This window comes from Halomonas sp. LBP4 (assembly GCF_003202205.1).
GTDB lineage: Bacteria > Pseudomonadota > Gammaproteobacteria > Pseudomonadales > Halomonadaceae > Halomonas > Halomonas flagellata.
This window is the reverse complement of record NZ_PDOG01000002.1, coordinates 77,148-134,818: the sequence shown is the minus strand read 5'-3', so window position 1 is coordinate 134,818 and position 57,671 is coordinate 77,148. Positions and strand designations below refer to the sequence as shown.

Sequence of the window (57,671 nt, the reverse complement as noted above, 5' to 3'; positions counted from 1 at the left end):
GGCCTGCGAGGAGGCGCTGTGACCCCGTCCGTGGGCGCTACATTTGCCATCCCTGGCAAATGACCTCCTCTTCGGCCTATCCCCGGCGCCTCTCGCTTCGGGCAACTGCGATTGTCCTGCCGTTCGCAGCCCGCAGCCCGCAGCCCGCAGCCCGCAGCCCGCAGCCCGCAGCCCGATTATCGATACTTGAGCCGCACCCCATCCTGCCCCTGCACCTCGCGTAGGGCGATCAGCAGCTCGTCGCTGGGGGAGACCTTCCACTCCTCGGCCAGCTCCAGCCAGCCGACGGCCTCGCCATTGCGGTAGCGCACCCGCACCGGCAGGCCACCGCCGTCACGCCAGGGGGCGAGGCTGTCGCGCAGGCTGTCGACCAGCCGGCCGTTGGCCCGGGCACCGTCCAGCGACAGCTCCACCGCCTGGCCGTAGCGGGTGCGCGCCGCCACCATGGGGGTGACCTCCTTGCCGCGCAGGCGCAGGCCGCCGGAGTAGTCGTCGCTGGACACCTCGCCCTCGACGATCAGCACCTGGTCGGCCTCGATCTGGCCGCGCAGCTGGTCATAGAGCTCGCCGAACAGCGAGGCCTCGATGCGCCCGGTGCGATCGTCCAGGGTGACGAAGGCCATGGTGTCGCCGCGCTTGGACTTCATGGTGCGCACCCCGATCACCAGCCCGGCGACCCGTTGCGGCTCCCGCGAGGGCCTGAGATCGCTGATGCGGGTGGAGACGAAGCGCTCGAGTTCCTTCTCGTACTCGTCGATGGGGTGGCCGGTGAGGTAGAGCCCCAGGGTCTCTTTCTCGCCGGCCAGGCGCTCCTTGTCGGTCCAGTCCCGCACCGTCAGGTAGTCGGCGTAGGCATCCCCGGCCGCCTCGTCGACGAAGGCCTCGCCGAACATGTCGATCATGCCCAGGCTCTGGTTGGTCTGGTTCTGGGCCGCGGCCTTCAAGGCGTCGTCCAGGGCGGCGGCGAGCACCGCCCGGCTCGGCCCCAGGGAGTCCAGCGCCCCCGAGCGGATCAGCGCCTCGAGGGTGCGCTTGTTCATGCGCCGGGGGTCGAGGCGACGGCAGAAGTCGAACAGGTCGGTGAAGGGGCCCTCGGCCTCGCGGGCCTCGACGATGGCGCCGATGGGTCCCTCGCCGACGCCACGGATGGCCCCCAGCCCGTAGACCACCCGCCCCTCGACGTCGACGGTGAACTTGTAGGCCCCCACGTTGACGTCGGGCGGCGTCACCGTGAGCGAGAGGTGGCGGCACTCCTCGATCAGCGGCACCACCTTGTCGAGGTTGTCCATCTCGGTGGACATCACCGCGGCCATGAAGGGACCTGGGTAATGCGCTTTTAACCAAGCCGTTTGATACGACACCAGCGCATAGGCCGCCGAGTGCGACTTGTTGAAGCCGTAGCCGGCGAACTTCTCCACCAGGTCGAAGAGGTTGCCGGCGAGGTCGCGGTCGATGCCGTTCTCGGCACACCCCTCCATGAAGCCGGCGCGCTGCTTGGCCATCTCCTCGGGCTTCTTCTTGCCCATGGCACGGCGCAGCAGGTCGGCCTGGCCCAGGCTGTAGCCGGCCATCACCTGGGCGATCTGCATCACCTGCTCCTGGTAGAGGATGATGCCGTAGGTGGGCTCGAGCACCGGCTTGAGCAACTCGTGCTGGTAGTCCGGGTGCGGGTAGGCGAGCTCGGCGCGACCGTGCTTGCGGTTGATGAAGTCGTCGACCATGCCCGACTGCAGGGGACCGGGGCGGAACAGCGCCACCAGGGCGATCATGTCCTCCAGGGAGTCGGGCAGCAGGCGCTTGATCAGCTCCTTCATGCCGCGGGATTCGAGCTGGAAGACCGCCGTGGTCTCGGCACGCTTGAGCATCTCGAAGGTCGGGGCGTCGTCGAGCGGGATGCCGTCGATGTCCAGCGGCCCTTCACCGGCGGCCTCGCGGACCTTGTCGACCATCTCCAGCGCCCAGTCGATAATGGTCAGGGTACGCAGGCCGAGGAAGTCGAACTTGACCAGGCCAGCGTCCTCGATGTCGTTCTTGTCGAACTGCACGACCAGGCCGTTGCCCTCCTCGTCGCAGAGCAGCGGCGAGAAGTCGGTGAGCTTGGTGGGGGCGATCACCACACCGCCGGCGTGCTTGCCGGTGCCCCGGGTGATGCCCTCGAGCTTGAGCGCCATCTCCCAGATCTCGGCGGCCTCCTCGTCGCCCTCGATGAACTCCTTGAGCGCCGGCTCGGCCTCGATCGCCTTGGCCAGGGTCATGCCGACCTCGAAGGGGATCAGCTTGGAGAGCTTGTCGCCCAGCGAGTAGGGCTTGCCCTGGGCCCGGGCCACGTCGCGCACCACCGCCTTGGCGGCCATGGTGCCGAAGGTGACGATCTGCGACACGGCGTTGCGGCCGTAACGCTCGGCCACGTAGTCGATCACCCGGTCGCGCTTCTCCATGCAGAAGTCGACGTCGAAATCGGGCATCGAGACCCGCTCCGGATTGAGGAAGCGCTCGAACAGCAGGTCGTAGCCGATGGGGTCGAGGTCGGTGATCTTCTGGGCATAGGCCACCAGCGAGCCGGCGCCGGAGCCGCGCCCCGGACCGACGGGCACGTCGTTGTCCTTGGCCCACTGGATGAAGTCCATCACGATCAGGAAGTAGCCCGGGAAGCCCATCTGGATGATGATGTCGAGCTCGAAGTCGAGCCGCTTGCGGTAGCGGGCGTCGATCTCCGCGTACTCGGCCCCGTCGCGGGGATAGCGGTCGGCCGGAAAGAGGAAGTCCAGGCGCTCGGTGAGGCCATCGTGGGAGATCTTGCGGAAGAACTCGTCCCGGGTCATGCCCTCGGGGATCTCGAACTCCGGCAGGAAGATCTCGCCCAGGCGCACGTCGACGCTGCAGCGTGCGGCGATCATCACGCTGTTCTCGAGCGCCTCGGGGATGTCGGCGAACAGCTCGGCCATCTCCTCGGGGCTCTTGAGGTACTGCTCCTCGGTGTAGCGCCGCTCGCGTCGCTTGTCGTCCAGCGCCTTGCCCTCGCCGATGGAGACCCGGGTCTCGTGGGCCCAGAAGTCCTCTCGCTCGAGGAAGCGCACGTCGTTGGTGGCCACCACCGGGGTGCCGGTCTCGAGGGCCAGGTCCACCGACAGGTGAACGCACTCCTCCTCCAGCGGCCGGCCGGTACGGATCAGCTCGAGGTAGAAGCGGCCGGGGAAGGCGGCGTTCCACTCCTCGAGCAGGGCCCGGGCCTCGTCGTGGTGATCGGTGAGCAGGTGCCGGCCGATCTCGCCCTCGCGACCGCCGGAGAGTGCGATCAGCCCCTCGCTGGCCGCCAGCACCCAGGCCTTGTCGAGCAGGGCCCGCCCCTGGCGCTGCCCCTCCATCCAGCCCCGCGAGATCAGCTCGGTGAGGTTGCGATAGCCCACCTCGTTCATCGCCAGCAGGGTCAGTCGGTAGGGGTGCTCCTCGTCGTAGGGGTTGGCCAGCCACAGGTCGGCACCGATGATCGGCTTGAGGCCGGCGCCTTCGGCCCCCTTGTAGAACTTGACCAGGCCGAAGAGGTTGGCCTCGTCGGTGACCACCAGCGCCGGCGACCCCTGCCCCACCGCCGCCTTGACCAGCGGCTTGAGCCGCACCAGGCCATCGACCAGGGAGTATTCGGTATGGACGCGGAGATGTACGAAGGGCGTTGTCATGGTGGACTCAAGGCTTGGCAGTGAATGGGCAGCACGGAAACCAGGCAATCGCAATTGTGACGCAGACACAGGGCTTTCGTAGATGGAGGCATCGCTCGGAGCTGATCCGCTACGGCAGTTGCCCTGCCCTGGAACAGCTGAAGTTCGTCAGAACAGCGCCAGCTGTCGCTTCACCGGGCCGAAGGAGCGACGGTGCTCGGGAAGCGCGCCGAGGCGCTCCAGGGCGGCCAGGTGCTCGCGGGTCGGGTAGCCCTTGTGGCGGGCGAAGCCATAGTCGGGATGCCGGGCATCGAGCGCCACCATCTGGGCATCCCGGGCCACCTTGGCGAGTATCGAGGCGGCGGCGATGGCCGGGTGTCGCGCGTCGCCCTTGACCACCGCCTGGCCGGGCACATGATGCCCGGGCAGGCGATTGCCGTCCACCAGCAGATACTCCGGGGCCGGCGACAGGGCATCGATGGCCCGGCGCATGGCCAGGTGGGTGGCATGGTAGATGTTCAGGTCGTCGATCTCGGCGGCGCTGGCCTCGGCCACGGCGAAGGCCAGCGCACGCTCGCGAATCTCGGCGTCGAGGGCCTCGCGGCGGCGGGCGGTGAGCGCCTTGGAGTCGGCGAGCCCGGCGATGGGCCGCGCGGGGTCGAGGATTACCGCCGCCGCCACCACGCTGCCCACCAGCGGCCCACGCCCCACCTCATCGACCCCGGCCAGCCGCTCGCCGGCGTAGTCGATCACCAGCGGGGGCAGGTCGCGCGCGCTCATCGGCCCGCCTCCTCCGGCGTCGCCTCGAGGGCCGCCGCCGGCGACACGCTCTCGGGCAGCGGGCGCCGCGCCACCAGCGCCTCGATGGCATCACAGGCCCGGCGGCTGGCATCGCGCTGCAGCCCCGCATGCATCCCGGCGAAGCGTGCCTCCAGGGCCGCCCGCCCTTCGGCGTCGTCGAGCATGGCGCCGAGGCGCTCGGCGATCGCCGCCGGGGTCGCCGCGTCCTGGATCAGCTCCGGCACCAGCGTCTCCCGAGCGATCAGGTTGGGCAGCGAGATCCACTCGGTCTTGACCAGGTGCCTGACCAGCCAGTGGGTCGCCGGGGCCATCCGATAGGCCACCAGCATCGGGCGATGGCAGAGCATCGCCTCCAGCGCCGCGGTGCCCGAGGTGAGCAGCACCGCGTCAGACGCCACCATCGCCTCGCGGGCCTGGCCGTCGAGCAGGGTGACGCGCCCGTCGAGGGCGGGGCGCGTGGCGAGCAGGGCGGTGAGCTCGCGGTATCGCTCGGGGGTGGCCGCAGGAATCACCACCCGCAGGCCGGGGCGGGCCCGGCACAGCCGCTCGGCGGCGTCGAGGAAGGTTGCCCCGAGGAAGCGGATCTCGTTGGCCCGGGAGCCCGGCAACACGGCGAGCAGCGGGACATCATCGGGCAGGCCGAGTGCCACCCGGGCGGCCGCGCGGTCATTGACCAGCGGCAGCTCATCGGCCAGGGGGTGGCCGACGAAGGCCACGGGAACGCGATGCTGCCGATAGAAGGCCGCCTCGAAGGGCAGGAAAGTGAGCATGGCATCCACGGACTTGGCGATGCCCTTGACCCGGCCCTGGCGCCAGGCCCAGACGGTCGGGCTGACGTAGTGGGCGGTGGTGATGCCAGCCTCGCGCAGCTGTCGCTCCAGGCCGAGGTTGAAGTCCGGCGCGTCGATGCCGACCATGATGTCGGGCCGCCAGTCGAGCGCATCCCGCCGGAGGGTGCGCCTGACCCGGATCAGCTCCGGGAGGTGCTTCACCACCTCGACCAGGCCCATCACCGAGAGGGTCTCCAGGGGAAAGCGGCTGTCGATGCCCTCGGCGATCATCCCCGGGCCGCCGATGCCGCGGAACTCGACGTTCGGATGGCGCGCCTTGAGCGCGCGCATCAGGCCGGCGCCGAGGATATCGCCGGACAGTTCGCCGGCCACCAGGTAGACGCGCCTTACCTTCATCATGTCAGCGTCATCTCGGCGAGGCCCGTCAGCGCACGATGCCGCGGGTCGACACCTCGATGGAGGTGGCGAAGGCCTCGGTCTCGGGCAGGGAGAAGCGTGCCCGAATCCCCTGCAGCGCCTGCTCCACGGTCAGCCCCTGGCGGTAGACCAGCTTGTAGGCCTCACCCAGCGCCCTGATCGCCTCCCTCGAGAAGCCGCGGCGCTTGAGCCCCACCAGGTTGAGGCCGTGGACCTCGGCCGGGTTACCGTTGATCAGCACGTAGGCCGGGGTGTCCTTGGTGATGATGGAGCCGCCGCCCGCCATGGCGTGGGCGCCGAAGTAACAGAACTGATGGATCGCCGAGAGCCCGCCGAGGATAACGAAATCCCCCAGGGTCACATGGCCGGCCAGGGTCACCTGGTTGGCCAGGATGCAGTCGTTGCCGATCATGCAGTCGTGGCCCACGTGGACATAGGCCATGAACAGGTTGCGACTGCCGATGGTGGTCTCGCCCCGGTCCTGGGCGGTACCGCGGTGCAGCGTCACCCCCTCGCGGATGACGTTGTCGTCTCCTATCACCAGGCGGGTCGGCTCACCGGCATACTTCTTGTCCTGGCAATCCTCGCCGACCGAGGCGAACTGGAAGATACGGGTGCGCGCGCCGAGCACGGTGGGCCCCTTGACCACCACGTGCGGGCCGATCCGACTGCCGGGCCCGACCTCGACGTCGGGCCCGATCACCGAGAAGGGCCCCACCTCGACGTCGTCGGCCAGACAGGCCGCGGGATCGATGATGGCAGTAGGATGAATCAAGCGACCTTCCTCTCGGCACAGATGATTTCGGCCTCGCAGGCCAGCTCGCCGGCCACGGTGGCCCGGCAGGCGAATTTCCAGATGCCGCGCTTCTCGCGAACCACGTCGGCCCGCAGCACCAGTTGGTCGCCGGGCATCACCGGACGCTTGAAGCGGACATTGTCGCTGCCGACCAGGTAGTAGACGTAACCGTCGGCGGGCAGCTTGTTGACGGTCTTGAAGCCGAGGATACCGCAGGCCTGGGCCAGCGCCTCGATCACCAGCACGCCGGGCATGATCGGATGGTGGGGGAAATGGCCATTGAAGAACGGCTCGTTGATGCTCACATTCTTGTAGGCGACGATGGATTCGCCAAGGGCAAGCTCCGTCACCCGATCCACCAGCAGGAAGGGATAGCGGTGGGGCAAATACTCACGAATCTCGTTGATGTCCATTACCATCGTTGCGACCTCTGAAATAACGAAATGCCCGCGGTACGGGCGGACACGAGCCGGCGGCCTCGACCGTCGGGCAGGCGGTGGATTATAGCGTCCCCTGTCGTGCTCTCAACCGCTCTCCGTCCCCGGCCGTGTTCCCGATCCTCACACCCTCAGCCGCCACGGCCGGACTTCTCGAGCCGTGCCAGTCGCTTGGCGAGGTCGTCGAGCTGCTTGAAGCGCACGGCATTCTTGCGCCACTGAGCGTTCTTCATCGCCCCGGTGCCCGACGAATAGACCCCGGGCTCGAGGATCGAGTTGGTCACCAGGCTCATGCCGGTGACCTGCACCCCGTCGCAGAGGGTGAGATGGCCCGAGAGCCCCACGCCACCGCCGAGCATGCAGTGCTTCCCCACCCGGGTGGAACCGGCGATCCCCACGCAGCCGGCCAGGGCACTGTGGTCACCGATCTGCACGTTGTGGGCGATCTGCACCTGGCTGTCGATCTTGACGTCGTTGCCGATGACGGTGTCCCCCAGCGCCCCGCGATCGATGCTCGAGCAGCTGCCCACCTCGACGTCGTCGCCCAGCACCACGCCGCCGAGTTGGGCGATCTTGTGCCAGCGCGCGCCGTCATGGGCGAAACCGAAGCCGTCGCCGCCGATCACGCAGCCGCTGTGCAGGATGGCCCGCTCGCCGATCACCACGCCGTGGCAGACGGTGACATTGGCATGCAGGCGCGACCCGGCGCCGATACGCGAGTCGGCACCGATCACGCAGCCCGGGCCGACCACCACCTCGTCGCCCAGCGTGACGCCCGCCTCGATCACCGCCTGGGGGCCGACCTCGACTCGCTCGCCCAGGCGAGCCCCCTCGGCCACCACCGCCGAGGGGTGAATGCCGCCCGGGGCGCGACTGGCCAGGGGGTCGAACAGTCGCGACAGTGCCGCATAGGCCAGGTAGGGGTTGGCCAGCTCGAGCCGGGCCACCGGGCACTCCTCGCCCAGCTCCGGCGTCAGCAGTACCGCCGCGGCACGGGTGCCCGGCAGGTCCTTGAAATAGGCGCGGTTGGCCAGGAAGGCGACCTGGTCGGGCGTCGCGTCCCGCAGGGTGGCCAGGCCGCTCACCCGGCGGCCGGCATCGCCGACCAGGCGGGCGTCGAGTTGCTCGGCGAGCTCGCCAAGCGTGAAGGTAGGGGAGTCTGGATGCGTCATGGGGGACCTGATCCGGTTGGGTCGTCCGCTCAGAAGAGCGAGTTGAGGACCTGGGTCACCTCATCGGTCAGGTCCGGCAGGTCACGGTCAGAGTGCAGCACCCCCTGGGGCTCCACCAGCACCTCGACACCGTGGCGCTCGATGATCTGATCCACGGCCTGCTCCAGCTTGGGCTCGGCCTCCTGCAGGAACTGTTGCTCGGCCTGCTGCTGGGCCTGGATGACCTGCTGGCGCAGCTGCTCGAACTCGGCGCCCTTCTGCTGGAACTCCTGGACGGCCGCCTGGCGGTCGGCCTCGGACATCAACTCGCCCTCCTGCTGAAGGCGCTGCTGCATCTGCTGAAGCTCCTGCCCCAGCGACTGGGCCTGCTGCTGCTGGCCGCCGATGCGGCTCTCCAGTTCGCTCATGGAGCGCTGGGCCGCATCGGTCTCCATCAGCGCGCGGCGCCAGTCCAGCATGGCCACCTCGGCGGCCTGGGCCGGCAAGGCCAGGGCGGCGAGCATCAAGAGGCTTAGGGCAGCGGTAAGTTTACGCATGGTCATGCTCCTTGCAGGGCTCGATCAGAAGGTCTGGCCGAGCGAGAACTGGAAGAACTGGGTGTCATCGTCGCTCTCGTCGTTGACTGGCGCGGCGATGCTGAAGGTGAGCGGGCCCACCGCGGTCAGCCAGGAGAGGCCAACGCCCACGCTGTAGCGCAACTCGCCCAGGTCGACCCCGGAGCTGCAGTTCGAGTCGACCCCCTCGGGGACGTCAAAGCAGCTGGTCAGGTAGGTGTTGCCGGCGTCCAGGAACAGCGAGGTCTGCATCGAGCGGCGGTCCTCGATGAAGGGCAGCGGGAAGAGCAACTCGGCGCTGCCCTGCACCAGTACGTTGCCGCCCAGGGTCCGGTCGCGGGTCGAGCCTTCAGGCGGCGTGGTTCGCGGCCCCAGGGTGTTGGCGGTGAAGCCGCGCACCGAGCCCAGGCCACCGGTATAGAAGTTCTCGTAGAACGGAAAGGGATCGTTGCCGATGCTGTCGGCATAGCCCAGCTCGCCACTGAACTTCAGTGCCCAGTCATGTGCCTCGTCGAGCGGGAAGAGCTGGCGGGCCCGGGCGCGGAGCTTGTAGTAGTCGGCGTCGCTGCCCGGCACCGCGGTTTCCAGCGACAGGCGTTGGTAGTTACCGGCGGTGGGCATGATGCCGCGGTTGAGGTTATTGCGGGTCCAGCTGGCGGTGAGCTTGAGGCTCTGGGCGTCGGTCCCCTGGTCCTCCACGTACTGCTGGATCTCCTGGGCGGTGTCGTTGAAGGTCTTGACCGTCAGGTCCTCCACCGAGGTGCCGAAGTTGAGCCGGGTCAGCTCGTTGATCGGGTAGCCGAAGTTGATGCCACCGCCGTAGGAGTCGGTGGAGAAGGTGGACACATCGGAGTCCTCGAAATCGGTCTCGCGGTAGAAGAGGTCGTAGCCGCGCGAGATGCCGTCCAGGGTCCAGTAGGGATCGGTGAAGCCGAAGTTGAAGCTGGTGAAGGTGTCGCCGCGCTGGGCGCCCAGGTTCACCCGGTTACCGGTGCCGAGGAAGTTGTTCTGGGCCAGCGCCGCGCCGAAGATCACGCCGGCGCTCTGGGAGAAGCCAACGCTGGCCGAGACCGAACCCGAGGGCTGCTCCTCGACGGTGTAGGTGACGTCGAGCTTGTCCGGCTCGCCCGCCACCGGCTGGGTCTCGACATCGACCTGGCGGAAGAAGCCGAGACGCTCGAGGCGCTGGCGCGACAGGCTGATCGACTCGGTGGAGGCCGGCGCCCCCTCGAGCTGGATCATCTCGCGGCGCAGCACCTCGTCCTGGGTGGTGGTGTTGCCGATGAAGTCGATGCGCCGCACATAGGCGCGCTGGCCGGCATCCACCCGGAAGGTGAGGTCCACGGTCTCGCCGTCGGCGGCGATCTCCGGCACGCCGTCGACGTTGGCGAAGGCGAAGCCGTCGGCCCCCAGGTGCGCGCGCAGTGCCTCGGAGGAGGCGGTGACGTCGCTGCGCGAGAAGATCTCGCCACTCTCCACCTGGAGCAGGTCGCGTGCCTCGCGCTCGCTGATCTGCAGGTCGCCGGCGAAGCGGATGTCGCCCAGGCGGTACTGGCGGCCCTCGTCGACGTTGATGGTGATGAAGATCTGCGACTTGTCGGGGCTGATGGAAACCTGGGTGGAGGTGATGGCGAAGTTGACGTAGCCGCGGTCCAGGTAGAAGGAGCGCAGGCGCTCCAGGTCGCCGGAGAGGGCCTCGCGGGAGTACTCGTCCCGCGAGAACCAGCCGAACAGGCGCCCGGGGCGGTCGTCGAGCTCGAAGACATCGCGCAGGGTGTCATCGTCGAAGTCCCGGTTGCCGACGATGTTGATCTGGCGGATCTTGGCCACCGCGCCCTCGTTGATGTCGATGTCGACCTGCACCCGGCCCTCGTCGATCTCCTCCACGCTGGCATCGATGGTCGCGCTGTAGCGGCCCTGGCCCTGGTAGAGGCCCTCGAGCTCGCGCTGGATCTCCTCCAGGGTGGAGAGCTGGAGAACCTGGCCTTCGGACAGGCCGGCCTCCTCGAGGCCCTGGCGCAGCTCGTCGTCGCCGATCTGGCGGTTGCCGGTGATGTTGAGACGGGTGATGGTGGGGCGCTCGACCACCTGGATGATCAGGACGTCGCCGTCGCGGGCGAGCTGAATGTCCTCGAACAGGCCGGTGGCGAACAGGCGGCGCGTCGCCTCAGCCAGTTCGCGGTCGTCCACCCGATCGCTGGCGCTGACAGGAAAGGCATTGAACACGGAGGCCGCGGAGACCCGCTGCAGTCCTTCTACCCGAATATCGGAAACTTCGAAAGGTTCTGCCTGGGCAAGGGAAGCCCCGGCGAGCAGCAGTGCCGCCAATCCGATGGTCTTGATTTTCATGCAGTCGATTCGCTCGCGTTGATCTGCCAATCCTGTCCAGACGGGCACCTTATACATTTGTGCGGGTGACTGACAAGGCTGGAGACCGGGCCCCACCTCCTTGTGCCGCCCACGCCTTCGCTCGCTACCAGAGTCGCATCAGGTCGAAGTAGATCGCCATCAGCATCAGGGTACCGACCAGCGCCAGGCCGATGCGCAAGCCGATGGCCTGGGTTTGCTCCGATACCGGCCGACCGCGGACGACCTCGACGAAATAGTAGAGCAGATGGCCGCCATCCAGCACCGGGATGGGCAGCAGGTTGAGCACCGCCAGGCTGATCGACAGGTAGGCCATGAAACTGACGAAGCTCTCGAGCCCGGTGCGTGCCGTGTCGCCGGCCACCCGGGCGATGGTGATCGGCCCCGAGAGATTGGTCGGCGAGATCAGCCCGACCAGCATCTTGCGGATGGCGCCCAGGGTCAGCATCGTCATCTCGCCGGTGCGCGAGACGGCCTGGCCCACCGCCGCCACCGGCCCGTAGCGGATCTCGCGGCGATACTCCTCGGGCCACTCCACCGGCTCGACGCCGGCCCCGATGTAACCGATGGCGCCCCCCTCCTCGAGCTCGTTGCGCCCGGGGGTGAGGGACAGCCGGAGGCGCTCCTGGCCACGCAGCACCTCGAGTTCGAGGGTCTCGCCCGGGTTCGCCCGCACGATATCGACGAAGTGCATCCAGTCGTCCACCGCGGCGCCGTCCACCGCGACCACCTCGTCGCCGGGCGCGAGCCCGGCCGCCGCCGCCGCCTCGCCCTCGACGACCTGGCCGAGCACCGCCGGGTAGGGCGGGCGCCAGGGGGTGACCCCCAGGCTGGGCAGGGGCTGGGGCGGGTCCTGGCGTACCAGCCAGTCTTCCACCGGCAGGCGATGCTCGCGGGGGTCGGCCGTGGCGGCGTCACGGGCATCGATACGCAGCTCGCCGCTGGCACCGATGGCCGCGATCAGCTTCAGGTTGATCTGGTCCCAGGAGCGTACCGCCTGCCCCTGCACCGCGGTGATCTCCTGGCCGGGGCGCAGGCCACCACGATCGGCGGGCGAGTCGGGCGTGACGTCACCGATCACCGGCGCCACCGTGGTCGTACCGACCACGAACAGCGCCCAATAGGCGACGATGGCAAGCAGGAAGTTGGCCAGGGGGCCGGCGGCGACGATGGCGATGCGCTGCCACACCGTCTTGCGATTGAAGGCCTGGCCGAGCTGATCATGGGGCACCGGGGCCTCGCGCTCGTCGAGCATCTTGACGTAGCCGCCGAGCGGAATCGCGGCCAGCACGAACTCGGTCCCATGGCGGTCGACACGGGACCAGATCGGCTTGCCGAAGCCTACCGAGAAACGCAGCACCTTGACGCCACAACGTCGCGCCACCCAGAAGTGGCCATACTCATGGAAGGTGATCAGCAGGCCCAGCACCACGATGACGGCCAGCACGTTCTGGATCAGGCCCAAGGCGGCCTCCTGTCGGGTTGCAGTAAGGGTTGCATCAGCAACGGTTCAGCCAGTCATGCGCCGCCTGGCGGGCTAGCCCATCGGCCTCGAGAATCGTCTCGAGGTCGGCGGCCGCCGCCACCGGCCGGGCGTCACGCACCCGCGCCACCAGCTCGCCGATCCCGGTGAAGCCGAGCCGGTGGTCGAGGAAGGCCGCCACGGCCACCTCGTTGGCGGCATTGAGCACCGCCGGCGCCGTGCCCCCCGCGGCCATCGCTTCCCGCGCCAGGCGCAGGCAGGGAAAGGCCTCCTCGTCAGGCGCCTCGAAATCGAGCCGCGCCACCGCGAACAGGTCCAGGGCCTCGACACCGGCGTCGATGCGCTCGGGCCAGGCCAGCCCGAAGGCGATCGGCGTGCGCATGTCCGGGTTGCCCAGTTGGGCGATCACCGACCCGTCGGCGTAGGCGGCCATGGAGTGAATCACGCTCTGCGGATGCACCACCACCTGCACCTGGTCGGGCCGGGCATCGAACAGCCAGCACGCCTCGATCAGCTCCAGCCCCTTGTTCATCAGGGTGGCGCTGTCCACCGAGATCTTGCGCCCCATGGACCAGTTGGGGTGGGCGCACGCCTGCTCGGGCGTCACCGCCGCCAGTTCGGCGCCGGACCTGCCGCGGAAGGGACCGCCGGAGGCAGTCAGCAGCAGCTGGGTGACCCCGTGGCGCCCCAGTCCACCGCGGTGCTCGGCTGGTAGACACTGATAGATGGCATTATGTTCGGAATCGATGGGCAGCAGGGTCGCCCCGGAGCCGGCCACGGCGTCCATGAACAGTGCCCCCGACATCACCAGGGCTTCCTTGTTGGCCAGCAGCACCCGCTTGCCGGCGCGCACCGCGGCCAGGGTCGGCAGCAGGCCGGCGGCACCGACGATGGCCGACATCACCACGTCGACCTCGCCCGCCTCGGCCACCTCGACCAGCGCCTCGGCGCCGGCGAGCACCTCGGTGGCGAGTCCCGCCTCGCGGAGCCGTTGGCGCAGCCAGGCGGCGTCCCGTTCGTCGCCAAGCACGGCCACGGCGGGTTGATGTACCCGGCACTGCTCGAGGAGGGTCTCGCGGGAGCGATGGGCCGTCAGGGCATGGACCCGGTAGCGCTCGGGATGGCGGGCGATCACGTCCAGGGTACTGGCCCCGATGGAGCCGGTGGCCCCCAGCACGGTCACCGTTCGCGAGCGGGCAGGCATGGCATCCATCTACAGCGCTCCCAGGTAGAGCAAGGCGAACAGCGGCAGGGCGGCGGTCAGGCTGTCGATACGATCGAGCACGCCGCCATGGCCAGGCAGCAGGTTGCTGGAGTCCTTGATGCCGCGGTGGCGCTTGAGCATGCTCTCAAGCAGATCGCCCAGCACCGAGGCCAGGGTCACCGCCAGGGTCGCCGCCACCAGGATCAGGCCACCGCCGGCGCCCAGCCCTTGCCAGAGTGCATAGGCCACTGCCAGGACCGCGGTGGCGACGAGGCCACCGGCCACCCCCTCCCAGCTCTTGCCGGGGCTGACCTTCGGCGCCAGCTTGCGCCGACCGAAGGCACGACCGGCAAAGTAGGCGCCGATATCGGCACACCACACCACCAGCAGCACGAACAGTAGCCAGACCGCGCCGGAGTCGCGTAGCACATTGAGGCCGACCCAGGCCGGCAGCAGCACCCAGAGTCCCATGGCCAGGCGCCACGGTGTGGCGCCCCATTGCTCGAGCCGCTCGGGGTAGCGGGTGACCCAGTAGAGATTGGCCAGCCAGCCCGCCGCGCCCAGCCACAGCGGCCAGGCGGCCAGGGTCGCGCCCATCAGCCACAGCAGCGCCATCAGCGCCGCCAGGCCGGCCACCAGGGCGAGTCGCCGCTCGCGCGCCTCGACACCGGCCAGGTTGGTCCACTCCCAGCCGGCGAGCAGCACGATGAGGGCGGTGAAGAGCGCGAAGGCGCCCCCCTGCAGGCCGAACAGCCCGGCCAGCATCAACGGCGCCAGCCAGGCCGCGGTGAGGATCCGCTGTCTAAGCATCTTGCGCTTCGACCTGTTCATCGGTCATGCCGAAGCGTCGCTTGCGACGCTGGAAGTCGGCCAGCGCCAGATCGAAGGCCTCGGCGTCGAAGTCGGGCCACAGCAGCGGCGTGAAATGGAGCTCCGCATAGGCCATCTGCCACAGCAGGAAATTGGAGATGCGCTGCTCGCCGCTGGTACGGATGCAGAGGTCCACCGGGGCATCGCCGGCCAGGCAGACCTCGCGGTCCAGGGCAGGCTCGTCGATCGCCGCCGGCGAGAGCTCGCCGGCGGCGACCCGCTCGGCCAGGCGCCGGGCCGCACCGGCGATATCCCAGCGCCCGCCGTAGTTGGCGGCGATCACCAGGTGCAGGCCCTGGTTGTCGGCGGTCAGCGCCTCGGCCCGGGCGATATGCCTCTGGATCGAGGACGAGAAGGCCTCGCGGTCGCCGATGATCGACAGCCGGATGCCGTTGTCGTGAAGCTTCCTGACCTCGCGCTTGAGCGCCATCAGGAACAGCTCCATCAGCGCACTCACCTCGGCCTTGGGTCGCTTCCAGTTCTCGCTGGAGAAGGCGAACAGGGTCAGGGTCTCGATGTCGCGCTCGGCCGCGCGGCGTATCACGGCGCGCACTGCCTCGACGCCGGCACGATGGCCGCGCACGCCGGAGAGGCCGCGGGCCTTCGCCCAGCGGTTGTTGCCGTCCATGATGATGGCCACATGACGTGGCACCCCGCCCTCGGGGGCAGCACGGTCGCTATCCCCGGGACGGGGCTTGGGGGGCTGCGGTGACGTCATGATGTCTCGCATGGGGGTGTGCCGGACCGGGCGGGGCCTCTCCTCGACGCGCCGGGGCCACGAGGAGAGCGCCGCCCGACCACCTTCAGACCTGCATCAGGTCCTGCTCCTTGGATTCCAGCGTCTTGTCGATCTCGGCGATGTACTTGTCGGTCAACTTCTGGATCGCGTCCTCGGCCTGGTGCTGCTCATCCTCGGTGATCTCCTTCGCCTTGAGCAGCGCCTTGATGTCGCCATTGGCATCGCGGCGCACGTTGCGCACCGCCACCCGGGCGTGCTCGGCCTCCTGACGGGCCTGCTTGATGTAGCCCTTGCGGGTCTCCTCGGTCAGCATCGGCATCGGCACGCGGATGTTGTTGCCGGCGGTCGAGGGGTTCAGGCCGAGATCGGAGGTCATGATGGCCTTCTCGATCTTGGGCACCATGCTCTGTTCCCAGGGCACCACGGACAGGGTGCGAGCATCCTCGGTGTTGATGTTCGCCACCTGGTTGAGCGGCACCTGCGAGCCGTAGTAGTCCACGGTCACCGAATCCAGGATGCTGGAGTGCGCACGCCCGGTGCGGATCTTGTTCAGGTTGCCATGAAGGGCCTCGAGGCTCTTCTGCATGCGGGATTCCGCATCCTTCTTGATGTCATTGATCACGTTGTCAACCTCTGTCTATCAGCGTGCCTTCCTCGCCGCCCACCACCAGGTTCAGCAGGGCGCCCGGCTTGTTCATGTTGAAGACCCGAACCGGCATGTCATGGTCCCGCACCAGGCAAATGGCGGTCAAATCCATCACCCCGAGCTTCTGATCGAGGGCATCGTCATAGCTCAGCTGGTCGTACTTCACCGCGTCGCCGAACTTGACCGGGTCCTTGTCGTAGACCCCGTCGACCTTGGTGGCCTTGACCACCACGTCGGCGTCGATCTCGATACCACGCAGACAGGCCGCCGAGTCGGTGGTGAAGAAGGGGTTGCCGGTGCCGGCGGAGAACAATACCACGTCCCCGGAGGTGAGGTAGCGAATGGCGGTACGGCGATCGTAGTGCTCCACCACGCCGCTCATGGGGATCGCCGACATCACCCGCGAGCGGATGTTGGAGCGTTCCAGGGCGTCACGCATGGCCAGCGCGTTCATCACCGTGGCCAGCATGCCCATGTGATCGCCGGTGACCCGATCCATGCCCGCCGCGTTGAGGGCGGCACCGCGGAACAGGTTGCCACCGCCGATCACGATGCCGACCTGGACGCCGATGCCGACCAGTTGGCCGATCTCCAGCGCCATGCGGTCGAGCACCTTGGGGTCGATGCCGAAATCGTGCTCGCCCATCAGCGCCTCGCCGGAGAGCTTCAACAGGATGCGCTTGTACTTCGACTTCGCCGAACGGGACTTGTCCGAACGAGAGGCCTCGGTCTTGGGCGGGCAATCGACCGGCATGTCGGCATGATCGGATGTGGGCATGGCATCTCTCCCTGGGTCGTCAGCAGTGGGCTTCAACGTCGGCCGGATCCACCGGCCGGATACGCGAAGGCGTGCGCTCCCGCGCACGCCATCGTCGAACTGGTACCTGTGACCTCAGCTACGCTTGGCCTGTTCCATCACTTCCTTGGCGAAGTCGACCTCCTCCTTCTCGATGCCCTCGCCCACCTCGAAGCGGGTGAAACCGACCACCTCGCCACCGGCCGCCTTGACGAAGTCGGCGACGCTCTGGTTCGGATCCTTGACGAAGGGCTGCTCGGTCAGGCTGTTCTCGGCCAGATACTTCTTCAGGCGCCCCTGGACCATCTTCTCGGCGATCTGCTCGGGCTTCCCGGCCATGTCGGGCTGGGCGAGGATGATCGCCTTCTCCTGGTCGAGCTGTGCCTGGGGCATGTCCTCGGGGCGCGCCACGGCCGGGTTGATGGCGGCGACGTGCATGGCGACGTCACGGGCCACCTCGGCGCTGCCGCCCTTGAGCACGGTCAGTACGCCGATGCGGCCACCGTGGACGTATTCGCCCACCTGGCCGCCGTCGCCGGCCTCGACCACCACGCAACGACGCACGCCGATGTTCTCGCCGATCTTCTGCACCAGCTGCTCGCGGGCGGTCTCGAGATCGCCGGCCATCACCGCGGCCACGTCCTCGCTCCTGGCGGCGAAGAAGGCGTCGGCGACCTTGTCGGCGAAGGCCTTGAAGTTGTCGTCGCGGGCGACGAAGTCGGTCTCGGAGTTGATCTCGACCATCACGCCGTAGCTGCCGTCCTCGGCCACGCGAGTGACGACGGCGCCTTCGGCGGCGGTACGGCCGGCCTTCTTGGCGGCCTTGAGACCGGAGCTCTTGCGCAGGTTCTCGATGGCGACCTCGATGTCACCGTCGGCCTCGGTGAGGGCCTTCTTGCACTCCATCATGCCGAGCCCGGTACGCTCGCGCAGTTCCTTGACCTGGGAGGCGCTGATAGCTGCCATGGGTTTCACCTCTGAATGGTTTTACCTGGCCGGACCCATCGATCATCGAGAGTCCGGAAAAGTCTGCCCTGGGGAGGAAAAAGGGGGCCAGGGCCCCCTTCTCGCCGGCCCGGCCGCCGCAACGCCGGCCACCGGACAGGCGGGCCGCGATCACTCGGCGGCGCTGTCGCTTTCCTGCGCCACCTCGTCGGTGACCTCGACGAACTCGTCGGGGCGGCCTTCCTTCGCACGACCACAGGCGTCGGCGATGGCCTTGACGTAGATCTGGATGGCGCGGATGGAGTCATCGTTGCCGGGGATCACGTAGTCGACGCCGTCCGGGTCGGAGTTGGTGTCCACCACCCCGATGACCGGAATGCCCAGCTTGTTCGCCTCGTTGATGGCGATGCGCTCGTGGTCGACGTCGATCACGAACAGGGCATCGGGCAGGCCGCCCATCTCCTTGATGCCGCCGATGGAGCGCTCGAGCTTCTCCTGCTCGCGGGTCGCCATCAGGACTTCCTTCTTGGTCAGCTTCTCGAAGGTGCCGTCCTCGCGCATGGCCTCGAGGTCGCGCAGGCGCTTGATCGACTGACGGATGGTCTTGTAGTTGGTCAACATGCCGCCGAGCCAGCGGTGGTTGACGAACGGCTGACCGACGCGGTTGGCCTCTTCCTTGATGATCTTGCTCGCGCTGCGCTTGGTGCCGACGAACATGATCTTGTTGTTGGCCGCGGCCATCTTCTCGACCACATCGATCGCCTCGTTGAGGGCCGGCAGGGTGTGCTCGAGGTTGATGATGTGGATCTTGTTGCGGGCGCCGAAGATGAACTTGCTCATCTTCGGGTTCCAGTACTTGGTCTGGTGGCCGAAGTGAGCGCCTGCCTTCAACAGGTCCCGCATGTTGACGTGTGCCATGGATGACTCCTGAAAAATCGGGTTAGGCCTCCACGCACCCCATGGATCCGACCGTCGGGACGAACCGACAGCACCCGGGACCATGTGCCGGTGCGTGTGTGTTTTCAAGGCGTTGCATTGCATTACGCCCTCGCTGCCGCGGCACCCCCGGCACCCCGGGCCAGCGGACTGGACGGAAGGCGGCACGACAGGGCACAGCGATTGCAGGAAAGCGCGCAGCTTTATACCATGGATCGACTCCGAGATGAAGTCGCCCGACCGCCGTTGGTGCCTGCCGGCGCCGAGCGACCCCACCCTGACCCGAGATTCCATGAACGTTCCCATCAAGACGTCCGACGAGATCGAGAAGATGCGCGAGGCCGGTCGCCAGGCCGCCAGCGTGCTGGAGATGATCACCCCCCACGTGACCGCCGGCGTCAGCACCGGCGAGCTCGACCGCCTCTGTCACGACTACATCGTTCACGAGCTGGGCTCCACTCCGGCCCCGCTCGACTACCACGGCTTCCCCAAGTCGACCTGCACCTCCATCAACCACGTGGTCTGCCACGGCATCCCCGATGACGCCAAGAAGCTCAGGAAGGGCGACATCATGAACATCGACATCACCGTGAAGACCGCCGACGGCTACCACGGCGACTCGAGCAAGATGTTCATCATCGGCGAGAGCATCCAGGGCGAACGGCTGTGCCGAATCACCCAGGAGTGCCTCTACCACAGCATCGCCCTGGTGCGGCCCGGGGTGCGGCTCTCCGAGCTCGCCCGCGCCATCCAGCGCCATGCCGAGGACAACGGCTACTCGGTGGTACGCGACTTCTGCGGCCACGGCATCGGCGCCACCTTCCACGAGGAGCCGCAGGTGCTGCACTACGACGGCTATGCCCCCGAGGCCGACATCGAGCTGGCCGAGGGCATGTGCTTCACCATCGAGCCGATGATCAATGTCGGCTCCCACAAGACCAAGGTGCTGCGCGACGGCTGGACCGCGGTGACCCGCGACAAGAGCCTTTCCGCCCAGTGGGAGCACACCCTGCTGGTCACCGCGACCGGCGTCGAGGTGCTCACCGCCCGTGGCGAGGAAGACTTCGCCTTCCTCGAGCGCTGAGCGACATGCTGCTGCACCACTACCGCTTCGAACCCGACGAGACGCTGTTCGACGTCGCCCGCTTCCGCTCGGAACTGGCCGGCAGCCGCTCGCCCATCGCCCCCTTCAAGGCGGCGCTGCGCGAGATCCAGGCGCACCTCGATGAGCGCTTCCACGAAGGCGCCGATATCCGCGACCTGATCCACGGCCGTGCCTGGTGCCTCGATCGGCTGCTCACGGTGGCCTGGGAGCGGCACGACTGGCCCGACGATGGCGTGGCACTGCTCGCCGTGGGCGGCTACGGTCGCGGCGAGCTGCACCCCTGTTCCGACGTCGACCTGCTGCTGCTGCTCGAGGAGGACGATGACGGGCCGTACCGCGCTCCCCTCACCGACTTCATCACTTTCCTGTGGGACATCGGCCTGGAGATCGGCCACAGCGTGCGCTCGCTTGCCGACTGCGAGCGCGAGGCCCGCGCCGACGTCACGGTGATCACCAACCTGCTGGAGTCGCGCACCCTGGCCGGTCCCGGGCGGCTGCGCGAGGCGATGCAGGCACGCCTGACCACCGACCGGCTGTGGCCCGCCGACCGCTTCTTCGAGGCCAAGTGGCAGGAGCAGATCACCCGCCACTACCGCTACAACAACTCCGAGTACCACCTCGAGCCCAACATCAAGAGCTCCCCCGGCGGGCTCCGGGACATCCAGATGATCGGCTGGGTGGCCAAGCGTCACTTCGGCAGCGAGCGCTACGAGGACCTGGTGGCCAACGGTTTCATGAACGACGCCGAGCTGCACATCCTCAGCCAGGGGCAGGCCTTCCTGTGGCAGGTGCGCTACGCCCTGCACATGCTGACCGGCCGCGCCGAGGACCGCCTGCTGTTCGACCACCAGCGCACCATCGCCGAGCTGTTCGGCTTCCGCGACACCCCGGAGCGCCTCGCCGTCGAGCAGTTCATGAAGCGCTACTACCGTCACGTCACGGCGCTCGCCGGGCTCAACGACATGCTGCTGCAGCACTTCGACGAGGCGATCCTGCGCGCCGGCGAGGAACTCACCACGGTGCCGCTCAACGAGCGCTTCGAGATCAAGGGCGGCTACATCCAGGCGCGCTCGCGCAGCGTCTTTCGCCACCGCCCCTCGGCGCTGCTCGAGCTGTTCCTGCTGATGGCCGAGCACCCGGAGATCGAGGGGGTCCGGGCCGACACCATCCGCCTGATCCGCGACCACCGCCACCTGATCGACGACCTCTACCGCGACGACGTCCGTCACCAGAGCCTGTTCATGACGCTGCTGCGCTCCGGCGGCAACGTCGCCCGGCAGCTGCGGCGCATGAACCGCTACGGGGTGCTCGGCAAGTACCTGCCGGAGTTCGGCCGCGCCGTGGGGCTGATGCAGCACGACCTCTTCCATATCTATACCGTCGACGCCCACACCCTGCGCCTGCTCAAGTTCATCCACGGCTTCCGCAAGCCCGAGGCCCGCGAGGAGTTCCCGGTGGCGGCGGCGCTGATCCACCAGCTGCCCAAGCTCGAGCTGCTGTGGATCGCCGGGCTCTACCACGACATCGGCAAGGGGCGTGGTGGCGACCATTCGCAGATTGGCGCCCGCGACGTCGAGGCCTTCGCCGAGCGCCACGGCCTCTCGCCCCGCGACACCCGCCTGGTCAGCTGGCTGGTGGAGCACCACCTCACCATGTCGATGGTCGCCCAGAAGCGCGACACCACCGACCCGGACGTGATCGCCGACTTCGCCCGCATCGTCGGCGACGAGACCCGCCTCGACTACCTCTACGTGCTCACCGTGGCCGACATCAACGCCACCAATCCCACCCTGTGGAACGGCTGGCGCGCCACCCTGCTGCGCCAGCTGCACGGCGAGACCAAGCGCGCCCTGCGTCGCGGCCTGGAGAACCCGCTGGATCGCGACGACTGGGTACAGGAGACACGCAGCGAGGCCCGCTCGCTGCTCGCCGTGGTGGGGACCGACATGGACCGGGTCGACCGCCTGTGGGAGTCGCTCGGCGAGGACTACTTCCTGCAGTACGCCCCCAGCGAGATCGTCTGGCAGACCCAGGGCATCCTCGCCCACGACGGCTCGAACCTGCCGTTGATCCTGATCAACGCGCCCACCGAGGACATGGCCGAAGGCGGCACCAAGGTGTTCATCCACACTCGCTCGGTACACGACCTCTTCGCCGCCACCGCCGCCGCCCTGGACCAGCTGGACCTCTCCATCCACGACGCCCGCATCGCCACCTCCAGCAATAACTGGACGCTGAACACCTTCATCGTGCTCGACGACGAGGGGCAGGCGATCCGCGACCCCGGGCGCATCGAGGAGATCCGTCGTTACCTGGTGGAGGAGCTCGACGACCCCGAGGACTACCCGAAGATCGTCACCCGCCACACCCCGCGCCAACTCAAGCACTTCCGGGTCCCCACCGAGGTGCTCATCGAGCAGGACCCGGCCAACGAGCGCACCATGCTCGAGCTCACCGCCCCCGACCGTCCCGGCCTACTGGCGCGGGTGGGGCGTATCTTCATGGAGCAGGACATCGCGCTCTCGGCGGCCAAGATCGCCACCCTGGGCGAACGGGTCGAGGACGTCTTCTTCATCACCACCAAGGCCGGCGAGCCGCTCACCGACCCCGAGCGCCAGGCACGGCTGCGCGCGCGGCTGGTGGAGGTGCTCGACGTTTCCGGGTAAACCACCGGCAACGATAGCCTCGGAAAAGGCGAGAACGCCGGAGACGAGGGGCGCCGTCACTCGGGGCTGATCCGGCGACAGGCCTGCGAGGGGGCGCTGTAAACCCCTCCCTGGGCGCTACTTTTGCCTTCCCTGGCAAAAGACCCCCTCTTCGGCCTGTCCCCGGCGCCCCTGTACGTCCAGCAGAGATTCCCACCGGCACCGGAGGCCAGCGTTTGAGGCCTTGTCTGGCCTTCCCTATAATCAAGCCCCTTTCGACCACGACAACGACGCCCGAGGCCACGGCCGGCGAGGCGCGCCTGGACACCCATGAACCCCGATCTCGACGCCCTCAAGCCCTACCCCTTCGAGAGGCTCGCCGCCCTCAAGGCCGATGTGACGCCTCCGGCGGGCCTGCCCCATATCCCGTTGACTATCGGCGAGCCGCAGCACGCCCCCTTCGCCGCGGCCCTGGAGACGCTGGTCGCCCACCGCCACGAGATGGCCCGCTACCCGGCCACCGCCGGCCTGGCCGAACTGCGCGGCGCCATCGCCGGCTGGGCCACGCGGCGCTTCGGCCTCGCGGGCCTCGACCCGGAGACCCAGGTGCTGCCGGTCAACGGTACCCGGGAGGCGATCTTCGCCTTCGTCCAGGCGGCGCTCGACCGCACCCGGCCGGCCCGGGTGGTGGTGCCCAACCCCTTCTACCAGATCTACGAGGGGGCAACCCTGCTCGCCGGCGGCGAGCCGCTCTACCTGGACTGCCGCGCCGATCACGGCTTCCGCCCGAACCTCGATGCCGTGCCCGCCGAGACCTGGCGCGACGTCCAGTTGGTGTTCCTCTGCTCGCCGGGCAACCCCACCGGGGCGGTGACGCCGCTGGCGGAGTTCGAGAAACTCATCGAGCTGGCGGATGAGCACGATTTCCTGATCGCCTCGGACGAGTGCTACTCGGAGCTCTACCTGGACGAGGCGGCCCCCCCGCCGGGGCTGCTCGAGGCCTGCGCCCGGCTCGGCCGCCACGACTACCGGCGCTGCCTGGTGTTTCACTCGCTCTCCAAGCGCTCCAACCTGCCGGGGCTGCGCTCCGGCTTCGTGGCGGGAGACGCCTCGCTGATCGCGCCCTTCAGGCGCTACCGCACCTACCACGGCTGCGCCATGTCGCTGCCGCTGCAGCGCGCCTCGATCACCGCCTGGAACGACGAGGCCCATGTGCGGACCAACCGTGATGCCTATCGCGAGAAGTTCGCCGCCGTGACCGAGATCCTCGCCCCGGTGCTGGACTTCCCCGAGCCCGAGGCGAGCTTCTACCTCTGGCCGGCGGTGCCGGGCGGCGACGACGAGGCCTTCACCCGGGCGCTCTATGCCGAGGAACATGTCAGCGTGCTGCCGGGCTCCTATATGGGTCGTCCCGCAACCGACGACGGGATGGGCCGCCCCGGCCACGATGGCGTCAACCCCGGCAGCGGCCGTGTCCGCCTGGCGCTGGTGGCCGAGCGGGAGGCCACCGTCGAAGCCGCGCGGCGCATCCGCCGCTTCATCGAGAGGAGCGCATGATGCTGACGCTCTACGTCATCAACACCTGCGACACCTGCCGCCGCGCGCGCAAGGCCCTGGACGCCAAAGGCATCCCCTACCAGCTCCATGACCTGCGCGAGGACGGCCTCTCCGCGCCCCTGCTCGAGCATATCCTCGGGAAGGTGCCGGTGATGACGCTGCTCAACCAACGCAGCACCACCTGGCGCAACCTGGACGAGGCCGACAAGGCCGGTATCGACGCCAACAAGGCCCGCGAGCTGATGATGGCGCACCCGACGCTGCTCAAGCGCCCGCTGCTCGACACCGGCGACGAGATCCGCGTCGGCTACCGCGACGGCGACTACGACGACCTGAAAGGTTGAGACGCCCCTTTCCCCATGACGAGCTTTCCCACTTAGACGAGGATCCCCCCATGCTGAGCTTTGCACTCGGAATCGGCACCCAGAACACCCAGGGCGACTGGCTGGAAATCTACTATCCGGCGCCCCTGCTCCACCCCGACGCCGGCCTGGTCGAGGCCGCCGGCAAGGTGCTGGATGCCCCGGCCGGCAATGCCGCCGTAAGCTTCGTCCCCGAGCAGTGCGGCGACCTGGCCGCGGCGCTCAAGGCCGCCGGCCAGCCGGAGCAGGCCGAGCTGGCCGAGTCGCTGGCGGCGAGCAAGCGGCCGCTGGTGGCCATGTTCCTGGAGAACGACCTGCCGCCCCAGAGCGCGCCGGAGGTCTACCTCAAGCTGCACCTGCTCTCCCATCGCCTGGTCAAGCCCCACGGCCTGGACCTCACCGGCATGTTCGGCCTGCTGCGCAACGTCGCCTGGACCAGCGAGGGCCCCATCGATATCGAGGAACTGCCGGCCCGCCGCCTGCGCGCCCGCCTCGAGGGCCGTTCGCTCTCGGTGGACTGCGTCGACAAGTTCCCCAAGATGACCGACTATGTGGTACCGACCGGCGTGCGCATCGCCGACACCGCCCGGGTGCGCCTGGGCGCCCACCTCGGCGAGGGCACCACCGTGATGCACGAGGGCTTCGTCAACTTCAACGCCGGCAGCGAGGGCCCCGGCATGATCGAGGGCCGCATTTCCGCCGGGGTGATGGTCGGCAAGGGCTCCGACCTGGGCGGCGGCTGCTCTACCATGGGCACCCTCTCCGGCGGCGGCAACATCGTCATCAAGGTCGGCGAGGGCTGCCTGATCGGGGCCAACGCCGGCATCGGCATCCCCCTGGGCGACCGCTGCACCGTGGAGGCCGGGCTCTACATCACCGCCGGCGCCAAGGTCACCCTGCTCGACGACCAGGGCCAGGAGGTCAAGACCGTGGCCGCCCGCGAGCTCGCCGGCCAGGACGACCTGCTGCTGCGCCGCAACTCACAGAACGGCCGCATCGAGTGCCTGACCAACAAGAGTGCCATCGCGCTCAACGAGGCACTGCATGCCAACGACTGAGGCCCTTTCCCCGACGCTCGCGCTCGCCTTCGAGCTGATCCGACGCCCCTCGGTCACCCCCGACGACCTGGGCTGCCAGGCGCTGATGATCGAGCGGCTCGAGCGGCTCGGCTTCCATGTCGAGCGCCTGCCCTTCGGTGACGTGGAGAACTTCTGGGCGACCCGCGGCCACCACGGGCCGATGCTGGCCTTCGCCGGGCACACCGACGTGGTGCCCAGCGGCCCCCACCTGCACTGGGATCACCCGCCCTTCGAGCCCTGCATCGATGACCAGGGGATGCTCTGTGGCAGAGGGGCCGCCGACATGAAGGGCAGCCTGGCGGCCATGCTCACCGCGGTGGAGCGCTTCGTTACCGCCCACCCGGATCACCACGGCAAGATCGGTTTCCTGATCACCTCCGACGAGGAGGGCCCGGCGGTGGATGGCACCCGGGCGGTGGTCGAGCACCTGCGCGAGGCCCACGAACGGCTCGACTACTGCATCGTCGGCGAACCCTCCTCCACCGCGCGGCTGGGCGACGTGATCAAGAACGGCCGGCGCGGCTCCCTGGGCGGGGTGCTGCACATCAAGGGCGTGCAGGGCCATGTGGCCTACCCGCACCTGGCGCGCAACCCCATCCACCAGGCGATGCCTGCGCTCGACGCCCTGGTCCGGGAGCACTGGGACGCGGGCAACGCCTTCTTCCCCGCCACCAGCTTCCAGGTCTCCAACATCCGCGCCGGCACCGGGGCCACCAACGTGATCCCCGGCGACGTGGAGGTGGTGTTCAACTTCCGCTTCTCCACCGAGGTGACCCACGAACAGCTCAAGCAACGCACCGAGGCGCTCCTCGACGCCCACGGCCTCGAGTACCATCTCGACTGGACCCTCAACGGCGAGCCCTTCCTCACCGCCGAGGGCGAGCTGGTCGACGCCGCGCTGAGGGGCGTCGAGGACGTGCTGGGCCACCGGCCGGAGCTCTCGACCAGTGGCGGCACCTCGGACGGACGCTTCATCGCCACCCTGGGCAGCCAGGTGGTCGAGCTCGGCCCGCTCAATGCCACCATCCACAAGGTCAACGAACGCGTGCGTGCCGCGGATCTCGATGATCTCAGCCGGGTCTACGAGGCCATCCTCGCCAGGCTCTTCGTCAACGGCACCGCCCAGCCCTGAGGCCGCCCATGCAACGCTATCCGGATATCGAGATCTACCTGTCGCAGGTCCCGCTGGACGCCCTGAACGCCTGGCTCGGCGAGACCCTGGATGCCGGGCCACTCGCCCCCGCCGGCAAGCACAAGTGGCGCACCCGGGGCCGGCTCGGCGGCCGGGAGATCCCGGTGCTGCTGGTGGAAAAGGCCGCCGACGGCTTCGCGAGCCTCTGGCTCGACAGCCCCGACACGCCCTGGGAGAGTGACCAGGCCTGCGCTCACGCCGCCGCCGACCGGCTCGGCTGCGAAGTGCGCTGCTCGCTGGGCGGCTGGCAGCCCGGCGACGACCCGGACCGCTTCCTGCTGGTGCTGCCGGATGGCTCGGAACGGGAGATCGACTGGCCCGACTCCGGCCGGTAGCCCCGAAATGACAGCGCCCCGCAGAGGCGGGGCGCTGTGCTTCTTTTGGGGTTGCAACAAGTCAGCGAAAGCTGCCGAGCGCAGCCGCTTTCCTAGGTAATCACGGTGACGTCGTCGGCCTGAAGCCCCCGCTCGTTCTCGATCACGTGATAGCGCACCTTCTGGCCCTCGGCCAGGGTACGATGCCCCCGGCCGCGGATGGCCCGGAAGTGCACGAAGACATCCTCGCCGCCATCACGGGTGATGAAGCCGTAGCCCTTGTTGACGTTGAACCACTTGACCTCGCCGATCTCGCGGTCGTCGTCCTCGACCTCGGCCAGGTTGACCAACTGCGGGGTGAGGGCATTGACCGCCAGGGTGGCCACCAGCAACAGCAGGAAGACCGCGGCGGCGGCGGCGACAAAGACCACGGCCACACCGCCCACCTCGAGACTGGCGAACAGTTCCTGCGACAGCACGCCACCGGTGAGGTGCACGAACAGGGCGATCAACAGGGGGGCCGGTGCGGCCAGTAGGAGACTGATGAGACTACAACGAAGCACGACCTTTCGATTCATGGAACTGAGAGACTCTCTTGTAGTGGTGAAAGGAAGGAATGAACCATCATGAAGGTGCCACGATGAACAGCGACACACAGCGCGGGAATTCTACCATGGGCGGCGAATCGGCGCCCGCCGACCTGGCGCAGCGCCTGGACGCCCTGGAGAGCCGCATCGCCTACCAGGAACACTGGCTCGACACCCTCGACGAGGCGGTCGCCGTGCAGGAGAAGCGCCTGTCACAGCTCGAGCGGATCAATGCACTGATGCAGAAGAAGCTGCGCGACCAGCAGCGGGCGCTGCAGGACGCCGAGGCGGTGACGCCTCGGCCAGAGGATGAGATACCGCCACACTACTAGAGTGGTGATCACCGCCGGCCGCCCCCTGATCGGGCGCGGCCTCCTACTCCTGCCTTATTACACTCCCCCTATTTCCTTATAACAGGCTCGTCTTTAACCAACTTTAACCATATGTCTCCTAAACCAGACATAACATCACATAAACATTCTTTCGGTAAATAAGTGCTGGAATTCTCATCCCTCACTTACTAGCCTGAATCATGCATCCCACCTGCAAGCGAAGCACCGTGTTTCTCAAACTACGGCGCAGGGGTAGTCGTGTGTCAAAAGCGCCGGTCAACTTCCTGAAAGAGGAACCGCGCCATGCCAGCCTCGTTGACGTATCCCGGTGTTTACATTGAAGAAATTCCAAGTGGAGTTCGAACCATCACCGGCGTCGCCACTTCGATCACTGCGTTCCTGGGCCGGGCGGCCCGGGGGGCGGTCGACACACCGGTAGTGATCAATAGCTTCGGTGATTACGAACGGGTATTCGGTGGATTCGGCATCGCCTATCCGATGAGCTACGCGGTGCGCGACTTCTTCGCCAACGGCGGAGCACAGGCGATCATCGTGAGACGCTACACGACGGCGGCGCAGGGCGGCGCAACTACGGCTCAGATCGACGCCAACGGCTTGCTGGTGGAAGCCTCGAGCGCGGGCAGCTGGGGGAACACTCTTCGGGTTCGGATCGACTTCGACGTGCCGCAGCCGGCCAATCCAGGCGATCCCCATCCGCTGCCCTGGGTTGACGCGGAAGGGCTGACGAGCGCCGATCTCTTCAACCTGACGGTCCGGGACACGACGACGGGCGCGCAGGAAGCATTCCTGAATCTCACTACCGTCCCCAGTCAGCGGCAGGTAGACCGGGTGCTTGAAGCGGGTTCCACGTTGCTCCGCGCCACAGGCGCGCCGCCATTCACCTTTCCGACCGCGCATGGGGCGATCACGGACCCCACACAGATCTGGACGGACGACACCCTGTCCAGCCCGGTGACGACGAACGGTGAGGACAGCAGCAACCTGACCTCGCAATCCGACTTCAACGGCGACCGCGCATCCAAATCCGGGCTGTATGCGCTCGAGGACGCCGATTTGTTCAACATTCTTTGCATCCCGCCGGATACCCGCGGCGGCAACGTTCCAATCGCGGTTTGGGGCGAAGCACTGGCCTACTGCGTTGAGCGACGTGCGATGATGATCGTGGATCCGCCGGCCGAGTGGGGCAACGTAGCAGCCGTGCTAAACCAGAGTACCGGGCTGGCGTCACTGAATCTCACCGGGCTCGCGGCTCGGAACGCTGCGCTTTATTTCCCTCGCGTGCAGCAGTCCGATCCGTTACGCGAGGGACAGATCGACACCTTTGTCGCTTGCGGGGTCATCGCCGGAATCTGGTCAAGGACCGATGCCTCGCGCGGTGTCTGGAAGGCGCCGGCCGGGATCGATACGGCGCTGCGTGGGGTCGCGAAGCTAGCGGTCAGGCTGACCGACGACGAGAACGGGCAGCTGAACCCTCGCGGTGTGAACAGCTTGCGCACCTTCCCGATCACCGGCCGCGTGGTCTGGGGGGCGCGGACGCTCCGCGGAGCGGACCAGCTGGGCGACGAGTACAAGTACGTACCGATCCGCCGCCTCGCACTTTTCATTGAAGAGAGCCTCTACCGCGGTACGCAGTGGGTGGTATTCGAACCCAACGACGAGCCGCTCTGGGCACAGATCCGGCTGAACGTGGGCGCATTCATGCGCAACCTGTTCCGCCAGGGGGCGTTCCAGGGCAGCTCGCCCCGCGACGCCTATTTCGTGAAGGTCGACAGCGAGACGACGACGCAGACCGACATCAACCTCGGGATTGTTAACGTGGTAGTGGGCTTCGCACCGCTGCGCCCGGCCGAATTCGTCGTCATCAAAATCCAGCAGATGGCCGGCCAGATCGAGACTTGATAGATCGCTCAGGTCAAGGAGAGAGAAATGGCACAGTTTTCCGTCAACGCCGAGCGCTTCGATCCCTACAAGAACTTCAAGTTCCGGGTGAAGTGGGACGGCCGCTATGTCGCCGGCGTCAGCAAAGTGAGCGCACTGAGTCGCACTACCGAGGTGGTCGAACACCGCGAGGGCGGCGACCCTTCCACAGTGCGGAAGTCACCTGGCCAGACCAAGTTCGAGGCGATTACGCTGGAGCGCGGCGTGACCCATGACACCGAGTTCGAGAAATGGGCGAACAAGGTCTGGAACCTGGGTTCCGGCCTCGGCGCCGAAGTGTCGCTGAGAGATTTCCGCAAGGACATCATTCTCGAGCTGTACAACGAGGCCGGGCAGCTGGCGATCAGCTACAACCTGCTGCGCTGCTGGCCCTCGGAGTTCCAGTCGCTACCCGAGCTGGATGCCAGCGCGAACGCGGTCGCGATCCAGACGTTGAAGCTCGAAAATGAGGGCTGGGAACGCGATCCGGCGGTGACCGAGCCAGCCGAGGAGAGCTTCACCGATCCGGAGGACTGAGATGCAGACGCCGTCGGCTCTTCAGATGCTGCACCTCTGGGAGGAAGGGCAGGACCACCCGCCCTGGGCCCGTGCGCTGCTGCTGCTTGAGGCGGCAGAGACTGGCATGGAGCATGCCGCGCTCACCCGCCTCCCCCTGGGCGAACGCGATGCCCGGCTCCTGGAACTCCGCGCCCGGTTTTTCGGCGAGACATTGTCGAGCCTCGCCGACTGCCCCGCCTGCGGTGAGCGCTTGGAATTGAATTTCTCGATCGACGACGTGCGGCTGCCAGGACCCACGGCGGCACTTTTCCTGTTTGAGTCCGGGGACCTGTGCGTAAGCTTCCGCCTGCCCGACAGCACGGACCTCGAAGCGCTGCCACCCGGGCCGAATGCGACTCGCGCCTTGCTCGAGGCATGTCTGCAGGGCGTCACCCGCGGAGGCGCGCCGGCGGCACTCGCCGATCTGAACGAGGCCGAGGTAGCGGCACTCATCGCACACATGGGCGAGGCCGACCCGCGGGCGGATCTGAAAGCAGCGATGCACTGTCCGAACTGCTCCCATCGCTGGTCTGCGCGGTTCGACATCCTGGGGTTTCTCTGGGAGGAACTCAGTGCCTGGGTGCGCCGCGTCCTGGTAGAGGTGCACGTGCTGGCGCGCGCCTACGGCTGGCGCGAGGATGACGTGCTCGCCCTCAGCCCCTGGCGGCGGCAGTACTATATCGGGTTGGTGCGGTCATGAACGATTTCCTCGTCTCCCTTGTCTACCGCAACCTCGGAGCCTCGGCCGGGCCCGCGGCAGCGGACGGAGCGGTTCAACCACGCCCGCTCGCCACCTTCGAGCCTGGCGGACCCGGAGCCGAAGTACCAGAGCCTGCGGCAGAGGGCGCGGATACCGCCCCAGAGTCAACCCAGGACCAGCCCGCGCCGAGAGAATCCGTGCCACCGGCGCCCCCGCCTGTGCAACCGCGCGCCGCCTCCCGGCCGGCGCCAACGCCAGACGTGCCGCCCTCGCCTGAAGCGCCGGTCCGGCGGGCGCGCCTGGAACCCGCCGTCCCGCCGCGCCCGGATGAACAGCCAGCCCTGAACGCAGCACCGCTCGCCCCCCCGCCGGCACCCCCGACGAGCGAGGTGCCGCCGCCTGAGCCGCGCGACATACGGCCGGCCCCGCCACCCGACCGGGAACCGCCCGTGCAGACGGTGCGCCGGGAACCTCCCGCAGCGCTGCCAACCGAAGCGCCGCGGAATACGCAGCGGCAGGAAGTCACGCCAGAGCGGCCAAAGCTTCGCTCGCAGCGCGCAGACGCGCCGCTCCGGCAGATCATTCGCCAGATGGTGCTGTCGCCCCGCCTCGATCCCGCCCCGCGCCCCGCCCCCGGCGACCGGAAGCGGGATCATCAGGCGGGACTCAAGACACCGCCTCAAGCCCCGCTCAAGCCAGCCGCCGCAGCGCCCAGGCCGCCGGCGCCCACAACCGGGCCACTGCTCACCCCTGTGCCGCGCCAGCGTGCCGAGAACCCCGAGCCGGCACCAACGCCGCCGCGGGCCGCGCAGCCGGTCAGGCCAACGCCCGAGCCGAGCCTCGCCCCGGTGCCCGAACCGCTCCGGCTGCCTGAACGCACGCCACCCGAGACCGTCGTCAAAATAAGCATCGGCCGGATAGAGGTCCGCACCGGCGCCGCACCGGCCAAGGATGCACCTGCGCGCACGCCACGACCGGAACCGGTGCTGATGAGCCTGGACGACTACCTCGACCGCCGCTCGAGGGGGGCTGAGCGATGAGCAATGCCCTGTCGATCGCCGCCATCACGCTGACCCTCCGGAGCCTTCTCAACGAGGTGGCGACGGCCGACTACAGCACCCTGCCGACCGATGCGCGGCCGATGAACCAGATCGACGTCACCACCCTGCCGCCGGATCAGGCGCGCCCCGACAACAGCCGAAACCGGGTCAATCTCTACCTGTACCACACCCAGTACGACCCGGCCTGGCGCAACACCGACCTGCCGCGGCGCGGCCGACCGGGCGAGGCGCAGCCGCCGCTGCTGCCGCTGAACCTCCACTACCTGGTGACGGCTTACGCCGAGAACGACAACGAGCTGATCGGCCAGGTCCTGCTCGGCACCGCGATGCGAATCCTGCACGACAACCCGGTGCTGAGCCGGGCGGCAATCCAGGCCGCGATCAGCCAGGCCGAACTCGACTCCCAGGTTGAGCGGGTACGCGTCACCGCCCTGCCCTTCACGGTCGAGGAACTGAGCGGCATCTGGTCGGGTTTCCAGTCTGAATACCGGCTCTCGGCGGGCTACAGGGTCGGCGTGCTGCTGATCGAGAGCGCGCGCGCCACGCGCGCGGCGCTGCCGGTCCTGCGGCGCGGCTCCACAGACACCGGCCCGGCGGTGGTGGCCGGGCCGGCGCCCAGCCTGAGTAGCGTCGCCGAGTTTTTCGACGCGACACTCGCGGCGCCGCCATCCGCAGCGAAACCTGCGGCCGAGTTGGGCGATACCGTGGTGCTGACAGGCGCGAACCTCGGCGGCGCCGACATGAGTGTGCGCCTGACCCATGACCGCAGCGAGACGACCCACACGCCGCCGCTGCGGGACGAGAGGGACACCACCACCGTGCGATTCTCCCTGCCGCCCGTGACGGACCCGGCCGTCGCGCGCGACTGGCCCGCGGGTTTCTACACCGTGGAACTGGTCGTCGCGAGGCCCGATGCACCGCCCTGGACCACCAACCGCCTGACCTTTGCACTGGCGCCCCGGGTCAGCGCGCTGGCGCCCGCCGCCCAGCCCGTGGCCGCCCAACCCTTCGCCCTGACGCTGACCGCAACGCCACAAGTCCTGGCCGACCAGCGCGTGAGCGTCCTGATCGGCGACCGGGAGCTGGTACCCGATGCGGGCGGCGTGACCACCCCGGCGGATCCGGACGCGCCGAGTACCGTCTCGGTCACCGTCGACGGACTCGCCGAGGGGGATCACGTGGCGCGGCTGCGCATCGACGGCATCGACAGCCTGCCGGTCGATTTCACCACTGTTCCGCCGGCTTTCGACCCGGCCCAGACCCTGACGATCACACCATGACCTTGCCCGAGCACACTTCTGCCACCGACCCCGCCACGGTCGAGCCCGCCGCCAAGGACTGGCAACAGGCGAACGACGACTGGCTGTCAGCCTCGGTGGCACATCTGCGACTGTGCCTCACGGCGCTGGCGGCCGAACATACGCGTCCCGCCGAAGCGCCCCGCGGCGGCAACCGCTGGACCGCCTTACTCGGCGGCGGCGACACCAAGGTGTCCCCGCCGGTGCAGTCCCCCAGCAAGGCCGAGCTAAACGCCGCCCTTCGCAAGCGCGAGGAGGCCGAGCAGGCGACCGACCCGCCCCCGGCGCTCCACCTCCTCGGCGACCGCTTCGGCCTGACACCGTTCGAACGCGAGGTGCTGCTGCTGTGCGCCGCGGTGGAGCTCGACACCCGCGTCGCCGGTCTCTGCGCCGTGGCGCAGGGCGACGCCACACGGGTGTACCCGACCTTCGCGCTGGCCCTCGCGCTCTTCGATGAGCCCGCCTGGGACGTGATGTCGCCGATCCGGCCTCTGCGCTACTGGCGGCTTCTCGAGATCAACCAGCCGGGCAACCAGCCGTTGACCGGGAGCGCGCTGCGGGCTGACGAGCGGGTGGTGAACTTCCTGAAGGGCCTCTCCTATCTCGACGACCGTCTGTCGCCGTTCCTCGTGCCGTTCGAGGCGGACTTCGACGGCAACCTGCCGCCCTCGCAGGAGGCCGCGGCCGCGCAGGTGGCGCGGCACCTGAGCCAGACGGCGGAGGGCACGACGCCGCTCGTCCAGTTGGTCGGCACCGACCCGATCAGCCAGGAGATGGTCGCCGAGCAGGCCGCGCGCGCACTCAACCTGACGCTCTACAAGCTGCCGGCGACGATGCTTCCGCGCCAGGCCACGGAACTCGAGACACTGGCGCGGCTCTGGCACCGCGAAAGCCTCCTGATGCCCATCGCGCTCTACCTCGATGCGCGGGAAATGGGCACTGGCGACGAAGCGCCCGAGCCAACGCTCGCGCGCTTCCTGGCACGCTCGGGCGGGGTTTTCCTGATCGGTACGCGCGAGGGACGAGGTGATCTCGGCCCGATGGTCCAGGCCGTGCATGTCGCCAGGCCGACAGCGGTGGAGCAAGTCAATGTATGGTCTGCTGCACTGAGCAGCGCGCCGCGCGAGACCGTCGCGCAACTCTCCGGCCAGTTCGACCTCAACGCACCGGCGATCCGCCGCATCGCCCGCGTCGTGGGCAACGGCGGCGCGACCGGCGGAGCCCTCTGGCAGGCCTGCATCGAAACGAGCGCGCTTCGCCTCGACCGCCTTGCCGAACGCATCCGTCCCGTCGCGACCTGGAACGACATCGTGCTGCCGGAGACCGAGGAGACGCTGCTGCGCCAGCTCGCCGCACAGGTGGCACGCCGCGCGCAGGTCTACGACGAGTGGGGTTTCCGGGCCCGAATGAACCGCGGGCTCGGCATCAGCGCGCTGTTTGCCGGCGACAGCGGTACCGGCAAGACCATGGCGGCCGAAGTGATCGCCAATGCGCTCGATCTCCGGCTCTACCGGATCGATCTCTCGGCGGTGGTCTCGAAATACATCGGCGAAACAGAGAAAAACCTGCGCCAGCTCTTCGACGCGGCCGAGGGCGGCGGTGCGATCCTGTTCTTCGACGAGGCCGACGCGCTGTTCGGCAAACGCTCCGAGGTGCGCGACAGCCACGACCGCTATGCCAACATCGAGACCAGCTACCTGTTGCAGCGGGTCGAGAGCTTCCGCGGCCTGGCGATCCTCTCGACCAACATGCGCGGCGCACTCGACACCGCCTTCCTGCGCCGCCTGCGCTTCGTGATCAACTTCCCCTATCCCGGGCCTGCGCAGCGTCGCACGATCTGGATGCGTGCCTGGCCGCAGGGCGTGCCACGGGAAGGCCTCGACTACGACCGCCTGGCGAAACTGAACCTGTCGGGCGGCAATATCGCAACGGTGGCGCTCAACGCCACCTTTATGGCGGCGGAGGAAGGCGGGCCGGTGACCATGCCCCGCGTTCTCGCCGCGGCGCGGGCCGAGTACGAGAAGCTCGAGCGCCCTATCCACGAGGCTGACTTCCGCTGGCGCGAGCCGGAGCGACTGAAGGAGGCAAACACATGAGGGTCGAGGTGGAGATCGGGACGATCGAGGTGGATGCGCTACCCGAGGGCGTCACCGTCGAGGCGCTGCGCACTTCGATCGTCGCAGAACTCACAGCGCAGATAAGAGCCAGCGGCGTTCCGAAGGTCGGGGACAGTGGCCGCGCGCCCCCACGGGGGGAGAATTACGGGGCCAGCGACGCTCCGGGCGTCGAGATCGCCCGCCGTATCTACGGGGAGTTAGGCCGATGAGGATACAACGCAACGTAGAGAGACTCGAAGCACGGGGCACCGCCGCGCGCGACCATGTGGCAACGCCGGTCGCGGCCCCCTCGGGACTATTGCAGCGGGCCTGCGACTGCGGTCAACACACTGGCGGCGGCAGCTGCCACAGTTGCGCGACCGAGGCTGCCGCTGCGCGCCCGAATCGATCCACGGTCGAAACGGCCGGTCTTCCCAACGCGGTGGGCGATGTGCTCCGCTCTCCGGGGCGCTCGCTCGACGGTTCTGTGCGGAGTTTCATGGAACCCCGCTTCGGGCACGATTTCAGCCATGTGCGCGTCCACACTGGGGAGAAGGCGGCGGCCTCCGCGGCTTTTGTCGGTGCGCGGGCCTACACCATCGGCAACGACATCGTCTTCGGTGCGGGCACCTATGCTCCGGGCTCCGCCGAGGGACGCCGGCTGATCGCCCACGAGTTGACCCACACGCTGCAACAACGCCAGGGGCCCTCGGTGCAAGCGAAACCGCTGATCAGTGGCCCCCAGGGTGCGGACGAGCAGCAAGCCGAGCGCGTCGCCGACGCCATCATGGCCGGATCCGAACCGGTTTCCGACGTGTTCGCCAGTCCCAGCGGGCGGCTCCAGCGCGACTGCGGACCTGCTCAGATCGGCACGCCCGCCGGCTGTGATCCGCAGGCACCGACCTTTGTCGCCGGCCAAAAGCTGGTCAAGTTCAACTTTGACTGCGACACATTCGCGCCCGGAGAGGAGGCGAGCCTTGTCACTTTCACCGGGAGAATCGCTACGTCCGGACCGGTCACGATCCACGGGTACGCAAGCACCGATGGCGATCCGACCTATAATAAGCACCTTTCCTGCGCTCGCGCGCTCAAGACGAAGTCCCTGCTGGAGACGAATGGCGTCGCCTCTGCCCGTATAACCACGCAACGGCACGGGCCAACGGCAGGCCCGGTCGACGAGCGGCGCAGTACGACGGTCGAGGCACCGCTCGCACCGACGCCGGTAACACCTCCCCCGATGCCGCTTTCGGTTGCGTTTACTAATGTGGACGCAGACACCTCGCCCGCCGGAATGCCGGATCGGATTCCGCCACGGGTCGATACGATCGTCGGCGTTGGTGTTGTTGGCTTCACGCCACCGATGGCCCCGATCACGATCTCGGTCGACGGCTCTGGCGGCGGCAATGGCGATTTGACGATCGACGGTGCGGCCACGGCAAGTGTGACCTCAAGTACGGCTTTGCGCCTGCGCGGCACCACGCAGACCGACGTGGGCAATGGCGGTAACCTCAGCCTGGTCGCTGAGCAGGGCGGGACGCGTCTGGCAACGAGCAACAGCTTCTCGGTCAGCTCCATCCCGCAGAACTGGTCAATCAGCTTCCGAAGCCTGGTCACCGGGCCTCGGCGCGGGTTTGTCGTGAACGACCGGTGGGAGTCCGACAGCGGTGTCGTCGCCGACCTCGACGAGACGGAAATCTCCGAGATTGTCGATCCCGCTTTGACCTCCGGGTCACTCGCCGGTGTGGGCATCACGGTCTCTGGGTTCCTGCCCGGTGACAGCTTCACCACCGACGAGCACTCGTCGTCGGCGGCGACCACCGCGACGGGCACTGCTGTGTTGAACCAGGTCTCGATTTTCAATGACGACCGGACAGGTGCGACGGATATCCCGCTGACCAACGGCGGATACCAGATCACGCACATCATCCTCGGCCTGCCGGCCACGTCTATCGTGACGACAGCGAAGAACGGGGCCTCGGTCACGGCCGGGGGGTTCACCTCGAACGCGGGTGCCGGCTCCGTCATCCGAACCCAGACCATACCATGAGCGCGCGACGCCAGTGTGCCCGGCAAAGGACCCGCAAGCGATGAACGCAGCCAACAATCAGCCAGGACCCGGAGATCGGAATCCGCAACGGCAGAGCCGGCCGCCGCGCCTGTACATGCGGGTCGGCGATCGCCTACACGCTGCGCCAGAGGACGTCCAGGAGGCCGCGAGACGCTATCCGCTGATCGCGGAAAAGGGCGCAGTCCACGGCGGCAAACGCCTGACTATCCTGTCGCCACGCACGACGTTTGCCCCGAACGAAGACATCCACATCATTCACGTACTCGAGGTGGTCGAGCCCGGTCACGACGTCCACATCATGGGCCCCAAGGCAGTATACGGCGAATACCTCGACGGAACGCTGTTCACAGCGCCGCCTCCCGCGGACACAGATCCCTTCCGGCCCGGTCTCTACAATGGTGCCACACTGTCCAGTCCAGCAATCGACTACAACTTCGATGTCACCGTCTACAGTTTTCCCGCGCCGGGCCGCCACGACTTCGAGTGGCGAGTCGGTGCGCTCCATTCGAATACATTGCGGATCGAGGTCGTCGAGAACCCGAGGGGTATCGCGGCCGGCAGCGATGCCGCGCTGCCAAACCGAGGGTAGTTTATGCGTAAAGGCGCCCTGATAGGCCTCGACCCGTTCAACCCCGTCGCCTCGGTGACGGTGTTCCAGTTCAATCCGGAAAAGCTCACCCGGACACTGGGGCCGCAGACGTCCGGAACGGCGGGGTCGATCTTCGAGACCGAGCGGTTGAAGGGGCCGCCGGAGGAGACGATCAAGTTCGATCTCAAGTTCGACGCCGCGGACGATCTCGACATCGGTGACGGGATTACCGAGTCGCTGGGACTGTACCCGCAGCTCTCGGCGCTGGAAATGCTGGTGTACCCGAAGAGCGCGCTGGTGATCACCAACACGGTGTTGCTGGCCACCGGCACCATCGAGGTGATCCCGCCCAGCGGGCCGCTCACGCTCTTCGTCTGGGGGCCACAGCGAATCCTGCCGGTACAGATCAAGGAGTTCACGATCGAGGAACAGAAGTTCGATTCGAACCTGAACCCGATCGAGGCCAAGGCAACGTTGGCCCTGCGCGTGCTGAGCTACAACGACCTGTCGCTCACCCACCCGGGCTACTGGATCTTCCTGCTTCACCAGATCGCCAAGGAGGTGTTCGCCACCATCGGCAGCATCGGCAACGTGGACAATCTGGACGAACTGTTCGAGTGAGGTGAGACGATGTTCGACCCTGGCAGCCGTTATGCAACCCTCGAGACCCTCACCACGACGGGGCCGGACGGGCGCGATATCCGCTATGTCGCAAGGCGTTTCTTGCCGCCGGCGGGCGGCGGCACGGTGATCCGCGAGCACATCGTCACCGAGGGGGAGCGGCTGGACCACCTCGCCGCCCGCTATCTGGGTGACCCGGAGCTCTTCTGGCAACTCGCCGACGTCAACAACGCGATGCGCGCCGAGGCGCTGGTCGAGGAGGTCGGGCGCCGGCTGATCGTCGCACTCCTGCCGGAGGCCCCGTCGTGATAAACCTGTTCGGTCTTCATCTGCAGTTGATGCTGGGCGAGACCCTGCCCACCCCCGCGCCACTCAAGGTGAGCGAAGCGCTGCAGAGCGTCGAGGTGACGGCGAAGGACAGCGACCGCTCGGGATTTCAGATGGTGTTTCAGGTGGGGCGCGGCCTTGCTGACCGCAAAGACTTTGCGCTGCTCGCGGAAACCAAGCTGCAGCCGTTCAATCGGGTGGTGTTATCCGTACTCTTCGGCGTGACGCCGCAGCCGATCATGGACGGGATTATTACCAAGCATCAGTTGGCCCCGAGCGACGAGCCCGGCGCATCCAAGCTCACGGTGACCGGCGAGGACGTCAGCGTGATGATGGACCTGGAGAAGGTGCAACGCCCCTATCCGCAACTCGGGGACAATCTGATCGTTGGGCTGATTCTGATTCCCTACATGATCGACTACGGGATCGTACCGCAGATCATGGTTCCCTCCGATCCGCTGGTCAGGCCGGTGACCGAACAGACCCGCAGCCAGACCTCGAAAGAAACCGATCGGGATTTCATCACCAAGCTTGCCGCCAAGCACGGCTTCGTATTCTACGTCGAGCCCGGGCCCACGCCACTGGCGAACTTCGCCTACTGGGGGCCGCCGCCGCGGCTGGAGCTGCCGCAGCCGGCACTGTCGGTGAACATGGGGCCCGGCAGCAACGTCGAGACGATGAGCTTCAGCTACAACGAACTGTCACCCAAGGCGCTGACCTACACCAAGTCCGACGGCAGCAGCGAGACGGTGGACAGCTATAGCCGCCAACCGCCACTTGCCGCCCGGGTCCCTGACACGCGGCAGTCCGACTTCCTCGGCGATGGCCCCGACGGTGAGACCGACGCGGCGAAACGAGTGCGCGCACAGGGCGAGGTCGACAAGTCCTTCGACAACGTGGTGACGGCCGAGGGCACGCTCGACGCGCTACGCTACGGGCGCATCCTGAAACCGCGCAGCCTGGTAGACGTACGGGGCGCCGGCGACAGCTTCGACGGTCGCTTCTACGTCAAGTCGGTGACGCACACGATCGATGTGAAAAAAGGCCTCTACAAGCAGAAGTTCTCACTCTCTCGGGAAGGGGTCGGGACGACGACTCCGCTGGTGATGCCATGACGAACAGCGTACGGCACGACGGCCTTTACCGCGGCGAGGTTGCGAATAACGTCGATCCCGAGCGCAGGGGACGCGTGCAAATCAAGGTACCGAGCGTCTTCGGGGACAACACGCTCACCTGGGCGCTGCCCTGTGTGCCCTATGCGGGACCGGGCGTCGGCTTCTTCTTGATCCCCCCCGTCGGCGCACGGCTGTGGATCATGTTCGAACGCGGCGACCCGGAGTACCCCGTCTGGATGGGCTGTTTCTGGGACAGCGCCGGCGACGTGCCGGCGAGTCCGCAAATCGCCGAGATGAAGGTGCTGAAGACCGACACGGCCACCGTCACCATCATGGACGGCCCGGGCCCCGCCAGCGTGACGGTCGAGACACAGAGCGGGCTGAAGATCGAGATGAACGCGCAGGGCATCGAGATCTCCACCGGCCAGGGTGCCACGGTAACCCTGCAGGGGCCGAAGACCGCAATCAACGGCTCTGCGCTGGAGGTGACCTGATGCCGGGCTTCGTGGTGCACGAGGGGGCAACGGTGCTCTGCCTGCATGGCGGGCAGGCGACACCCACGGCGCCCAACCCGCGGGTCTCGGTCAGTGGGCAGAAGATCACCGTGCAGCCGGTGCCCTACACGATCGCGGGTTGCGCGTTACCGCCCCCGCCGAACGGCAACGGTCCCTGCGTCAGCGCTTCCTGGACGACCGGGGCGCTCCGCGTCAAGGCCAGCGGCCAGCCGGTGCTGATCCAGGGGGCGCAGGCGGTCTGCGCACCGACGGGTACCGGGGTTACCGTGGTGGCCACACAAACACGGGTGAAGGCGACATGATCCGGATCGACTACCCCTTCGACTTCGACGAGCGGGGGCGCACGGCGCTCACCACTGAGTACGATCATATCCGCGACATGATCGAGCAATTTCTCTTTACCCGCGCGGGAGAGCGGGTGAATCGCCCTGATTTCGGCGGCGGCCTGCTGGACGTGGTGTTTGAGCCCAACAGCGACGCCCTGGGGTCGAGCCTGCAGCGTACCGCCCAGGCGGGATTGCAGCAGTACCTGGGTGACCTGATCACCGTGCAGGTGCTCGTCGCCTCGACCGAGGAAGCGGTGCTGCGGGTCGACGTGCGTTACCTGGTCAAGCGCTCGGGCGAAACGCGGACCGAAAGCTTCGAGCGGAGCCTGTCATGAGTTGCAACTGCGGTACCGACGCCGAACTGAACTGCCGCGACGACGCCCGGCGCCGGATGGTGCGGGCGGCGCAGGTCAACGGGCTCGACTATCTCGAGGTCAGCGACGACCAGCGCAAGTTGACGGTGTACTTTCTCGGCCCCGCGCCGGAGGGGATCGGCACCGGGAATATCGAGATCTGCGGCGGGGTGCGGGAACGCGACATCGCGGTCATCGACGTCCAACTCTGCCCGCAGACCGATCCCGAGCGCGACAATTGCATCGTCGTCACGGTTGACCGCCCCGGCGATTTCTCCACCTACTGTCTCTGCCTCGTGAACCTGCCCGAGGATGCACCTTTCGACCCGCGCTACCGCTGCCTCGAGTTCAGCTTCAAGGCGGCGTGCCCGAGCGATCTCGACTGCCAGTCGGAGCCGCGCTGCCCCGAGGAGGTGACGCCGGCGCCCGAGATCGACTATCTGGCGAAGGATTACGCCAGTTTCCGCCGGCTGATCCTCGACCGGCTGGCGGCCGTGATGCCCGAGTGGACCGAGCGACACGTGCCGGACATCGGCATCACGCTGGTGGAACTGCTGGCCTACGTGGGCGACTACCTGAGCTACCACCAGGACGCCGTGGCGACCGAGGCCTACTTGGGCACGGCGCGGCAACGGATCTCGGTGCGCCGGCACGCGCGGCTCGTCGACTATCACCTGCACGAAGGGTGCAACGCCCGGGCCTGGGTAGCGGTCGGAACGTCCCAGGATCGCACGCTGAAGGCGCGGGACCTCTCCTTCGTCACCAGTTTCCAGGAGGCGCCCGCCCCCGCTGCGGGTGTGCCCGACTGGGCGCCGTTCGAGGCGGTGCCGGAGAACCGCTACGAGGTGTTCGCACCACTGGTCGCCGATGCCGACGCGCCGATCGCACTGCGCGTGGCGCACAACAAGATCCGTCTCTACACCTGGGGCGACCGGCAGTGCTGCCTGCCAAAGGGCGCGACCGCGGCGACGCTGGTGGATGGCACGCCGCCGGCACCGGAAGAACCGGCGCCTGATCAGGCACAGAAAGCCGAGCTCGAAAGGTCCCCGGACACGCCGCCAGCGAGTGAGGGTACGCGCACCCTGCACCTGGAGCCCGGCGACGTGCTGATCCTGGAGGAGGTGTTGGGGCCGAAGACCGCCAGCGCGGCCGACGCGGAGGCGGCGCGGCAGGTGGATACCTATTTCCACCCCGACGCGAACCCGGCGCACCGGCACGCGGTCCGCCTGACCGGGGTCACGCCGTCGGTCGATCCGCTGACCGGACAGCCGCTCCTCGAGGTCACCTGGTGCGAGGAGGACGCGCTGCCGATGCCGTTCTGTGTCTCGACCATTGGCCCGGCACCCGAATGCGCGCTGCTCGAAGACGTCAGCGTGGTACGCGGCAACGTCGTGCTGGTCGACCACGGCCGATGGCAGGCGGAGGACAATCTTGGCTGTGTACCGCGCGCCGAGGAGGATCCGGTCTGCGTGGCCGAGGGCCGGGCGGCGGACGTCGCGCTCCGTGTCGGGCGCTTCGAGCACGCGCCCATCGAGGGGCCGCTGACCTTCACCACGCCCCTGGATCCCGGTGCGCCCGCTTCGCTGTCGCTCCGGCAGGATCCCCACCGGGCGATCCCGTGCCTCGCGGTGAGGAGCGCGCCGCACGCCGCCTGTGTAGCGGATGGCGACGCGGCGAAGCTGCCGGCGGGGGGCGAGCCGCGGGACTGGACCCTGGTGCGCGACCTGCTGGCCAGCGGTCGCTATGACACGCATGTCGTCGCCGAAATCGACGACCGGCGCCGCGCCAGGTTGCGCTTTGGTGACGGCCGCCTGGGGCGGGCACCCGACGCGTTCAGCCAGATCCATGTGCGCAGGCGCATCGGTAACGGCCCCGACGGCAATGTCGGCGCCGACACGCTGACCATCGCCGTCCATGCGACGCCGATCAACGGGCTCGTGCTGGCGCCGCGCAACCCGCTGCCGGCGGAGGGCGGCACCGCCCCCGAGCCGGTGGCGGAGGCCAGGCTCTTCGCACCCTACGCTTTCGCCGAGGAACTGGCGCGGGCCGTCATCCCGGAGGACTACGCCGAGATCGCGGCGCGACACCCGAGGGTCCAGCGCGCTGCCGCCGAGCTGCGCTGGAACGGCAGCTGGCACGAGGTGCGGGTGGCAATCGATGCCTTCGGCGCAGCGGTCGCGGACGACGACCTGTTGGCCGAGATCCACACCGAGCTCAGCCGCTTCCGCCGGATCGGCCACGACCTCGCCGTGCGGCCGGCGGTGCAGGTGCCGTTGGACATCGCGATGACCGTCTGCGTCGCACCCACCCATCTGCGTGCACACGTCGAGGCGGCGCTCCGTGCCCGGTTCGGTAGCGGCTGTCTGCCGGACGGCGGCCTCGGCTACTTCCATCCGGACGCGCAGAGCTTCGGCGACGACATCGCGCTCAGCCGTCTCCTGGCGGCGGCCCAGGCGATCGACGGGGTCGAGAGCGTACAGCTCGCCCGGCTCGAGCGCCTCCACGAGGGGCCGAACGGTGAACTCGCCGCCGGCGTTCTGGCGATCGGCCCGCTCGAGATCGCGCGCGCCGACAGCGATCCGAACGCGCCCGAGAACGGGCGCATCACCTTCGCCATGAGGGGGGGACGATGAGCACCGATCCGACCTGCGGCTGTTGCGAGGGCGTAGAGCCGGTCACGCCCCGCGTGATCTACAACCGCCCGGGACTCAGCGAGATCGCCGCGCGTGTCGGCACCCATGCGGATTTCCTGGCCACGATGATCGCCCGGCTGACCCGCCACGAATTGCCGAACGGCATGCGGCCTTTGAAACGCCTGACCACGCGGGCCCCGTCCGACCCGACGATCGCCCTGCTCGATGCCTGGGCTGTGGTCGCGGACGTGCTGACCTTCTACCAGGAACGGATCGCCAACGAAGGCTACCTGGCGACGGCGACGGAGCGGCGTTCGATCCTGGAACTCGGCCGGCTGGTCGGTTATCGGCTCCGGCCCGGCGTGGCGGCCAGCGTCTACCTCGCCTTCACGCTGGAGAATGGCTACGAAGTCACGATCCCGGCAGGCACGCTGGCGCGGAGCCTACCCGCGCCCGGCGAGAACGCGGAGCCCTTCGAGACCTTCGAGATGCTGGAGGCCCGGTCGGCCTGGAACGCCCTGCCCTTACGGTTGTCACGGCCCTTTGTGTTGTTCCCCCCGTCGCCCGGCTTCACCGGCACCGTGCCCGCCTTTCTCGCCGGAACCGAGACCGGGCTGGAGGCGGGCCAGATGATCCTGGTCGTGGGCCCGGGAGCGCCGCTGCCCTATGTCCTGCGCAGCGTCGAGCCCGATCGCGAGGCGGACCTCACGCGCATATCCTTCGCCGAAAAACGTGCCCTCCACACCACCGCGGTCACCGAGTCGAAGGAGAAAGTGGAGCTGTCACTTTTGGCACAGCTGGGCGATGTGGTGGAGGCTTTGCGCCGACCACCATCGGATCAGCCGCCCTCGAGATTCCAGCTTGGCCGCGATCCGGCGCGCACCTACTCCACCGCGGCGGATCTCGGACCGCAGCTCCTGGCCGAGTTTGCGCCGACGCTGCGCGGCCCCCTCTTCACCGCCTACGCCAACGCTCCGGTGACCGGCAGTCGTCCCGAGGACCGCTACGGGATAGAGGCGTTCAGGGTCGCGGCCGGGCCCTTCGGTGCAACGGCGCCGCTCGAGTTCGTCTACGGCGAGAACGGCGATGTGTCCCGGCGCGAATGGCTGCTGGCCGAGGTGCGCAGCAGCCTTTCGGTCGAGGCACGCGCGACGCTAGACGGAGGCGCGACCCTGGACCGGGCCTTCGAGCAGGAGGTGGACCTCGGCGCCGGCGCGGCGGCGCCCGTGGCGCTGACCATTCGGGTCTGGGATCCGATGACGGCGGCGCGGGAGGTCGTCCTGGGCCTCGATCAGTTAGACGAGGTCACATCGGGCTCCGGCACCTTCAGTTGGAACAAAAGCGTCGACGGCGTCAATTTGAAGGTAGAGGCGCTCTACGACGTCGATGACGACGGGAGGGGGCGGCTGCGGTCAGTCAGGGTGAACTGGCGCCAGGCGGGAGATGGGGGCGAGGAACTCCGGTCGTTCGCCTTTGGCCGTCGCCAGGCCAGCGTCCCGGATTCCACCGTCGCTGCGGCGGCCGCGGTGACGGCGACAGACCTGGTCGTGGAGCTCGACTTCAGCGTCGATGCGCCGGGCGGGGTGATCTCGCCCACACCGAAACCGGCGCAGTTCACTGGCGGAAACGGCAGCCAGGTGACGGTGCAGATCGCCGCTGCGGCCACCGTGCTGACGGTGGCGCGCAGCGAGAGCCGCTTCGCCGGCACACCCGAGGCGCCACGCATCCTGTCCTTCGATGCCGAGTATCCGGGTATCGTACCGGGCAGCCGGCTGGTGATCGACGGACCGATGCAGGGGTGCCATGTCTACAACGTACTCGACGTGCGGAGTGCCGTGCGCGCCGACTACGGTCTGTCGCAGACGGTGACGCTGGCGCTGCTGGACGCGCCCTGGCTGAGCGGAGCGGAGGCGACGCTCGCCGACATACGCCCGGTCAGGATCCACGCCCGGAACGAGCCGCTGGAACTGGCCGAGGAGCCGCTGACCGAGGACCTGAAAGGCGTCGAGGTGGAGCTCGGCGGGCTTTACGAGGGACTCGAGGCCGGGCGCTGGGTGGCGGTGAGCGGCGAACGGACGGACGTGCTGGCCACCGACGGAACGCCGGTCGAGGGCGTCGAAGCGACCGAACTGGCGATGCTCGCGGGCGTCGAGCACCGTCCGGCGCAGATCGTCGATCCTGACGGCAACCTGATCGACCTGCCCGGCGATACCCTGCACACCCGCCTGACCTTCGCCGAGCCACTGGCCTATACCTACAAGCGCGACACCGCGACGGTGAACGCCAATGTGGCTCTCGCCACCCACGGCGAGACGGTGCGGGAAACCATTGGCAGCGGCGACAGCGCCGCACGGCTGCAAACCTTTGCGCTGTCACGTGGCCCGCTGACCCATGTTTCCGCGCCGACGCCCGCGGGCACGGAGAGCACGCTCGCCGTGCGGGTCAACGACATACGCTGGCGCGAGGCCGAAAGCCTCCTGGCGCTCGGCCCTCTCGACCGCGACTACAAGAGTTCAACCGACAACGAGGGCACGACATCGGTCACCTTCGGCGACGGCGTACGCGGCGCGCGCTTGCCGAGCGGGACAGGGAACGTGACCGCGACCTACCGCGCAGGCATCGGTGCGCCGGGCAATGTGGGCGCCGGACAGATCAGCACGCTCGGGCCGAAACCCCTGGGCGTCAAGGAAGTCACGAATCCCCGCGCTTCGAGCGGTGGCGCGGACCCCGAGACGCGGGACCAGGCGCGGCTGCGGGTGCCGCTTGCCACGCGGGCTCTCGACCGCCTGGTGTCAGTGGAGGACTACACCGATTTCGCCACGCTCTACGCCGGGATCGGCAAGGCGCAGGCGGCGCGGCTCCCCGACGGCCGGCGCGAGGTGGTCCACCTGACCCTCGCCGGGGCCGCGGACGCACCGATCGATCCGCAGTCGGCGCTCTGGCGCAATTTGATGAGGTCGCTGACCCGTTTCGGCGACCCCTCGGTGCCGATCGTGATGGCCCCGCGCGAGGCCGCGTTCGTGTTCCTGAGCGCGAAGGTCCGGGTCCACCCCGACCATCTCTGGGACAAGGTGGAGCCACCGCTCCGCCGAGCGCTCCTCGCGGCCTTCGGTTTCGAGGCACGGCAACTGGGCCAGCCTCTGCAACTGAGCGAGGTGGTCGCCGTGATGCAGGCCGCCGCCGGCGTCGACTATGTCGATGTCGACCTCTTCGAGGCGGTGCATGAAGCGGACGCGGAAACACCCGAGACGCTGGCCGCGCGGCTGGCCGGGTTCGCGGCGCGGCCCGTCACGGCGCTCGCCGGCACCCATCTGCCCGCGGCGCCGGCACGGCGCGAGAACGGGAAACTGCGCCCGGCGCAGATCGTCTATCTGAACCCCGCGCTTGCGGACACGCTGATCCTCACCGAGGTGACGTCATGACGCGGAATCCCGACCGACTCTACGACCTTCTCCCCGTCGTCCATCGTCAGCGCGACGTCGAGCACGGCGAACCGCTTCGCGCCCTCCTGCAGGTCATCGCCGAGCAGGTGGAGGTGTTGGAGGACGACCTCGCGCGGCAATATGCCGACTGGTTCATCGAGACCTGCGACGACTGGGTGGTGCCCTATATCGGCGCGCTGATCGGCTACGAGGCGCCGCCGCAGGTGGCCGAGGACGGCGTGCGCACCGCGCTGCTGTCCTCCATTCTTACCCCGCGCCGCGCGGTGGCGAACACCATCCGCGACCGGCGGCGCAAGGGGACACTGCCGCTGCTGGAGCTGATCGCGAAGGACACCGCGGACTGGCCGGCGCGGGCGGTCGAGTTTTACCGCCTGCTGGCCTGGATGCAGCCCGTCAATCACCACCGGGTGACGCGCGGGCGCACGGCGGATCTTCACGACGGATTGGCGCTGGCGCTGCTGGGCGGGCCGTTCGACCCGGTGACGCGGACCGTCGACGTCCGCCGGATCACCTCAACGCAGACCCCGGGAACGCACAACATCCCCCATGTCGGCGTCTACGCCTGGCGACTGAAGCCCTATGCCGTCGCCCGCGAGCCGGCCTATGCGCGGGAGGACATGGGCCCTGGCGCCTACACGTTCAGCGTGCTCGGGAATGACATGCCCCTGTTCACCCTCCCCGTATCGGAGCCGGGGCCCGAAGCAATTGCCGAGCCGCCAAATGTCCCTGCGCCGATCCTGCGCCGGGTGCTGGCGCAGGATCTTGCGACCTATTATGGCGCCGACAAAAGCCTTGCCATCTGGGCGGAGGACTGGCCGGCACGCGGCGAAGCCGGGCTGATCCCGCCGGAGAACCTCATCGTGGCCGATCTGAGCGGCTGGCGCTACCAACCCGCCCGCGACCATGTCGCCGTCGACCCGGAACTCGGCCGGATCGCCTTCCACGTGCGGCAGTCGCCCGGCGGCGATGTACAGGTACGCTACCACCAAGGCTTCAGCGACGACACCGGCGGCGGAACCTATCCGCGCACGCCGCGCCAGCCTGTGGGTGCCGTCACCTACCGCGTAGGGGCGGGCGCGGAGCTCACCGCAATCGGCGCGGCACTCGACCGCTGGCGCGCGGACGACCCCGACGACGCGGTCATCGAGATCGCCGACGGCGGCGTCTATACCGAGCCGCTGAACATCACGCTGCGCGAAAACCAGAGCCTGCAGCTGCGCGCCCGCGACGGGACACGCGCGGTGCTTCGGCTGCTCGACTATCGGGCTTCCCGCGGCGACGCCATGATGGTGCGCGGCGAGGCGGGCTGCCGCTTCGCGCTCGACGGGCTCCTGGTCGCCGGCCGTGGCTTGCAATGTCGCGGGCCGATGGAGGAGCTCCGGCTCAGTCATGTGACGCTGGTGCCGGGCTGGAGCCTCGGCCCCGACTGCTCGCCGGATCGGCCGGCCGAACCGAGTCTGGAGCTTGTGGACGGTCCCAGGGAAGTGACGATCGAGCGATCGATCCTCGGCTCGATCCAGGTGAGCATGGACGAGGTCGACGCCGACCCGGCGGCGATCACCCTCGCCGACAGCATTCTCGATGCCACCTCCGATACCCGCGAGGCGGTGGGCGCACCGTCCTGGCCGCTGGCGCACGCCGTACTCAGGGTCCTGCGGTGCACCGTGATCGGCCAACTTCAGACGCATGCGATCGAACTGGCCGAGGACAGCATCTTTACTGGCCCTGTCCGCGTGGCGCGGCGCCAGATCGGCTGCATGCGGTTCTGCTACGTGCCAGCCGGCTCGCGCACGCCGCGCCGCTACCGCTGCCTGCCGGACCTGGCGGTGCGCGAAGCGCTCGACGCGCTGCCTGTGGTTGAGAGCGGCGGGCCGGTCTTGGCGCCGATCCTCGTCGGGGGCGATGCGAGCGCAGCAGAGGAGGCGAGTCCCGAGGCGGCCAACCTGCGACTGCGTTTCGACACCAGCAATCCGGCACCGGCCATCGGCGAGACGATCACACTGACGCTGGCGGTCGACAATCTGGGGCCGCGGACCACGACAGGGATCGAGGTCACCATCATGACGCCGCGCAGGCCCGGCGACGACACCCAGAGCCCCTTCGAACCCGACCCGGACGTCACCGTCAGTCGCGGCGCGCTCATCGGCGACATCGATCCGCCGGTCTGGGAGATCGCGCAGCTGCCACCCGGCGGTTGTGCGCTGCTGACCGCGCGGCTGACCGTGGTCGCGGGGGCCGAGCCGCCGCGCATCGGGGCCTTTATCTCGGCGTATACCTTCTTCGACGACGGCGCGGCCTACCGTGATCGCCTGCGCGCCGCCGCACGCTCGGCCGTGCGCCCGGTCTTCGTCGACCGCCGCTACGGTCGCCCGGGCTACTGCCAGCTCGACCTCTGTACCGCCCCCGCCATACGCGAGGGAGCCAGCGACGCCTCCGAGATGGGCGCGTTCCACGACCTTTACCAACCGCAACGCGCTGCGGCGCTTTCGGCGCGACTTGCGGACCACGTCCCGGCCGGCATGTCCGCCGGACTCCTCTTTGCCAGCTAGGAGGGTAGATCCGTGAAAGCCGACCTGAGCCGCGACACCTATCGCCGCCACCACCATTACGCCAGGGTACTGATGCAGCAGGGCCGGGTGCTGCTGGACGCCGACTGGAACGAGCAGGTGGCAATCCTCCTCGAGCAGACCCGGTCGCTGGCGGCCGACCTGATCGGGCCGCACGGCGGACCCGGCGATGGCTTCCTGGTCACCTGCCCCGACGACCTCCTCTGTGACCTGGAGATCGGCCGGGGGCGCTATTACGTCGACGGCGTCGCCTGCGAACTCATGCCCGAGGTGCGCTGCCCGCCGGAGACCGATCCCGCGCCGGTGCGCTACACGACCCAACCCGACTTTCCGTTCCTGAAAGGCGAGGACGACCCGGCGGAGTTGCAACCCGGCATGCGCTATCTCGTCTACCTCGACGTCTGGGAGCGGCACCTCAATTACCTGCAGGCCGACCACATTCGGGAGTTGGCGCTCGGCGGGCCCGATACCGCGACGCGGGCGAAAGTCGTCTGTCAGGTCAAGGCCGCGCTGCTAGGCAAGGAGGATGACGAGGACGGGGACCTGGGCTGCGACGCGCTGCTCGATACGCTGGTCGGCACCGAACTCCGCCAGCCGCGCTGCCTGCGCGCCCGTGCCAGGGTCGAGGTGCCGTCGGACGATCCCTGCCTGGTACCGCCGACGGCGAGATACCGGGGAGCCGAGAACCAGCTGTACCGGGTCGAAATCCACACCCCGGGTGCCGCCGGTGGCGCCAAGTCACAGGCGACGTTCAAATGGTCGCGGGACAACGGTTCGGTCGTCTTCGGCATCCGCAGCCTGCAGGGCGCGCAAGTCAAGCTCGACAGTCTCGGGCCGGACAGGGCCCGCGGGCTGAAGGAGGACGACTGGGTCGAGATCGTCGACGACTTCTCGGAACTTCGGGCGATGCCACGGCCGCTGCTCCAAGTCGACGCGGTGGACAGGGTGACCGCGACGGTGACGCTGGCGGTGCCCGAGGGGTTCTCGATACCCGTGTTCGACGAGGCCGCCACGACCCACCCTCTGCTGCGCCGCTGGGACCAGCCGTCGGACGCGATCCCGGTGCAGGAATCGAAATGGATCGAGCTCGAGAATGGCGTCCAGGTCTGGTTCGAACAGGGCGGCGACTACAAGGTGGGCGACTACTGGCAGATACCCTCGCGCACCGCGGTCGCCGACGTGCTCTGGCCGCAGGAAACCGGGCCCGACGACATGCCGTGGCCGAAGGCGCTGCCGCCCAGCGGCATCCGCCACCGGATCGCGCCGCTGCGCCGTATCGAGCTTGACGAGGACGGCCGTGTGACATGCGGCGAGGACTGCCGCTGTGTCTTCGCCCCGCTCTGTGCGCTGGCAGGCGAGAATGTCGTCAACCCGCCGCAGCCGCCACCGGAGGAAACACTGGTGCCCCTCGGCACGATCGAGTTCGAGCGGGAAACCGCCACCCCCTCCGAGGCGTCGATCGCCGTCCTGCAGGCGAACAGCGCGCGCCTGCGCGAGGCGATCGCCGCGAACCAGCTGTCGCGGGTCGATTTACGCTCCATCGCGCCCGAGGAGGGCGAGGAAGGGGTGGGGATCGCCAAGCGCCGGGGCGAGTTGGTGAGGAAAGCCTATGTCGAGGCCGGCGTATCGGTGCAGGCCATTCCGCCGCTCAAAATCAGCGCGGCCGCCTCCGGGGAGCCGCGTGTGGAGAGCGACCTGGTACTCAACACCCCCGAGGCCGGCTCCCAGGGCGGCGTCGGCGTGGCCGTGCGGGTACCGGTCAACGATGTACCGGGTGTCGGGGACGTGTCTGCAGAACGCCTGATGGCGGCGGGGATCCACGACTCGCTGGCGCTGTCACGGCTCGACGAGGAAGCGCTGGTGCAGGTGCTCAGCACGCCTGGCGGCCGCGCCTTTCCGCATAACCGCGCCGTAGAGATTCTGCGCGAAGCCCGCCAACTGTCAGGCAAGCCGTGATTGTCGGCTCTGGTGCACGGAAATCTGCGGATCACCAAGGAGGAATAACGGCGCCAAACGGACGCGCACTGAGAGAGTCGCGGCGAGACCCGAGGGGCGGTGGGCACGGCCCTACGCGCGCCGTGCAGCAGGAGATTCCGTTCCGATGAGCTGGCCCTGGACAAGTTCCGCAGACCGGGGCGAGCAGCGGTAGAGATGCACCGCACAGGAGGAGCGCTACCATGACCTACACCTATCGAGGCGGCAAGAAGCTGACACTCAGGAAGCGTCCCGACCAGTTCGTCTGCCGGGCACTGCCCGAGACCCTGCGCGCCGCGGGCATCGCCGACGACGCCGAGCGGGTCTCCTCGATCGCCTCCCGGGTCAAGACGCGGGCCCGGGACCTCGAGCCCCTGATGGCCAGGGGACGAACCCTGGCCCCGACCCACCACGCCTACCAGGTGGCCGATTCCGGCGAGGATTTCCTGATCACCGACCGCATCTTCGTGACCTTCGCGGAGCCCCTCTCCGATACCCAGGTGGCCGAATTCGCGGGCCGCTACGGCTTGCTGTTGCGCGAGCGCTACTCGGAGCGGGACTGCCTCTTCCAGCTCACCACCCACACCGGCATCAACCCGGTCAAGCTGGTGGTCAAGCTCACCGAGGAGGAGCCGCTGGTGGAGCAGGCGGAGAACGACCTCAACTACCTGGCCGCCAAGCGAGCCTTCGTGCCGCCGAGCGACAGGGAGTACGACCGCCAGTGGCATCTCCACGACCATCTGTCGCACCCCGAGGTCGATCCGCGCGCCAATGCGCGCTGCGAACCGGCCTGGCAACTGCTGGATGGCTTCGGCAGCCGGGAGGTGGTGGTCGGCGTCAGCGACGACGGCTGCAAGCTCGACCACCCCGACTTCGCCGCCCCCGGCAAGTTTCCCGCCTGGGGTTACTTCAGCGGCACCCGGCTGGTAACCAGGGATGACATAGACGCCCGCCCCGAGGAGATGTACCAGCAGGGTGCCAACCATGGCACCTCCTGTGCCGGGGTGATCGCCGGCGAGGCCGGCACCCGGCTGACGGTGGGAGCCGCCCCGGCCTGCCGGCTGCTGCCGATCAAGTGGGAGTCCGATGGGCCCTCGCTGATGATCAACGACTCCAAGATGCTCACCATGCTCGGCTTCATCGCCGACAAGGTGGATATCCTCTCCAACTCCTGGGGCGCCGTGCCTCGCTTTCTCTTCGCCTCGATGGTGATCCGGCGCCTCACCCAGCTCGCCACCGGCGGCGGACGGCGCGGCAGCGGCCTGCTGTTCCTGTGGGCGGCGGGCAACGAGAATTGCCCGATCCTCCATGAGGCCGACCAGGACGTGCCCCATACCCATGGCTGGGTGTTCGAGGGCGGCAGCTGGCAGTGGGGCGGCGTGCAGACGGCCCGCCGCTTCGCCAACAACCTCGTCGGCATCCCCGGCGTGATGCACGTGGCGGCCCTGGCCAGCACCGCCCGGCGCAGCCACTACTCCAACTACGGCACCGGCATCGACCTCTGCGCCCCCACCAGCAACAGCCATGCCTACTTCCGCATGCCGGTGGCCGGCCTGGGCATCACCACCACCAGCGGCGAAACCGGTCACCTCACCCATGAGTTCGGTGGCACCTCCAGCGCCACGCCCCTGGTGGCCGGGGTCGCCGCCCTGGTGCTGTCGGCCAACCCACGGCTCGGTGCCCTGGAGGTCGCCTCGGTGCTGCGCCGCACGGCGGCGAAGGACCTCGATGACACCCCCTACCCGCGCACGCCGCCGGCCTCCTTCGACCCCGACACCTCCTGGGACGTCTCGCCCATCGCCCCCTTCGACAGCGGCGCCTTCCAGGACACCGGCCACGACGACGGCAGCTGGAGCCCCTGGTTCGGCCATGGCCGGGTGGATGCCGAACGCGCCGTGGCCCAGGCCCTGGAGCAGCGTGGCGAGGTCATCCCGGTGCCGGAGGAGCGCTACGTCTCGCGCCCCGGGCTGACGATTCCCGACAACCGTCGCGACGGCATCCGCGACACCCTGGAGGTGCGCCACACCGGCCAGGTGGACGTCCTGCGCGTGGCGGTGGACATCCGCCACTCCTACATCGGCGACCTGGTGGTCACCCTGATCGCCCCCTCGGGTCTCGCCGTGGTGCTCCACGACCGCGCCGGCGGCAGCCGCCACAACCTGAGCGAGCAGTGGGAGATCGCGACGCTGCCCACGCTACGCCAGCTGAAGGGCGAAGAGGCCGAAGGCACCTGGACGCTCTGGGTGCGCGACGAGGCCCCCCTGGACACCGGGCACCTGGAGGAGTGGTCGCTGGAACTCGGCGTGATCGCCGCCACGCCTCGCCTCACCGCCGAAGAGGCGCCGGGCGTGAGCATCCCCGACAAGGACCCCGCCGGTATCGAGCGGGGGCTGACCATCGCCGAGGAGGGCAGGGTCGCGGCGATCCGTGTGGCGCTCGACATCACCCACACCTACATCGGCGACCTGCGGGTCACCCTGCGCTCGCCGGCGGGCACCGCGGTGCGCCTCCACGACCGGCTCGGCGGCAGCCGGGACAACCTGCGCGCCACCTACGACTCTGCCGACCTGACGACCCTGCAGGCACTGCGCGGCGAGCCCTGCCAGGGGGAATGGCGACTCTGGGTGCAGGATCTCGTCGCCCGCGACGTCGGCAAGCTGAACCGCTGGTCGCTCGAACTCCGGCCCGAGGTGCCGGCTCCTACGCCGGCCAGGGCCGCCTCGGCACCTCGCGGCAGAAAGACGGCTGCCAAGCCCAAGGCCACCAAGGCGGCCGCCGCGAAACCCAAGACCCACCGGACCAAGGCGACCACCGCCAAGGGCCGGACCAAGGGCACCAAGAGCGAATAGGGGGTCATGAGGTGAGCGGCTTTCCAACGCCCCCCGGTTGGAGGAACGGGCGGACCAGGCCGCTCGGGCCATCGAGGGACGCAGCAAGGCAATCAAGGAACGGCAAGGCGCGCTCGGGACGGCGCTCAAGCGGGCCCTGGCCGACCTTGAGGAGATGAAGAGGTGATTATCCCGTCACGCCGACTCGTCGAGATAGCGCTCGGCGTCGAGCGCCGCCATGCAGCCGCTGCCGGCGGAGGTCACGGCCTGGCGATAGACATGGTCCATGACGTCGCCGGCGGCGAACACGCCCGGCACGCTGGTGGCGGTGGCGTTGCCCTCGAGGCCTGACTTGACCTTGATGTAGCCGCCGGCCATCTCCAGTTGCCCCTCGAAGATGCCGGTATTGGGGGTATGGCCGATCGCGATGAAGACCCCCGGCGCCGCCAGCTCCCGGGTGCTGCCGTCGGTGGTGGACTTCAGCCGCACCCCCGTCACGCCGGTGTTGTCGCCCAGCACCTCGTCGAGGGTGTGGTTCCACACCAGCTCGATGTTGCCGTTCTCGGCCTTCTCGAACAGCTTGTCCTGGAGGATCTTCTCGGCGCGCAGGGCGTCGCGGCGGTGCACCAGGGTCACCTTGGAGGCGATGTTGGAGAGATAGAGCGCCTCCTCCACGGCGGTGTTGCCGCCGCCCACCACCACGACCTCCTGGTTGCGGTAGAAGAAACCATCGCAGGTGGCGCAGGCCGAGACACCCTGGCCCATGAACTGCTGCTCGGAGGGCAGGCCCAGGTAGCGGGCACTGGCCCCGGTGGCGATGATCAGGGCATCGCAGGTGTAGGTGCCGTTGTCGCCCTTGAGGGTGAAGGGGCGCTCGCGCAGCTCCACCTCGTGGATATGGTCGAAGAGCACCTCTGTGTCGAAGCGCTCGGCGTGTCGCTTCATGCGCTCCATCAGCTCCGGGCCCTGGACGCCGATGTCGTCGCCCGGCCAGTTGTCCACGTCGGTGGTGGTGGTCAGCTGGCCACCGGCCTGCATGCCGGTGATCAGCAGCGGCTTGAGGTTGGCACGGGCCGCATAGACGGCCGCGGCGTAACCGGCCGGGCCGGAGCCGAGAATGATCAGGCGTTCGTGACGCGCTTCGCTCATGGATAACCTCACTCATCGTTCATGGGTCGTGCAGGAAGCCTCTGCTCCCCCACTGAGTCCCGGTTCATGCCGGCTGGACACGGCGACGAAGGCCCATTGTAGCAGCCGAAACCGCCAGGAGCCGCCCTCGCTCGCCTGGGGCCCGGGCAATCGCCGTTACCCGAAGCGAGAGGCGTCGGGGACAGGTCGAAGAGGGGGTCGCCGGAACAGCCTCGAGCGTTACCGCCATCTGCGATAGCCCTGCGCCTGGGGCGACACCCGGTCACAGCACATCATCGTCGCGCCCCAGGGTCACGCTCTCCAGCTCGCCGTCCACAGACACCTCGATGCGCAGCTGGATCGGGGCACAGCAGCGGGGACAGTCCTCCCAGGTCTCCTGGCTCCCCTCGGACCTGTCCACCAGCAGCTCGAAGGGCGTGTTGCAGTAGGGGCAGTGCACCGGATAACGATCGAGTTGCTCCTCGTGCATGGTCTTCCTCCGTGCACTCGTCGAATGGTTGATGGGGGCCGGCCACCGCTTTTCAAGCCGGGGCGCACCGGCCCCTCCCTCGTCCACGGGCAGTGATTGAAAGTGGCGCCTATCATGACCATGTGTGTTCCAAGGTACCAGGGGGGGGCGTTCACTCTCCCGCGAAAGGAGGACAGCATGAGCACCGAGTCCACACCGGATACCCTGCAGACGCTCGAGGCAGGTGGCACCACCTACCATTACCATAGCCTGCCGAAGGCCGCCGAGGCGCTCGGCGACATCGACCGGCTGCCGATGACACTGAAGATCCTGCTCGAGAACCAGCTCCGCTTCGCCGGTGAGCCGAGCGTTTCCCGCGACGACATGCAGGCCCTGGTCGACTGGCAGCAAGAGGCCCGCTCCGACCGCGAGATCGGCTACCGCCCGGCCCGGGTGCTGATGCAGGACTTCACCGGCGTGCCCGGGGTGGTGGATCTCGCCGCCATGCGCGCCGCGGTGGAGAAGCTGGGCGAGAGCCCGGATCGCATCAACCCGCTGTCCCCGGTGGACCTGGTCATCGATCACTCGGTGATGGTCGACAAGTTCGGCAACGCCACCGCCTTCCGCGACAACGTCGCCATCGAGATGGAGCGCAACCGCGAGCGCTACGAGTTCCTGCGCTGGGGGCAGCAGGCCTTCGACAACTTCCGGGTGGTGCCGCCGGGCACCGGCATCTGTCACCAGGTCAACCTGGAGTACCTGGGCAAGACCGTCTGGCCCCGGGAGGAGGACGGCAAGACCCTCGCCTACCCCGACACCCTGGTGGGCACCGACTCCCATACCACCATGATCAACGGCCTGGGCGTGCTCGGCTGGGGCGTGGGCGGCATCGAGGCCGAGGCGGCCATGCTCGGCCAGCCGGTGTCGATGCTGATCCCCGAGGTGATCGGCTTCAAGCTCACCGGCAAGCTGCGCGAGGGCATCACCGCCACCGACCTGGTGCTGACGGTGACCGAGATGCTGCGCAAGAAGGGCGTGGTGGGCAAGTTCGTGGAGTTCTACGGCGACGGCCTGGCCGACCTGCCGCTGGCCGACCGCGCCACCATCGCCAACATGGCGCCCGAGTACGGGGCCACCTGCGGCTTCTTCCCGGTGGACGAGGAGACGCTGACCTACATGCGCCTGACCGGCCGCGACGACGCCCAGGTGGCGCTGGTCGAGGCCTACTGCAAGGCCCAGGGGCTGTGGCGCGAGCCCGGCCATGAGCCGATCTTCAGCGAC

General features: G+C 68.2%; 47 protein-coding genes. 28 read left to right on the top strand and 19 right to left on the bottom strand.

All coding sequences use genetic code 11. The features are described 5' to 3' along the window. Positions 1 to 176: 176 nt before the first annotated feature. The 16 genes from dnaE to rpsB form a co-directional block, all read right to left on the bottom strand. Positions 177 to 3,677, bottom strand: a complete 3,501-nt coding sequence (gene dnaE / locus CR157_RS07665) for a DNA polymerase III subunit alpha (protein ID WP_110282970.1) — start codon at positions 3,675 to 3,677, stop codon at positions 177 to 179. A 147-nt stretch (positions 3,678 to 3,824) separates the two neighbouring features. Then, the gene (rnhB, locus tag CR157_RS07660) at positions 3,825 to 4,436 is read right to left on the bottom strand and encodes a ribonuclease HII (RefSeq protein ID WP_110282969.1); all 612 of its coding nucleotides are present in this window, start codon (positions 4,434 to 4,436) and stop codon (positions 3,825 to 3,827) included. Continuing rightward, on the bottom strand, positions 4,433 to 5,644 hold the full coding sequence (gene lpxB, locus CR157_RS07655; RefSeq protein ID WP_110283453.1) for a lipid-A-disaccharide synthase: 1,212 nt from the start codon (positions 5,642 to 5,644) through the stop codon (positions 4,433 to 4,435). The genes rnhB and lpxB overlap by 4 nt, the downstream gene beginning before the upstream one ends. Before the next feature lie 28 nt (positions 5,645 to 5,672). Beyond that, positions 5,673 to 6,440 carry an acyl-ACP--UDP-N-acetylglucosamine O-acyltransferase gene (lpxA, locus tag CR157_RS07650; protein WP_110282968.1) on the bottom strand — a complete coding sequence of 256 codons (768 nt, stop codon included), beginning with the start codon at positions 6,438 to 6,440 and terminating at the stop codon, positions 5,673 to 5,675. Further along, positions 6,437 to 6,880, bottom strand: a complete 444-nt coding sequence (fabZ, locus tag CR157_RS07645; RefSeq protein WP_110282967.1) for a 3-hydroxyacyl-ACP dehydratase FabZ — start codon at positions 6,878 to 6,880, stop codon at positions 6,437 to 6,439. The genes lpxA and fabZ overlap by 4 nt, the downstream gene beginning before the upstream one ends. Before the next feature lie 149 nt (positions 6,881 to 7,029). Beyond that, the gene (gene lpxD, locus CR157_RS07640) at positions 7,030 to 8,070 is read right to left on the bottom strand and encodes a UDP-3-O-(3-hydroxymyristoyl)glucosamine N-acyltransferase (RefSeq protein WP_110282966.1); all 1,041 of its coding nucleotides are present in this window, start codon (positions 8,068 to 8,070) and stop codon (positions 7,030 to 7,032) included. A gap of 29 nt (positions 8,071 to 8,099) precedes the next feature. Continuing rightward, positions 8,100 to 8,606, bottom strand: a complete 507-nt coding sequence (locus CR157_RS07635) for an OmpH family outer membrane protein (RefSeq protein WP_110282965.1) — start codon at positions 8,604 to 8,606, stop codon at positions 8,100 to 8,102. A gap of 24 nt (positions 8,607 to 8,630) precedes the next feature. Next, a complete protein-coding gene (bamA, locus tag CR157_RS07630; protein WP_258364100.1) occupies positions 8,631 to 10,973 on the bottom strand; it encodes an outer membrane protein assembly factor BamA in 2,343 nt (780 codons plus the stop codon). A gap of 124 nt (positions 10,974 to 11,097) precedes the next feature. Further along, positions 11,098 to 12,456: an RIP metalloprotease RseP gene (gene rseP, locus CR157_RS07625; RefSeq protein WP_110282964.1), complete on the bottom strand. Its 1,359-nt coding sequence runs from the start codon at positions 12,454 to 12,456 to the stop codon at positions 11,098 to 11,100. A 34-nt stretch (positions 12,457 to 12,490) separates the two neighbouring features. Beyond that, the gene (gene ispC / locus CR157_RS07620) at positions 12,491 to 13,687 is read right to left on the bottom strand and encodes a 1-deoxy-D-xylulose-5-phosphate reductoisomerase (RefSeq protein WP_258364099.1); all 1,197 of its coding nucleotides are present in this window, start codon (positions 13,685 to 13,687) and stop codon (positions 12,491 to 12,493) included. Beyond that, positions 13,688 to 14,488: a phosphatidate cytidylyltransferase gene (locus CR157_RS07615; RefSeq protein WP_110282963.1), complete on the bottom strand. Its 801-nt coding sequence runs from the start codon at positions 14,486 to 14,488 to the stop codon at positions 13,688 to 13,690. It abuts the gene before it with no gap. After that, positions 14,481 to 15,266, bottom strand: a complete 786-nt coding sequence (gene uppS, locus CR157_RS07610) for a polyprenyl diphosphate synthase (RefSeq protein ID WP_110283450.1) — start codon at positions 15,264 to 15,266, stop codon at positions 14,481 to 14,483. The genes CR157_RS07615 and uppS overlap by 8 nt, the downstream gene beginning before the upstream one ends. Positions 15,267 to 15,351: 85 nt before the next feature. Then, the gene (frr, locus tag CR157_RS07605; RefSeq protein WP_110282962.1) at positions 15,352 to 15,909 is read right to left on the bottom strand and encodes a ribosome recycling factor; all 558 of its coding nucleotides are present in this window, start codon (positions 15,907 to 15,909) and stop codon (positions 15,352 to 15,354) included. A 4-nt stretch (positions 15,910 to 15,913) separates the two neighbouring features. Further along, complete coding sequence (pyrH, locus tag CR157_RS07600; protein WP_110283449.1) at positions 15,914 to 16,687, bottom strand: UMP kinase; 774 nt, start codon at positions 16,685 to 16,687, stop codon at positions 15,914 to 15,916. 138 nt (positions 16,688 to 16,825) lie between these two features. Continuing rightward, a complete protein-coding gene (tsf, locus tag CR157_RS07595) occupies positions 16,826 to 17,695 on the bottom strand; it encodes a translation elongation factor Ts (RefSeq protein ID WP_110282961.1) in 870 nt (289 codons plus the stop codon). A gap of 150 nt (positions 17,696 to 17,845) precedes the next feature. Then, positions 17,846 to 18,592, bottom strand: a complete 747-nt coding sequence (gene rpsB, locus CR157_RS07590; RefSeq protein ID WP_110282960.1) for a 30S ribosomal protein S2 — start codon at positions 18,590 to 18,592, stop codon at positions 17,846 to 17,848. 310 nt (positions 18,593 to 18,902) lie between these two features. On the opposite strand from rpsB, the gene map reads away from it, so the two are divergent. The 7 genes from map to CR157_RS07555 all read left to right on the top strand — a co-directional run bounded on the left by map (position 18,903) and on the right by CR157_RS07555 (position 26,885). Continuing rightward, positions 18,903 to 19,694 (top strand): type I methionyl aminopeptidase, encoded by a 792-nt coding sequence (gene map, locus CR157_RS07585; RefSeq protein ID WP_110283448.1) that lies wholly within the window; start codon positions 18,903 to 18,905, stop codon positions 19,692 to 19,694. Positions 19,695 to 19,699: 5 nt separating this feature from the next. Continuing rightward, complete coding sequence (locus CR157_RS07580) at positions 19,700 to 22,381, top strand: [protein-PII] uridylyltransferase (protein WP_110282959.1); 2,682 nt, start codon at positions 19,700 to 19,702, stop codon at positions 22,379 to 22,381. A gap of 309 nt (positions 22,382 to 22,690) precedes the next feature. Beyond that, the gene (dapC, locus tag CR157_RS07575) at positions 22,691 to 23,917 is read left to right on the top strand and encodes a succinyldiaminopimelate transaminase (RefSeq protein ID WP_110282958.1); all 1,227 of its coding nucleotides are present in this window, start codon (positions 22,691 to 22,693) and stop codon (positions 23,915 to 23,917) included. After that, entirely contained in the window at positions 23,917 to 24,261 is a 345-nt protein-coding gene (locus CR157_RS07570) for a Spx/MgsR family RNA polymerase-binding regulatory protein (protein ID WP_110282957.1), read from the top strand. The genes dapC and CR157_RS07570 overlap by 1 nt, the downstream gene beginning before the upstream one ends. A gap of 50 nt (positions 24,262 to 24,311) precedes the next feature. Continuing rightward, entirely contained in the window at positions 24,312 to 25,337 is a 1,026-nt protein-coding gene (gene dapD, locus CR157_RS07565) for a 2,3,4,5-tetrahydropyridine-2,6-dicarboxylate N-succinyltransferase (RefSeq protein ID WP_110282956.1), read from the top strand. Further along, a complete protein-coding gene (gene dapE / locus CR157_RS07560) occupies positions 25,324 to 26,490 on the top strand; it encodes a succinyl-diaminopimelate desuccinylase (RefSeq protein ID WP_110282955.1) in 1,167 nt (388 codons plus the stop codon). Before dapD ends, dapE begins: the two co-directional genes overlap by 14 nt. An 8-nt stretch (positions 26,491 to 26,498) precedes the next feature. Next, positions 26,499 to 26,885 carry a hypothetical protein gene (locus tag CR157_RS07555; RefSeq protein WP_110282954.1) on the top strand — a complete coding sequence of 129 codons (387 nt, stop codon included), beginning with the start codon at positions 26,499 to 26,501 and terminating at the stop codon, positions 26,883 to 26,885. A gap of 92 nt (positions 26,886 to 26,977) precedes the next feature. Here CR157_RS07555 and CR157_RS23210 read toward each other — a convergent pair whose 3' ends face one another. Beyond that, complete coding sequence (locus CR157_RS23210; RefSeq protein ID WP_110282953.1) at positions 26,978 to 27,442, bottom strand: cold-shock protein; 465 nt, start codon at positions 27,440 to 27,442, stop codon at positions 26,978 to 26,980. Between the two features lie 62 nt (positions 27,443 to 27,504). On the opposite strand from CR157_RS23210, the gene CR157_RS07545 reads away from it, so the two are divergent. The 20 genes from CR157_RS07545 to CR157_RS07450 all read left to right on the top strand — a co-directional run bounded on the left by CR157_RS07545 (position 27,505) and on the right by CR157_RS07450 (position 54,814). Further along, positions 27,505 to 27,783, top strand: a complete 279-nt coding sequence (locus tag CR157_RS07545; protein WP_373681012.1) for a SlyX family protein — start codon at positions 27,505 to 27,507, stop codon at positions 27,781 to 27,783. Between the two features lie 303 nt (positions 27,784 to 28,086). Next, positions 28,087 to 29,703, top strand: a complete 1,617-nt coding sequence (locus CR157_RS07540; RefSeq protein ID WP_110282951.1) for a phage tail sheath family protein — start codon at positions 28,087 to 28,089, stop codon at positions 29,701 to 29,703. A gap of 27 nt (positions 29,704 to 29,730) precedes the next feature. Next, positions 29,731 to 30,258: a phage tail protein gene (locus CR157_RS07535; RefSeq protein ID WP_110282950.1), complete on the top strand. Its 528-nt coding sequence runs from the start codon at positions 29,731 to 29,733 to the stop codon at positions 30,256 to 30,258. A gap of 1 nt (position 30,259) precedes the next feature. Beyond that, positions 30,260 to 30,979, top strand: a complete 720-nt coding sequence (locus tag CR157_RS07530) for a phage baseplate protein (RefSeq protein WP_110282949.1) — start codon at positions 30,260 to 30,262, stop codon at positions 30,977 to 30,979. A gap of 1,036 nt (positions 30,980 to 32,015) precedes the next feature. Continuing rightward, positions 32,016 to 33,320, top strand: coding sequence for a DUF4255 domain-containing protein (locus tag CR157_RS07525; RefSeq protein ID WP_110282948.1), 1,305 nt, complete (start codon positions 32,016 to 32,018; stop codon positions 33,318 to 33,320). Beyond that, positions 33,317 to 35,434 (top strand): ATP-binding protein, encoded by a 2,118-nt coding sequence (locus tag CR157_RS07520; RefSeq protein ID WP_110282947.1) that lies wholly within the window; start codon positions 33,317 to 33,319, stop codon positions 35,432 to 35,434. The genes CR157_RS07525 and CR157_RS07520 overlap by 4 nt, the downstream gene beginning before the upstream one ends. Further along, positions 35,431 to 35,664: a hypothetical protein gene (locus tag CR157_RS07515; protein WP_110282946.1), complete on the top strand. Its 234-nt coding sequence runs from the start codon at positions 35,431 to 35,433 to the stop codon at positions 35,662 to 35,664. The genes CR157_RS07520 and CR157_RS07515 overlap by 4 nt, the downstream gene beginning before the upstream one ends. Continuing rightward, positions 35,661 to 37,481: an eCIS core domain-containing protein gene (locus CR157_RS07510; protein ID WP_110282945.1), complete on the top strand. Its 1,821-nt coding sequence runs from the start codon at positions 35,661 to 35,663 to the stop codon at positions 37,479 to 37,481. The genes CR157_RS07515 and CR157_RS07510 overlap by 4 nt, the downstream gene beginning before the upstream one ends. 40 nt (positions 37,482 to 37,521) lie before the next feature. Then, positions 37,522 to 38,091, top strand: coding sequence for a hypothetical protein (locus CR157_RS07505; protein ID WP_110282944.1), 570 nt, complete (start codon positions 37,522 to 37,524; stop codon positions 38,089 to 38,091). A gap of 3 nt (positions 38,092 to 38,094) precedes the next feature. Continuing rightward, positions 38,095 to 38,712 carry a hypothetical protein gene (locus CR157_RS07500; protein WP_110282943.1) on the top strand — a complete coding sequence of 206 codons (618 nt, stop codon included), beginning with the start codon at positions 38,095 to 38,097 and terminating at the stop codon, positions 38,710 to 38,712. 9 nt (positions 38,713 to 38,721) lie between these two features. After that, the gene (locus CR157_RS07495) at positions 38,722 to 39,021 is read left to right on the top strand and encodes a LysM domain-containing protein (RefSeq protein WP_110282942.1); all 300 of its coding nucleotides are present in this window, start codon (positions 38,722 to 38,724) and stop codon (positions 39,019 to 39,021) included. Next, a complete protein-coding gene (locus CR157_RS07490) occupies positions 39,018 to 40,154 on the top strand; it encodes a hypothetical protein (protein WP_110282941.1) in 1,137 nt (378 codons plus the stop codon). The genes CR157_RS07495 and CR157_RS07490 overlap by 4 nt, the downstream gene beginning before the upstream one ends. Further along, a complete protein-coding gene (locus tag CR157_RS07485) occupies positions 40,151 to 40,648 on the top strand; it encodes a phage baseplate assembly protein V (RefSeq protein ID WP_110282940.1) in 498 nt (165 codons plus the stop codon). Before CR157_RS07490 ends, CR157_RS07485 begins: the two co-directional genes overlap by 4 nt. Next, positions 40,648 to 40,971, top strand: a complete 324-nt coding sequence (locus tag CR157_RS07480) for a hypothetical protein (RefSeq protein ID WP_110282939.1) — start codon at positions 40,648 to 40,650, stop codon at positions 40,969 to 40,971. Before CR157_RS07485 ends, CR157_RS07480 begins: the two co-directional genes overlap by 1 nt. After that, positions 40,968 to 41,330, top strand: coding sequence for a GPW/gp25 family protein (locus CR157_RS07475; RefSeq protein WP_219999901.1), 363 nt, complete (start codon positions 40,968 to 40,970; stop codon positions 41,328 to 41,330). The genes CR157_RS07480 and CR157_RS07475 overlap by 4 nt, the downstream gene beginning before the upstream one ends. Next, positions 41,327 to 43,981 carry a putative baseplate assembly protein gene (locus CR157_RS07470; RefSeq protein ID WP_110282938.1) on the top strand — a complete coding sequence of 885 codons (2,655 nt, stop codon included), beginning with the start codon at positions 41,327 to 41,329 and terminating at the stop codon, positions 43,979 to 43,981. The genes CR157_RS07475 and CR157_RS07470 overlap by 4 nt, the downstream gene beginning before the upstream one ends. Beyond that, positions 43,978 to 47,403 (top strand): putative baseplate assembly protein, encoded by a 3,426-nt coding sequence (locus CR157_RS07465; RefSeq protein WP_110282937.1) that lies wholly within the window; start codon positions 43,978 to 43,980, stop codon positions 47,401 to 47,403. The genes CR157_RS07470 and CR157_RS07465 overlap by 4 nt, the downstream gene beginning before the upstream one ends. Then, complete coding sequence (locus CR157_RS07460; protein WP_110282936.1) at positions 47,400 to 49,973, top strand: DUF11 domain-containing protein; 2,574 nt, start codon at positions 47,400 to 47,402, stop codon at positions 49,971 to 49,973. The genes CR157_RS07465 and CR157_RS07460 overlap by 4 nt, the downstream gene beginning before the upstream one ends. Positions 49,974 to 49,985: 12 nt before the next feature. Next, positions 49,986 to 51,947 carry a DUF6519 domain-containing protein gene (locus tag CR157_RS07455; protein WP_110282935.1) on the top strand — a complete coding sequence of 654 codons (1,962 nt, stop codon included), beginning with the start codon at positions 49,986 to 49,988 and terminating at the stop codon, positions 51,945 to 51,947. 221 nt (positions 51,948 to 52,168) lie between these two features. After that, positions 52,169 to 54,814, top strand: coding sequence for a proprotein convertase P-domain-containing protein (locus CR157_RS07450; RefSeq protein ID WP_110282934.1), 2,646 nt, complete (start codon positions 52,169 to 52,171; stop codon positions 54,812 to 54,814). A gap of 174 nt (positions 54,815 to 54,988) precedes the next feature. Here CR157_RS07450 and trxB read toward each other — a convergent pair whose 3' ends face one another. Both trxB and CR157_RS07440 read right to left on the bottom strand, forming a co-directional pair. Next, the gene (gene trxB / locus CR157_RS07445; protein ID WP_110282933.1) at positions 54,989 to 55,942 is read right to left on the bottom strand and encodes a thioredoxin-disulfide reductase; all 954 of its coding nucleotides are present in this window, start codon (positions 55,940 to 55,942) and stop codon (positions 54,989 to 54,991) included. Positions 55,943 to 56,204: 262 nt separating this feature from the next. After that, positions 56,205 to 56,411, bottom strand: a complete 207-nt coding sequence (locus tag CR157_RS07440) for a CPXCG motif-containing cysteine-rich protein (RefSeq protein ID WP_110282932.1) — start codon at positions 56,409 to 56,411, stop codon at positions 56,205 to 56,207. Positions 56,412 to 56,588: 177 nt separating this feature from the next. Between CR157_RS07440 and CR157_RS22990 the strand changes: the two genes are divergently transcribed. After that, a partial coding sequence (locus CR157_RS22990) for an aconitase family protein (protein WP_258364098.1) occupies positions 56,589 to 57,671 on the top strand: 1,083 nt, incomplete at its 3' end.

What these genes read in the sequence shown, in the direction of transcription:
- dnaE (WP_110282970.1), bottom strand. Translation starts at nt 3,677, where the DNA reads ATGACAACGCCCTTCGTACATCTCCGCGTCCATACCGAATACTCCCTG.
- rnhB (WP_110282969.1), bottom strand. Translation starts at nt 4,436, where the DNA reads ATGAGCGCGCGCGACCTGCCCCCGCTGGTGATCGACTACGCCGGCGAG.
- lpxB (WP_110283453.1), bottom strand. Translation starts at nt 5,644, where the DNA reads ATGAAGGTAAGGCGCGTCTACCTGGTGGCCGGCGAACTGTCCGGCGAT.
- fabZ (WP_110282967.1), bottom strand. Translation starts at nt 6,880, where the DNA reads ATGGTAATGGACATCAACGAGATTCGTGAGTATTTGCCCCACCGCTAT.
- lpxD (WP_110282966.1), bottom strand. Translation starts at nt 8,070, where the DNA reads ATGACGCATCCAGACTCCCCTACCTTCACGCTTGGCGAGCTCGCCGAG.
- CR157_RS07635 (WP_110282965.1), bottom strand. Translation starts at nt 8,606, where the DNA reads ATGCGTAAACTTACCGCTGCCCTAAGCCTCTTGATGCTCGCCGCCCTG.
- bamA (WP_258364100.1), bottom strand. Translation starts at nt 10,973, where the DNA reads ATGAAAATCAAGACCATCGGATTGGCGGCACTGCTGCTCGCCGGGGCT.
- ispC (WP_258364099.1), bottom strand. Translation starts at nt 13,687, where the DNA reads ATGGATGCCATGCCTGCCCGCTCGCGAACGGTGACCGTGCTGGGGGCC.
- CR157_RS07615 (WP_110282963.1), bottom strand. Translation starts at nt 14,488, where the DNA reads ATGCTTAGACAGCGGATCCTCACCGCGGCCTGGCTGGCGCCGTTGATG.
- uppS (WP_110283450.1), bottom strand. Translation starts at nt 15,266, where the DNA reads ATGACGTCACCGCAGCCCCCCAAGCCCCGTCCCGGGGATAGCGACCGT.
- pyrH (WP_110283449.1), bottom strand. Translation starts at nt 16,687, where the DNA reads ATGCCGGTCGATTGCCCGCCCAAGACCGAGGCCTCTCGTTCGGACAAG.
- tsf (WP_110282961.1), bottom strand. Translation starts at nt 17,695, where the DNA reads ATGGCAGCTATCAGCGCCTCCCAGGTCAAGGAACTGCGCGAGCGTACC.
- rpsB (WP_110282960.1), bottom strand. Translation starts at nt 18,592, where the DNA reads ATGGCACACGTCAACATGCGGGACCTGTTGAAGGCAGGCGCTCACTTC.
- map (WP_110283448.1), top strand. Translation starts at nt 18,903, where the DNA reads ATGAACGTTCCCATCAAGACGTCCGACGAGATCGAGAAGATGCGCGAG.
- CR157_RS07580 (WP_110282959.1), top strand. Translation starts at nt 19,700, where the DNA reads ATGCTGCTGCACCACTACCGCTTCGAACCCGACGAGACGCTGTTCGAC.
- dapC (WP_110282958.1), top strand. Translation starts at nt 22,691, where the DNA reads ATGAACCCCGATCTCGACGCCCTCAAGCCCTACCCCTTCGAGAGGCTC.
- CR157_RS07570 (WP_110282957.1), top strand. Translation starts at nt 23,917, where the DNA reads ATGCTGACGCTCTACGTCATCAACACCTGCGACACCTGCCGCCGCGCG.
- dapD (WP_110282956.1), top strand. Translation starts at nt 24,312, where the DNA reads ATGCTGAGCTTTGCACTCGGAATCGGCACCCAGAACACCCAGGGCGAC.
- dapE (WP_110282955.1), top strand. Translation starts at nt 25,324, where the DNA reads ATGCCAACGACTGAGGCCCTTTCCCCGACGCTCGCGCTCGCCTTCGAG.
- CR157_RS07555 (WP_110282954.1), top strand. Translation starts at nt 26,499, where the DNA reads ATGCAACGCTATCCGGATATCGAGATCTACCTGTCGCAGGTCCCGCTG.
- CR157_RS23210 (WP_110282953.1), bottom strand. Translation starts at nt 27,442, where the DNA reads ATGAATCGAAAGGTCGTGCTTCGTTGTAGTCTCATCAGTCTCCTACTG.
- CR157_RS07545 (WP_373681012.1), top strand. Translation starts at nt 27,505, where the DNA reads ATGAACAGCGACACACAGCGCGGGAATTCTACCATGGGCGGCGAATCG.
- CR157_RS07540 (WP_110282951.1), top strand. Translation starts at nt 28,087, where the DNA reads ATGCCAGCCTCGTTGACGTATCCCGGTGTTTACATTGAAGAAATTCCA.
- CR157_RS07535 (WP_110282950.1), top strand. Translation starts at nt 29,731, where the DNA reads ATGGCACAGTTTTCCGTCAACGCCGAGCGCTTCGATCCCTACAAGAAC.
- CR157_RS07530 (WP_110282949.1), top strand. Translation starts at nt 30,260, where the DNA reads ATGCAGACGCCGTCGGCTCTTCAGATGCTGCACCTCTGGGAGGAAGGG.
- CR157_RS07525 (WP_110282948.1), top strand. Translation starts at nt 32,016, where the DNA reads ATGAGCAATGCCCTGTCGATCGCCGCCATCACGCTGACCCTCCGGAGC.
- CR157_RS07520 (WP_110282947.1), top strand. Translation starts at nt 33,317, where the DNA reads ATGACCTTGCCCGAGCACACTTCTGCCACCGACCCCGCCACGGTCGAG.
- CR157_RS07515 (WP_110282946.1), top strand. Translation starts at nt 35,431, where the DNA reads ATGAGGGTCGAGGTGGAGATCGGGACGATCGAGGTGGATGCGCTACCC.
- CR157_RS07510 (WP_110282945.1), top strand. Translation starts at nt 35,661, where the DNA reads ATGAGGATACAACGCAACGTAGAGAGACTCGAAGCACGGGGCACCGCC.
- CR157_RS07505 (WP_110282944.1), top strand. Translation starts at nt 37,522, where the DNA reads ATGAACGCAGCCAACAATCAGCCAGGACCCGGAGATCGGAATCCGCAA.
- CR157_RS07500 (WP_110282943.1), top strand. Translation starts at nt 38,095, where the DNA reads ATGCGTAAAGGCGCCCTGATAGGCCTCGACCCGTTCAACCCCGTCGCC.
- CR157_RS07495 (WP_110282942.1), top strand. Translation starts at nt 38,722, where the DNA reads ATGTTCGACCCTGGCAGCCGTTATGCAACCCTCGAGACCCTCACCACG.
- CR157_RS07485 (WP_110282940.1), top strand. Translation starts at nt 40,151, where the DNA reads ATGACGAACAGCGTACGGCACGACGGCCTTTACCGCGGCGAGGTTGCG.
- CR157_RS07480 (WP_110282939.1), top strand. Translation starts at nt 40,648, where the DNA reads ATGCCGGGCTTCGTGGTGCACGAGGGGGCAACGGTGCTCTGCCTGCAT.
- CR157_RS07475 (WP_219999901.1), top strand. Translation starts at nt 40,968, where the DNA reads ATGATCCGGATCGACTACCCCTTCGACTTCGACGAGCGGGGGCGCACG.
- CR157_RS07470 (WP_110282938.1), top strand. Translation starts at nt 41,327, where the DNA reads ATGAGTTGCAACTGCGGTACCGACGCCGAACTGAACTGCCGCGACGAC.
- CR157_RS07465 (WP_110282937.1), top strand. Translation starts at nt 43,978, where the DNA reads ATGAGCACCGATCCGACCTGCGGCTGTTGCGAGGGCGTAGAGCCGGTC.
- CR157_RS07460 (WP_110282936.1), top strand. Translation starts at nt 47,400, where the DNA reads ATGACGCGGAATCCCGACCGACTCTACGACCTTCTCCCCGTCGTCCAT.
- CR157_RS07450 (WP_110282934.1), top strand. Translation starts at nt 52,169, where the DNA reads ATGACCTACACCTATCGAGGCGGCAAGAAGCTGACACTCAGGAAGCGT.
- trxB (WP_110282933.1), bottom strand. Translation starts at nt 55,942, where the DNA reads ATGAGCGAAGCGCGTCACGAACGCCTGATCATTCTCGGCTCCGGCCCG.
- CR157_RS07440 (WP_110282932.1), bottom strand. Translation starts at nt 56,411, where the DNA reads ATGCACGAGGAGCAACTCGATCGTTATCCGGTGCACTGCCCCTACTGC.